Source organism: Acidobacteriota bacterium, assembly GCA_038040445.1.
Lineage (GTDB): Bacteria > Acidobacteriota > Blastocatellia > UBA7656 > UBA7656 > Onstottus_A > Onstottus_A frigus.
The window spans coordinates 76005-125107 of the sequence record JBBPIG010000020.1; the positions used below are offsets into that span (position 1 = coordinate 76005).

At 55.8% G+C, this 49103-nt stretch carries 54 protein-coding genes and 2 pseudogenes (1 of these 56 only partly in view); 10 read left to right on the forward strand and 46 right to left on the reverse strand.

Annotated elements, in window-relative coordinates:
* The 3 genes in view from AABO57_20215 to AABO57_20225 are tightly spaced (at most 55 nt apart) and all read right to left on the reverse strand, a layout consistent with a single transcriptional unit that may run on beyond the window.
* Positions 1-340 carry the start of a PQQ-binding-like beta-propeller repeat protein gene (locus AABO57_20215; GenBank protein MEK6288052.1) on the reverse strand. Its footprint begins 1025 nt before the window's first position, so 340 of the gene's 1365 nt are visible here — the first part of the coding sequence; the start codon lies at positions 338-340; its stop codon lies off the left edge, out of view.
* A gap of 55 nt (positions 341-395) precedes the next feature.
* Positions 396-680, reverse strand: a complete 285-nt coding sequence (locus tag AABO57_20220; protein ID MEK6288053.1) for a HigA family addiction module antitoxin — start codon at positions 678-680, stop codon at positions 396-398.
* A gap of 14 nt (positions 681-694) precedes the next feature.
* On the reverse strand, positions 695-973 hold the full coding sequence (locus AABO57_20225) for a type II toxin-antitoxin system RelE/ParE family toxin (GenBank protein ID MEK6288054.1): 279 nt from the start codon (positions 971-973) through the stop codon (positions 695-697).
* 176 nt (positions 974-1149) lie between these two features.
* Here AABO57_20225 and AABO57_20230 point away from each other — a divergent pair, with 176 nt between their 5' ends.
* Complete coding sequence (locus AABO57_20230) at positions 1150-1593, forward strand: bleomycin resistance family protein (protein ID MEK6288055.1); 444 nt, start codon at positions 1150-1152, stop codon at positions 1591-1593.
* Between the two features lie 35 nt (positions 1594-1628).
* The gene (gene ligD / locus AABO57_20235) at positions 1629-2975 is read left to right on the forward strand and encodes a non-homologous end-joining DNA ligase (protein ID MEK6288056.1); all 1347 of its coding nucleotides are present in this window, start codon (positions 1629-1631) and stop codon (positions 2973-2975) included.
* A gap of 166 nt (positions 2976-3141) precedes the next feature.
* Here ligD and AABO57_20240 read toward each other — a convergent pair whose 3' ends face one another.
* A complete protein-coding gene (locus AABO57_20240) occupies positions 3142-4230 on the reverse strand; it encodes an ATP-dependent DNA ligase (GenBank protein MEK6288057.1) in 1089 nt (362 codons plus the stop codon).
* Between the two features lie 339 nt (positions 4231-4569).
* On the opposite strand from AABO57_20240, the gene AABO57_20245 reads away from it, so the two are divergent.
* On the forward strand, positions 4570-5295 hold the full coding sequence (locus AABO57_20245) for a hypothetical protein (protein ID MEK6288058.1): 726 nt from the start codon (positions 4570-4572) through the stop codon (positions 5293-5295).
* A 176-nt stretch (positions 5296-5471) separates the two neighbouring features.
* On the opposite strand, the gene AABO57_20250 is transcribed toward AABO57_20245, so the two are convergent.
* Together AABO57_20250 and AABO57_20255 are read right to left on the reverse strand one after the other, a co-directional pair.
* Entirely contained in the window at positions 5472-5795 is a 324-nt protein-coding gene (locus AABO57_20250) for a DUF2442 domain-containing protein (protein MEK6288059.1), read from the reverse strand.
* Positions 5758-6006, reverse strand: a complete 249-nt coding sequence (locus AABO57_20255) for a DUF4160 domain-containing protein (GenBank protein MEK6288060.1) — start codon at positions 6004-6006, stop codon at positions 5758-5760. The genes AABO57_20250 and AABO57_20255 overlap by 38 nt, the downstream gene beginning before the upstream one ends.
* Positions 6007-6660: 654 nt before the next feature.
* Here AABO57_20255 and AABO57_20260 point away from each other — a divergent pair.
* Positions 6661-7053 carry a hypothetical protein gene (locus tag AABO57_20260; protein ID MEK6288061.1) on the forward strand — a complete coding sequence of 131 codons (393 nt, stop codon included), beginning with the start codon at positions 6661-6663 and terminating at the stop codon, positions 7051-7053.
* Between the two features lie 476 nt (positions 7054-7529).
* On the opposite strand, the gene AABO57_20265 is transcribed toward AABO57_20260, so the two are convergent.
* The 3 genes from AABO57_20265 to AABO57_20275 all read right to left on the reverse strand — a co-directional run bounded on the left by AABO57_20265 (position 7530) and on the right by AABO57_20275 (position 10418).
* Positions 7530-9221 (reverse strand): M20/M25/M40 family metallo-hydrolase, encoded by a 1692-nt coding sequence (locus AABO57_20265; protein ID MEK6288062.1) that lies wholly within the window; start codon positions 9219-9221, stop codon positions 7530-7532.
* Between the two features lie 235 nt (positions 9222-9456).
* Positions 9457-9810 carry an AbrB/MazE/SpoVT family DNA-binding domain-containing protein gene (locus AABO57_20270; protein ID MEK6288063.1) on the reverse strand — a complete coding sequence of 118 codons (354 nt, stop codon included), beginning with the start codon at positions 9808-9810 and terminating at the stop codon, positions 9457-9459.
* A 227-nt stretch (positions 9811-10037) separates the two neighbouring features.
* A complete protein-coding gene (locus tag AABO57_20275) occupies positions 10038-10418 on the reverse strand; it encodes a DUF5678 domain-containing protein (GenBank protein MEK6288064.1) in 381 nt (126 codons plus the stop codon).
* Between the two features lie 631 nt (positions 10419-11049).
* On the opposite strand from AABO57_20275, the gene AABO57_20280 reads away from it, so the two are divergent.
* A complete protein-coding gene (locus tag AABO57_20280; GenBank protein MEK6288065.1) occupies positions 11050-11595 on the forward strand; it encodes a hypothetical protein in 546 nt (181 codons plus the stop codon).
* 23 nt (positions 11596-11618) lie between these two features.
* Here the strand turns inward: AABO57_20280 and AABO57_20285 are convergent, their stop codons facing one another.
* The 8 genes from AABO57_20285 to AABO57_20320 all read right to left on the reverse strand — a co-directional run bounded on the left by AABO57_20285 (position 11619) and on the right by AABO57_20320 (position 17267).
* Entirely contained in the window at positions 11619-12458 is an 840-nt protein-coding gene (locus tag AABO57_20285) for a hypothetical protein (protein ID MEK6288066.1), read from the reverse strand.
* Between the two features lie 766 nt (positions 12459-13224).
* Positions 13225-13725 (reverse strand): NYN domain-containing protein, encoded by a 501-nt coding sequence (locus AABO57_20290; protein ID MEK6288067.1) that lies wholly within the window; start codon positions 13723-13725, stop codon positions 13225-13227.
* An 81-nt stretch (positions 13726-13806) separates the two neighbouring features.
* Positions 13807-14691: a toll/interleukin-1 receptor domain-containing protein gene (locus AABO57_20295; GenBank protein MEK6288068.1), complete on the reverse strand. Its 885-nt coding sequence runs from the start codon at positions 14689-14691 to the stop codon at positions 13807-13809.
* Between the two features lie 68 nt (positions 14692-14759).
* Entirely contained in the window at positions 14760-15371 is a 612-nt protein-coding gene (locus AABO57_20300) for a hypothetical protein (protein ID MEK6288069.1), read from the reverse strand.
* 262 nt (positions 15372-15633) lie between these two features.
* Positions 15634-16026 carry a hypothetical protein gene (locus AABO57_20305; protein MEK6288070.1) on the reverse strand — a complete coding sequence of 131 codons (393 nt, stop codon included), beginning with the start codon at positions 16024-16026 and terminating at the stop codon, positions 15634-15636.
* Between the two features lie 70 nt (positions 16027-16096).
* Entirely contained in the window at positions 16097-16354 is a 258-nt protein-coding gene (locus AABO57_20310) for a helix-turn-helix transcriptional regulator (GenBank protein MEK6288071.1), read from the reverse strand.
* A 1-nt stretch (position 16355) separates the two neighbouring features.
* A complete protein-coding gene (locus tag AABO57_20315; GenBank protein ID MEK6288072.1) occupies positions 16356-16883 on the reverse strand; it encodes a DUF2975 domain-containing protein in 528 nt (175 codons plus the stop codon).
* A gap of 213 nt (positions 16884-17096) precedes the next feature.
* The gene (locus AABO57_20320) at positions 17097-17267 is read right to left on the reverse strand and encodes a hypothetical protein (protein ID MEK6288073.1); all 171 of its coding nucleotides are present in this window, start codon (positions 17265-17267) and stop codon (positions 17097-17099) included.
* 73 nt (positions 17268-17340) lie between these two features.
* On the opposite strand from AABO57_20320, the pseudogene AABO57_20325 reads away from it, so the two are divergent.
* Positions 17341-17487, forward strand: a pseudogene (locus AABO57_20325) (hypothetical protein).
* On the opposite strand, the gene AABO57_20330 reads toward AABO57_20325, so the two are convergent.
* The 4 genes from AABO57_20330 to AABO57_20345 form a co-directional block, all read right to left on the reverse strand.
* Positions 17425-17577 (reverse strand): hypothetical protein, encoded by a 153-nt coding sequence (locus AABO57_20330; protein ID MEK6288074.1) that lies wholly within the window; start codon positions 17575-17577, stop codon positions 17425-17427. The pseudogene AABO57_20325 and the gene AABO57_20330 sit on opposite strands and share 63 nt — an antisense overlap.
* Positions 17578-17751: 174 nt before the next feature.
* A complete protein-coding gene (locus AABO57_20335) occupies positions 17752-18180 on the reverse strand; it encodes a DUF6223 family protein (protein MEK6288075.1) in 429 nt (142 codons plus the stop codon).
* A 76-nt stretch (positions 18181-18256) separates the two neighbouring features.
* Entirely contained in the window at positions 18257-19057 is an 801-nt protein-coding gene (locus AABO57_20340) for a helix-turn-helix domain-containing protein (protein MEK6288076.1), read from the reverse strand.
* A 323-nt stretch (positions 19058-19380) separates the two neighbouring features.
* Complete coding sequence (locus tag AABO57_20345; protein ID MEK6288077.1) at positions 19381-20859, reverse strand: serine hydrolase; 1479 nt, start codon at positions 20857-20859, stop codon at positions 19381-19383.
* A 219-nt stretch (positions 20860-21078) separates the two neighbouring features.
* Here AABO57_20345 and AABO57_20350 point away from each other — a divergent pair, with 219 nt between their 5' ends.
* Complete coding sequence (locus tag AABO57_20350) at positions 21079-22419, forward strand: serine hydrolase domain-containing protein (GenBank protein MEK6288078.1); 1341 nt, start codon at positions 21079-21081, stop codon at positions 22417-22419.
* Positions 22420-22534: 115 nt separating this feature from the next.
* Here the strand turns inward: AABO57_20350 and AABO57_20355 are convergent, their stop codons facing one another.
* The 21 genes from AABO57_20355 to AABO57_20455 form a co-directional block, all read right to left on the reverse strand.
* Complete coding sequence (locus tag AABO57_20355; GenBank protein ID MEK6288079.1) at positions 22535-22732, reverse strand: type II toxin-antitoxin system HicB family antitoxin; 198 nt, start codon at positions 22730-22732, stop codon at positions 22535-22537.
* 121 nt (positions 22733-22853) lie between these two features.
* Positions 22854-23147 carry a hypothetical protein gene (locus AABO57_20360; protein MEK6288080.1) on the reverse strand — a complete coding sequence of 98 codons (294 nt, stop codon included), beginning with the start codon at positions 23145-23147 and terminating at the stop codon, positions 22854-22856.
* Positions 23148-23150: 3 nt separating this feature from the next.
* Positions 23151-23636, reverse strand: a complete 486-nt coding sequence (locus AABO57_20365; GenBank protein MEK6288081.1) for a VOC family protein — start codon at positions 23634-23636, stop codon at positions 23151-23153.
* Positions 23637-23836: 200 nt separating this feature from the next.
* The gene (locus AABO57_20370) at positions 23837-24046 is read right to left on the reverse strand and encodes a tetratricopeptide repeat protein (protein MEK6288082.1); all 210 of its coding nucleotides are present in this window, start codon (positions 24044-24046) and stop codon (positions 23837-23839) included.
* A gap of 142 nt (positions 24047-24188) precedes the next feature.
* Positions 24189-24440, reverse strand: a complete 252-nt coding sequence (locus tag AABO57_20375) for a CopG family antitoxin (protein ID MEK6288083.1) — start codon at positions 24438-24440, stop codon at positions 24189-24191.
* Complete coding sequence (locus AABO57_20380) at positions 24427-24714, reverse strand: BrnT family toxin (GenBank protein MEK6288084.1); 288 nt, start codon at positions 24712-24714, stop codon at positions 24427-24429. Before AABO57_20380 ends, AABO57_20375 begins: the two co-directional genes overlap by 14 nt.
* Positions 24715-24980: 266 nt before the next feature.
* On the reverse strand, positions 24981-25577 hold the full coding sequence (locus AABO57_20385; protein ID MEK6288085.1) for a tetratricopeptide repeat protein: 597 nt from the start codon (positions 25575-25577) through the stop codon (positions 24981-24983).
* Complete coding sequence (locus tag AABO57_20390) at positions 25501-26451, reverse strand: serine hydrolase domain-containing protein (GenBank protein ID MEK6288086.1); 951 nt, start codon at positions 26449-26451, stop codon at positions 25501-25503. Before AABO57_20390 ends, AABO57_20385 begins: the two co-directional genes overlap by 77 nt.
* A 235-nt stretch (positions 26452-26686) precedes the next feature.
* The gene (locus AABO57_20395; protein MEK6288087.1) at positions 26687-27406 is read right to left on the reverse strand and encodes a hypothetical protein; all 720 of its coding nucleotides are present in this window, start codon (positions 27404-27406) and stop codon (positions 26687-26689) included.
* A gap of 226 nt (positions 27407-27632) precedes the next feature.
* On the reverse strand, positions 27633-29342 hold the full coding sequence (locus AABO57_20400) for an amidase family protein (GenBank protein ID MEK6288088.1): 1710 nt from the start codon (positions 29340-29342) through the stop codon (positions 27633-27635).
* A gap of 134 nt (positions 29343-29476) precedes the next feature.
* Positions 29477-32368 carry a protein kinase gene (locus AABO57_20405; protein MEK6288089.1) on the reverse strand — a complete coding sequence of 964 codons (2892 nt, stop codon included), beginning with the start codon at positions 32366-32368 and terminating at the stop codon, positions 29477-29479.
* A gap of 355 nt (positions 32369-32723) precedes the next feature.
* Positions 32724-33206 (reverse strand): cupin domain-containing protein, encoded by a 483-nt coding sequence (locus AABO57_20410; GenBank protein MEK6288090.1) that lies wholly within the window; start codon positions 33204-33206, stop codon positions 32724-32726.
* 222 nt (positions 33207-33428) lie between these two features.
* A complete protein-coding gene (locus AABO57_20415; protein MEK6288091.1) occupies positions 33429-35408 on the reverse strand; it encodes a CocE/NonD family hydrolase in 1980 nt (659 codons plus the stop codon).
* 138 nt (positions 35409-35546) lie between these two features.
* Positions 35547-35837 (reverse strand): hypothetical protein, encoded by a 291-nt coding sequence (locus AABO57_20420; GenBank protein MEK6288092.1) that lies wholly within the window; start codon positions 35835-35837, stop codon positions 35547-35549.
* A 46-nt stretch (positions 35838-35883) separates the two neighbouring features.
* Positions 35884-37302 (reverse strand): DUF2235 domain-containing protein, encoded by a 1419-nt coding sequence (locus tag AABO57_20425; GenBank protein MEK6288093.1) that lies wholly within the window; start codon positions 37300-37302, stop codon positions 35884-35886.
* 145 nt (positions 37303-37447) lie between these two features.
* Positions 37448-37861, reverse strand: coding sequence for a cobalamin B12-binding domain-containing protein (locus AABO57_20430; protein ID MEK6288094.1), 414 nt, complete (start codon positions 37859-37861; stop codon positions 37448-37450).
* 94 nt (positions 37862-37955) lie between these two features.
* Positions 37956-39434 (reverse strand): pitrilysin family protein, encoded by a 1479-nt coding sequence (locus AABO57_20435; GenBank protein ID MEK6288095.1) that lies wholly within the window; start codon positions 39432-39434, stop codon positions 37956-37958.
* A gap of 119 nt (positions 39435-39553) precedes the next feature.
* Entirely contained in the window at positions 39554-40915 is a 1362-nt protein-coding gene (locus AABO57_20440) for a pitrilysin family protein (protein MEK6288096.1), read from the reverse strand.
* Between the two features lie 98 nt (positions 40916-41013).
* On the reverse strand, positions 41014-41367 hold the full coding sequence (locus AABO57_20445; GenBank protein MEK6288097.1) for a hypothetical protein: 354 nt from the start codon (positions 41365-41367) through the stop codon (positions 41014-41016).
* Positions 41368-41517: 150 nt separating this feature from the next.
* Positions 41518-43197, reverse strand: a complete 1680-nt coding sequence (locus AABO57_20450) for a methylmalonyl-CoA mutase family protein (protein ID MEK6288098.1) — start codon at positions 43195-43197, stop codon at positions 41518-41520.
* A gap of 181 nt (positions 43198-43378) precedes the next feature.
* Positions 43379-43576, reverse strand: coding sequence for a hypothetical protein (locus AABO57_20455; GenBank protein MEK6288099.1), 198 nt, complete (start codon positions 43574-43576; stop codon positions 43379-43381).
* A gap of 123 nt (positions 43577-43699) precedes the next feature.
* On the opposite strand from AABO57_20455, the gene AABO57_20460 reads away from it, so the two are divergent.
* The 3 genes from AABO57_20460 (at position 43700) to AABO57_20470 (ending at position 44987) form a co-directional block, all read left to right on the forward strand.
* A complete protein-coding gene (locus tag AABO57_20460; protein MEK6288100.1) occupies positions 43700-43930 on the forward strand; it encodes a rhodanese-like domain-containing protein in 231 nt (76 codons plus the stop codon).
* Between the two features lie 169 nt (positions 43931-44099).
* Complete coding sequence (locus AABO57_20465) at positions 44100-44342, forward strand: addiction module protein (GenBank protein ID MEK6288101.1); 243 nt, start codon at positions 44100-44102, stop codon at positions 44340-44342.
* Positions 44343-44456: 114 nt separating this feature from the next.
* A complete protein-coding gene (locus AABO57_20470; protein MEK6288102.1) occupies positions 44457-44987 on the forward strand; it encodes a hypothetical protein in 531 nt (176 codons plus the stop codon).
* A 141-nt stretch (positions 44988-45128) separates the two neighbouring features.
* Here AABO57_20470 and AABO57_20475 read toward each other — a convergent pair whose 3' ends face one another.
* From AABO57_20475 to AABO57_20490, 4 genes and pseudogenes are all read right to left on the reverse strand, one after another.
* Positions 45129-45485: a hypothetical protein gene (locus AABO57_20475; GenBank protein ID MEK6288103.1), complete on the reverse strand. Its 357-nt coding sequence runs from the start codon at positions 45483-45485 to the stop codon at positions 45129-45131.
* Positions 45486-45601: 116 nt separating this feature from the next.
* Positions 45602-46879: a phosphoribosylamine--glycine ligase gene (gene purD, locus AABO57_20480; GenBank protein ID MEK6288104.1), complete on the reverse strand. Its 1278-nt coding sequence runs from the start codon at positions 46877-46879 to the stop codon at positions 45602-45604.
* A 62-nt stretch (positions 46880-46941) separates the two neighbouring features.
* Positions 46942-47326 (reverse strand): annotated as a pseudogene (locus AABO57_20485) (GxxExxY protein).
* A 131-nt stretch (positions 47327-47457) separates the two neighbouring features.
* Positions 47458-48975 carry an ABC transporter ATP-binding protein gene (locus tag AABO57_20490; GenBank protein MEK6288105.1) on the reverse strand — a complete coding sequence of 506 codons (1518 nt, stop codon included), beginning with the start codon at positions 48973-48975 and terminating at the stop codon, positions 47458-47460.
* Positions 48976-49103: the final 128 nt, after the last annotated feature.

The window sequence follows — 49103 nt, forward strand, 5'->3', positions numbered from 1 at the left end:
CCGGATGGCGATACACCTGGCCACCGCGGATGTGAGTGACGGCTTTAGCGCCCGGCACGGTTGGGCCTTCGATTGAAGTGGTCAGAAAGATTTTCTTGCCCCAGATGATCGGCGACGAATGCCCACGCCCTGGGATCTCGGTCTTCCACTGAACGTTTTTGGTCTCGCTCCATTCAGTGGGCAAATTCTTTTCCGTCGAGACGCCGCTGCCATTCGGCCCTCGCCACTGCGGCCAGTTTGTTTCATAATTAGAGGCTGCGGCCATCGGCGAATGGGGACTAGACAGAGCAAGCGAACAAACAATCAAGATAAAGCCAAGGCTGAAAGACGTTCGTTTCATAGCCGTCATCGCATCTTGCACAACGTGAGAAGTCTTGGCGGGCGGGTCGGTCGCTCTATGACGCGAGCTTCACGACCCGAAGCTGCTTCCGACGCTGCTCAACGTGCCAAAGGTCATACTGCGTTTGTTGGTTGAGCCAGCTCTCCGCAGAGGTGTCGAAGGCAATAGAAAGACGCACGGCCATCTCAGGCGTTATACCCGCACGGCCATTCAGAATAGCGGAGAGGGTCTTGCGGCTTACCCCCAGAGCTTCTGCCGCCTGCGTAACGGTGACACCGAGTGGTTCAAGGCAAAGGGCCTTGATGACCTCACCCGGATGAGGTGGGTTATGCATACGCATCACTACTACTCCTCTCAGTGATAGTCCTCGTAATCGACAGACTCAGCGTCCTTACCAATGAACTTGAACGTCACCCGCCAGTTCCCGCTCACGGCTACAGCCCAAGTTCCTTTTCGTTCACCCTTGAGCGGGTGAAGGTCCAATCCCGGAAGAGCCATATCTCGTGGGGCAGTGGCGGCGCTGAGGCGACCCGGGATCAGACGCAGCCGTTCGGCATGTTGAGCCTGGACGCCAACCTTGGTGCCGGTCTCGAAGAACTTGGCCAACCCCTTGTGTTTGAACCCGCGGATCACCCTCGCTGACTGTAACCCGGATCGTTACAGCCTTACAAGGGAACCGGGCGGCGACGGACCGCGGCAACATGACTTCTGAGTTCTGACCTCTGACTTCTGAGTTCTGACCTCTGACCTCTGACTTCTGATATTCACATCCTTGCACGGCGCTCCTTCGCGGGCATAGTATTGCGGCCATGCTGGCCAAACGACTGATCCCCATCTTGAACGTCTCCGATATCAAAGAGAGCTTTGCGTGGTTTGAAAAACTCGGGTGGAAGAAATCATGGGACTGGGGCGATCCGCCGGACTTCGGCGGAGTCTGCTCGGGCGAATGCGAGATCTTCCTCTGCGAAAACGGTCAAGGGGGACGTGGCAAGGGTTCCGTCAAGATGACCTTCGGTCCGGAAGGCGACGAATCCGCCGACAAGGGCGCGTGGATGTCGATCTTTGTTGATGACGTGGACGCCGTCTACCAGCACTGCCTGGCGCAGGGAATTGAAGTCGCGTGGCCTCCGACCGACATGCCATGGGGCGTGCGCGAGATGCACGTGCGCCACCCCGATGGTCACGTCTTTCGAATCGGACACGGTCTTGATGAAGAGGATGTCACTCTAAACCCTGAAAGCGTGAGGGCATGAAGCCACAGGTGAGGTGGGCGTGTTAACTTATCTCAGTGAAGAAGGATGACACAGCCGAGCTTCTGTCGATCGGGGGACGCGAAGTCCCTGTGACCCACCCCGACAAGCCGTATTTCTCTAAGCAAACGAAGCTCTCGAAACTCGATCTCGTCCGATATTATCTGTCGGTCGCGCCGGGTGTTCTTGCTGGAATCCGAGATCGTCCGCTGGTTCTCAAGCGCTTCGTCAACGGCGCCGAAGCCGAGGCGTTTTATCAGAAACGCGCGCCCGCCCAGCGCCCCGCGTGGTTGCGAACCGTTACGCTGTCATTCCCTTCGGGCCGCAAAGCGGAGGAGGTCGTCGTCGATGACGCGGCGGGGCTCGCTTGGATCGTCAACCTGGGCTGCATCGAATTGCATCCGCACGCCGTGCGCTCCGGCGATCTCGAGCACCCGGATGAGTTGCGCGTCGATCTCGATCCAGGTCCTGGTGTCATCTGGGAGGACGTGCGCCGTGTTGCTCTCGAGGTGAAATCGCTGCTCGAGGAGATGGGGCTTCGTGGCTGGCCCAAAACAAGCGGTTCACGGGGAATGCACGTGAATGTACGGATCGAACAACGCTGGACGTTCATCGAGGTGCGCCGCGCGGCACTCGCGTTATCGCGTGCGATCGAGCGGCGCGCACCCACGCTGGCCAGCTCGAAGTGGTGGAAGGAGGAGCGTCACGGCGTGTTCCTCGACTACAACCAGAACGCTAAGGATCGCACGACTTGCTCCGCGTATTCCGTGCGTCCCGTTCCCGACGCGCGTGTGTCCACGCCGCTTCACTGGCGTGAGGTCCCCGACTGCGAACCGGCCGACTTCACCGTGCTCACGGTTCCCAAGCGCTTCGCGGAGCTCGGCGATCCGCACCGAGGCATGGACGCCGAGCCAGGTTCGCTCGAAAAGCTGCTCGAGCTCGCGGACGAAGACGAGGCGGCAGGTCTTGGCGACGCACCCTGGCCTCCACACTTTCGCAAGATGGAGGGCGAGGCAACGCGCGTCGCCCCTTCGCGCGCCCGCCCCACCGCAAAAAAATCCACCGCGAAGAAGCCGCCGACGAAGATGCCGAAGATGACGAAGATGCCGCTTCTGGTGATCGCGAACTCTCCCAAGAAGGACGCCGCGCTCGCGGGTCTGGAGAGGTGGAAGAGCAAACATCCCGAAGTGGCCAGGCTTCTCGCCGTGGACGATGTGCTGATCGACTCCATGCGAGGCAGGTCATCCACCTGGACCCGCATCCGAGTGAACCTGCGGAATGTGCCGGAAGGGTTGCGCCCACCGCAGGAAACTCCCGACCCTGATGACGATCCAACGCGTGAATGGCGCAACTGGCTCGCTTCGAAGCGGAGCCAGATCAAGTAGGAGTTTCGCGCAAAGACGCAAAGTTCCGCAAAGACGCCAGGCATTCAGCGGAGGCAGCCTTCGGCGCCGAGGTTATTGTCACCTCATTATCTTGGCGTCTTTGCGGAACTTCGCGTCTTTGCGCGAAACATCTACTCAATCTGGCTCTCTTTCCGAGGTTAGGACACTACCGGCCGCTTGCGAAAATCTCCGCCAGCTCCTGCGGCGGAACAACCTCAAGCTGATCGTAGGTGCAATCGCTCGGCTTCTTTTCAGTGCGCCACCTTCGAAACTGCGCTGTGTGACGGAAGCGGCTGCCCTGCATGTGGTCGTAAGCGACTTCGACTACGAGCTCGGGACGCAGCGGCTGCCAGGACAGGTCCTTGCCCTGGCTCCAGCGGCTCTGGGCGCCTGGCCTGCGATGCCCGGCTTCACCATTCGGTGCTTCATGCTCGGCCCAATGTTTCCAAGGATGAGCGGCCAGCGCGTCCTGGCGATATGGTGCGAGGTATTCTACAAGCTCACGGCGCACCTTGTCCGTGAAGCTCGCGCAGACGCCGACATGCTGCAGCGCGCCCGAGTGGTCGAAAAGGCCGAGCAGGAGTGAGCCGACAGCCGTGCCCTCGACGTTCTTGTGCCATCGAAAGCCGGCAACGACACAATCGCAATCGCGCTCGTGCTTGACCTTGAGCATCACGCGTTTATTAGGTTCGTAGGTTCCAGATATCGGCTTAGCGATGACGCCGTCGAGACCCGCGCCCTCGAAGCGACGAAACCAGTCCGCCGCCACGCTTAGTTCGCTGGTTGCGGGTGTCAGGTGTATCGGCGGCACTGCATATGAGAGCAGCGATTCCAGCTTCAGGCGACGCTCGTGGAAAGCGATGCCGCGCAGATCTCGGTCCCCCTCGCAGAGGAGGTCGAATAAGACGATCGATGCCGGGATTTCCTGGGAAAGAAGCTTCACCCGCGACGCGGCGGGATGAATGCGGAGTTGTAACGCATCGAAGTCGAGCCCGCCATTCCTTGCGACGACGATCTCGCCGTCGAGCACCGAGCGACGAGGCAACTGTGACAGGAGCGGCTCGAGCAGTTCGGGAAAGTAGCGGTTCAGCGGTTTTTCGTCGCGGCTCTGGATGAGGATCTCGTCCCCGTCGCGAAAGACCAGGGCACGGAACCCATCCCATTTCGGTTCGAAAATCCATGTTCCGCCTACGGGTAATTCGCCGACCCGCTTGGCGAGCATCGGCAAAAGGGGCGGGTTCACAGGAAGATTCACACCTCAATCTTATACTGCACGGACTCACACCGGCGACCCGCAGCCGTTCTCAACCGGATTGGAAGGAGTGTCCTAATCTTGTGTTGGTCGGACTAGGACAAGACAGGCTCCTACGGAGTTGGTCGACCACCTGATGGAATCGCGTGTAGCAACTCGACCTGGGTGGGATTGTGTGAGAGCGTGTGACGACTAAGCTGGGCCGCTCCGTTGCTCTCGCGGGCGTTTCCTGCTCTCGATTCCGCCTCATGTCACAGTCTACCTGGGAGGTATCATAGTAAACTTATGGCTCCCGAGCCTCAGCGTGAGGCGTTGCCTGAATGAAGGCGTGGAGGTTGTGTCTTGAAAGTAACTAAAGAATCGATAGAGAGCTTCACCGTCGAATTCGAAAGTGATGAGGAGCTTCGAGACGAGTTCGACGCAAACCTCAGCGCGGGCGGATTGTTTCTCTCTTCAACCGAGAGACCCGCCGAGATGTCGACGATTCAGCTTACCTTGCGGCTGAGCGAAGGCGGCTCTTTTGCAACTAGCGCAACCGTCGTGCGGCTCTTCGAAGGCGCGTTTGCGGTCTCGATTGACGCGAACCCGCAGGAGATTCTTTCGAGTTTGACGGCAAGGCCCAATGCGCCCGATGAAAAAGAAGAATCCGCAGCCGGGAAACATGCAAGCGTGTGGGACCGCATTCGGGCGATGCCTTATGCTGAGAAGATCATTCTCGCCGCCAAAGCCGGCCGAAGCGAAAGAGCCGTGTTGATACAGGACAACGATCCGCAGCTTCTGTATTACCTGCTCAAGAATCCTCGCATAACTACAGAAGAGGTTCTGCGCATAGCGAGGATGACTTCGATCTCCGCGGCTGTCGCCGATCAGATTGCGAAGACGACTCAATGGTCATCCAATCAGGAGATACGCTCAGCTATTGTCAACAACCCCCGCACGCCCACGCCGCTCGCGTTAAAGCTCCTGGGCACTCTTCCTGAGCCTGAGATTCGGCACATAGCCAAAAGCACTGGAGTGAGTCAGGCTCTCAAGCAAGCGGCGTTGCGAATAGTAATAAGCCGGGGTTAGCGGACTGAGGCCGTCTGCGTTCGGCTTGCGCGGCTTTACGTCTGTCGATCGAGCACTGGTCACAGAGTTTGTGTGGAGCGAGCGGTTGTTCGACAACAAGATCCGCGCCAAGACCTAGAGCAATCCGCCCGAGCCGGTCCGAATAAAGAAAGTGAATCTGGGGCTGGGTTGGCCTACTACGCCGCATCTTGTGGCAGCTTCTCTCTGCGACGTTGCAACCAGCGCTCAAATGAAGTGGCGCTCTCCGACGAATGTTTGCCAAGCAACAATCCCTCGACGCCGATATCCTCGTCGAGGTCGGGCCAATGTACGCCATAGCCGGCGCTGCTGATCTGAAGATTAGCGCGTTCCGCGGGCGTGCCATTTGCCAGACGCGGATACCACCCGATCGGAACGGATACAGTCCGGCCGTCCTCGAGATCGACTGACAGCGTGTCGTCTGTGACCTCTACATTCAAGACTCTAGTTAATGTAACCACTGCAGAATTCGTCCCATTCATTTCTCAATAACGCCAGGTTCTCGCGTACGATGCGCTCGATCGTGCGCAACTCTCTCCGGCCATAACCGTGATTTGTGACCAACGACGCGTCCGGATCGAGCCAAAATTTCGCGCTGCAATTCTCTCGGTCGGCATGGGTATGTCGCGGCTCGCCGCAGTCGTACGAGTAAAAATAGAAGCGATATGGTCCCGCTCTCAGAATCGTTGGCATCGCCGTCATTCTATCGCAACGGAGGCGGCAGACAAATCCTATTCGAGTTCAAAGAGTGCGTCTATTATCGTAGGCTGGGCTTGAACAACTTGGTAGGAGATGCGAGCGAATCGAACCCGCGAAGCGGGTGGCGGCGTTCGACAATTCCAAAATCAGTGGGTCCGTGGCCGCCGGCTTCGACGATGTTCCCTCACATCGAGGCGGTCACCCGCTTCGCGGGTTCGCGTCGCACCTCGGGTTTCCACCACGGGTTCGCGGACTCACCCGTGGCTTTATTCCGGCATCCCGTTGGGATTCAACCGCAACACTCCGACTGCTAACATGTATCCGAAGAATGTGATCGAGGACATTCCGCCATTCGCAACTTCCACGCAATCTCTCAGACAATCTGCTGGCCGACTGCGATGCGTAACCCAGTTCGTTTTGCCACCTGGGCGCGGCGTATTTTGTTCCTGCATTGTGACTGCGTTACAAAAGGCTGTCTTCACGCACCTATATACGAATGCCTGTAGAAAGCAAACAAAGGCATCTATACGTGCAAGTTTTTCAACTGCGTTGAGCAATTGAAAGCATTTTAGGCCCACCACTTTTTTGGTTGCCGTGGTGGACTGGTGGAACACGACGCGCGACCCACTTTTCAACAAAAGAGAAACCATGAACTCTTCACAGCGCAATTCACGAAAGGCTCTCGCTGGTGTTGTGGCGATTGCCATTCTATTCACCGTTGCTCTCTCGACAGTCGGGGGGACCGCCCCGCCGCCGCCGCCGCCGCTCTCCATAGGCGGAATCGCCGGCTTTGCGGCTGGGCAGGCTGGGATCAATATCAACTTCCCGGCTGGGATCAAGATCGCGGGCGCCAAATATGCCGTGGTCGTTCAGGAAACAAACACGGCCGGGTACTCGACGACTTCCGATTGCACTTACTTTAACCCCTTGCACAAGAGGGATGACGGGTTTGAGGTTCAGCATAAAAGGTGCGACACCGGCGTGCCCGTCCCGCTCGATGTCAACGTTTCCCTTAATTGGATAGTCGTTGAAATCAAGTAAGGCTGCCCGGCGCGGCGAGCACATACCAACGCTTGGGGGGTCGGTTGCCCCTTCCCCCCAACCCCGCATCGTTGGACCAGGTGACCATTTCCCGCCTCTGCGTCCCCTGCGCCCTCTGCGGTTGATCCCCGGCCGCTCTAAAGAAAACCGCCGAGGACGCCGAGGAGTCAAAAGCCCACTCCGTACTAGTGACGTGTCTATGGTGGCAACGAACGTGTCCCGTTCACTCCGTAGGAGTGACATGTCTATAGAAAGGACAACGGGGCGTCATGTTCACTCCGTAGGAGTGACATGTCTATAGACGCGGCGACGGCACGTCACGCTCACTCCGTAGGAGTGACCTCTTCGCGAGCCTGCGCATCATCGCACCCAAGCCAAGCACAGGTAACTCCTACGGAGTTCGAACCATTCAACGTGCCGCCATCTATAGACAGGCAACTCCTACGGAGTTCAGCCCCGGACCGACAGGAGAAAAACTATCGCGCCGGAACGAGCTTCTCGGCGCGCGCGAATCTCTTAAAGAAACTGCTGCTGTTCCAACGCGGACGCTGTCTGCGGTTGGCGACCGCTTCGACGACCTGCAGATACGCTCGATTGAAGCCGGCAGCGGCTTCAAAGTCGATCGGCTGCTGAAGATCGTCTGAGGGCGCATGGTATCGCTCTCTGCGCCAACGCTTCACTATTTCGTGTTCGGGTGAGTCCTTGACGAACCCGACTTTGAGAGAGATGGCGGGCACGCCGCATCGAATGAAGCTGTACTGGTCGCTCCGAACAAAGGCCCGGCGTTCGGGTTCCGGGTCTGAGAGAACCTCGACTCCGATGCTCCTCGCGACGTTTTGCAAGTCTTCAGCCAGGTTTGACTCTTCGAGCCCCTGAACGATAAAGCTTCGAAACGGAAACAGCGGCAGGAACATGTCGATATTGATGTTCGCGACGATGCCAGTCGCCGGCACCGTAGGATGCGTCGCATAGTATTTGGACCCGCGTAAACCGTGCTCCTCCGCGGTAACGGCCAGAAAGACCACCGACCGCCGAAAGCGCTGCTTCTTCTCACGAAAACGGCGGGCGGCTTCAAGCAACGTAGCGATGCCTGAGGCATTGTCCATAGCGCCGTTGTAGATTGGATCGCCATTGATCGGCTCCCCAGTGCCCACGTGATCGAGATGAGCAGTCAGCACAACGTATTCGTTCCTCAGCCTGGGATCGGCGCCCGGCAGTATGCCGGCTACGTTTTGCGACTCGACGATCTGCTTCTCAAATTTGACCCTCGCCCGCACGATCGCTGGAATCGCAAACCGCGGCAGAGGCTTGCCCGCTTCCGCGAAGTTCATGATCTCGGCAAAGCTGTGTCCTGAGTCGACGAAGAGTCTCTCGGCCTTCGCCGGGTTGAAGGTCACCGCCAGTTGCTGCCCGGCGTTTTCCTCGAGCCCGGGGTCGGCCAGCGACAAGGCAGGCCGAAGCCTCGCGAGTTTGGAACGTTCCCAGGGAATGTCCTGGCCGATGGGATTTTGAATTGCGATCACGCCGATCACGCCGGCTCGCTTCAATGCCTCCCAACGCGAGTTCTGATAATGCGCGCGCAGAGGCCCGGGTATCTCCGATGGCCCGCCCGACAACAGCAGCACCACTTTCCCGCGCAGATCGAGTCCGGCCAGATCGTCATAGTTGTTCTCAGGAACGGTCAGCCCGTAGCCGACAAAGACGATTGGGGCCTCGGTAAGCGTGGCGTGCTCGATGCCCATGCTGAACGTTGCTTCTTCTCCGAGAACGATTGGTTCTTCCTTGCCAATCGATTCGCCAACACCGGCTCGTTGTGTTGCCTGGACATTGCTGCTTTGTGTCGCAGGGACGAGACTTTTTGGATTCCTGATGATCGCGAGACTGGACTGTTCCTCGATGATCTTTCGCGAAATGAACTTCACTGGTTGGAAGTAGCCTTGCGTTCCGCCCGGTTTCAAACCGGCGCGTTTGAACGCGGCAGCGATATATTGAGCGGCTCGACGATGCCCTTCGCTGCCAGTTTCACGCCCGGCGAGTTCATCGCTCGCGAGATATTGAATGTGACTTAGCCACCTTGCGGCGGGATTGGGCGCGGTGTTCTGAGCGACGGTCACCGGGCTGACCGAAAGCACAAAAGTCCCGAACAAGAGAGGGGCGCCTCGAAGCATGGTTCAACCTCCGCGGTAATTGCAGAGAGATAGCAAACCCCCAAAGCTGTCTTAATGCAAGTCCCGGTCACTCCGTAGGAGTGACATGTCTATAGAAACGACAACCGAAACGCCGCGCTCACTCCGTAGGAGTGACCTTTAGTGATTCCGCGCACCATCGCATCAAGTCAAGCACAGGTAACTCCTACGGAGTTCGGACCGTCGAACGTGCTGGGCATCTATAGACAGGCGACTCCTACGGAGTTCGGACCGAACCTGCTGGCATCTTACTTCGCTGCTTTTTTGCAGGCTTGGCGAGTCCGGGATAACGGCGTTCAAAAACGCGCTGTCGAGCTGCCGGCAATGTCGATAGGATATCCACTTCGGTGATACCGAGGTTGGAAAAGACGCTTGCGATACGGTCACAGAGCTGGCGGAAGTAAGCGTGTTCGGGAATGAGAAGTAACGCGCCGCCGAGACGCAACACCGCTACCTGCGCGCCCTTTTCCAACTGCAGCGCGCCGCGGTATTCGCTTGGCACAGTCAGTTGGCCCTTTTCACCTACTTGGGTCGTCGTCAAGAACTCTACTGGCAGCGATCCAGAAGACATAATCTTTTCTCAATTCCCGCTTTGGAAGCGATTGGACATCCGCCTTGCTCGTGCGCTGGTAAAAGCAGTCTTATCACATCAATGCGAATGGCTGCAATGAAACGTCTATAGATAAGCCCTACTGTTCACAGAAAGCGGCTCGGCGTCGCATGTGATTTCAAGAACTATTTCAGTTGCAAGCGAGCTGTAGGTTTCCCGACCGGTGAAGCCGAGCTGAAGGGGCATAATCAAAAACCGACAAAGGGTAAGGCATCGTTCGGTTCGACTCGCATCATTAGTGCATCGGGCACGCCGAGTCGCCGCGCTGTGCTAACGACTTGCTTCAAATCGTCCCCGCTAGCAACCAGTTTTTCGCCATCCAAAGCTATCCATTGGCCGGCATATTCGTCGCGGTGTTTTTTGAGCCACTGAACTTCGCGCGAGCGGTCTTTGATTGGCAGATTCCTAGCCAGGACGCGCGGCTGGCCAGGAGAGCCATTTTGGTCTTCGGATTTTAGCTTCTCTTCCAACATGATTCTCGCGAGCTCATCAGTGCTGAGTCCTTGGCGTTTGGCTTCTGCTTCAAGTCTTTGCTCGAGTTCGTTTGGGAGATCAATCATTAAACTCATCGTCGTTCTTCGCCTCGCACCGCAGATTTTAGCATGACTGGATGTCGACGACATATCAAAGAATTAAGATTGAGGGCCTATCTGAATGGTGGCGGTCCGCATGGTTCCCGGAAGACGCGCGAATATCAAAACTGTCCACCCCTCTTGTCGCTTTCGTAGCCTGTGCCTTCTGAGAGCTGTAGAAGATGATAGGTGTTGAGTCAATTGGCGCGGGCCTCTGGAATCAGATAGATTGACCCCGGACGCTCGTTCCCAACTCTTGCCTGGCGTTCAGGGGAAGGATGTCAAGAGTGAAGAGTGAGTCGAGAACAAAGTCGCAGTGGCGGTGACAGATGAGAGCTTACTTCGATCGGAATGTGTTCGGAGAGATCAAGGCCAGAGCAGGTGCGCCAGGCGGTGTTGATGTTTTCCCAGCTTTTCAAAGAGTAGTACGCGAGGGAAGGCTCGCTGTAGTCCTAAGTACACTGTGCTTGAGGAGACGCTACCTTTGTTGAGATGTTCCTCCGTTGTTCTGCGAGAGGAGCTGCAGTTGATCTTTAGCTTGGTCGAGACAGATAGAATGGTTAAAGCGCCGGACCAGCTATTGAAGGAGGCTGTCCAAAGCTACGCGTACGACAGAAGGCTCCCAGATATGTTCACGAGAACACCCAAGGTCTTTCGAAGCTTTTTGAGAAACGGCAAGGTCACGTCTGAACTGAAGGCGCGATTGCTACACGAGACCCGTCGTCGGCATGAACTTGTGGAAAGGATCACTCCGGTTACTGAACGGTCGAAAGCGGAGGTGAAGGAGCTAGCTGTGAAGACCAATGTCTCTAGGGAGTCTTGGCATGAAATGCAGGAGGCTGCAGCACCAAGGGTTTTAGAGCTTGTTTCGGAGCAATACGGTGTACGGAGACAGTGCCTTGAGCGCGGACTAAGTGGACTCCTCGAAAACCAAACGGTTCGAATGTTCGTGATCTACTACTTAGCGTGGTGCCGAGCCAAGTTGTTTGGCGAAGGAGGTCCCCCTGGAAAAGCTCGGCCAAGCGAGCTCGGAGATTGGTTTCATTCGGTACAATCATCCGCTGCTGATATTTTTGTAACAGAAGACTCTGCGCTGGCGCGATGGCTGAAGCAAGTATCCGACGATCGATTTGAGGTCATCGGGCTAGAGGAACTGATTGAACGGCTGTTTTAAGAGGCAATCGTGGTACGGCCCGACTATTTTTTCGCCAGCACAGGCTCAATGTATTCGCGCAATTCAGGGTGATCATTTTGTACCAGCTTTAGCCAATGGTGCATTCGCATTCCGATAATCTGATTGTTCCAGTAACTGATGGCTAGACCCACCATGTGATACTCATAGGGCGTCCACACTTCGACATCCTCCATGCGCGGAACCGCCCATATTCCACCGCCGCTGATACCCTCTGGCTGAGGCATGTCAAACACATCGCCTTCAGGTGACTGTGTGTTCTTCCCGTATTCAAGAAACAATCTATCGCCCATCTCGTTCGCGCTCTTCCCCGGTTTTGTAATATAAATGGTCAGTGGAATGTTTTCCTCAACAGGCTTACTAGTTAGCTTATAAAAGTCACCCGGCAAGCCCACCATCATGTACCATCCGTTTTGTACGTCCATTATGTGGAAGGCATCAATAACATCCAGTGAAACACCGACAAGTCCTGCCCGAACCGCTGACTCACGCTCAATTTCCACCCAGGCGGTGTCCAACGTTCCTTCCTCTCCACACTCACTGTAATTCTGCCCAATGGTTACGAGCGCAGGACCAGAGCCAGGACGAGCCGGACTGAACGTGACCTGTCCGTTATCAAGAACGACCTTAAAGTTATGCGCAGCCGTACACAAAAACATCCGAGTACCGATCTGAATGGATATCGCAGTTGCTGTACGAGTACCGGCAACTTCCTGTTGGTCAACTGCTACTAGCCACACTCGTGTGTATGCTTTCTGCGCCTGTCGAGCCTGACGTTCCTTCTCTTCAGAGTTAGTCATAGATTCACCAATCTGTATGGCATATAGCAGATCATCAACATTCAAAGGCGGTCAGCCTGCGGGCGGTGCAGGGCTCTGCTCGACCGCGGTGCTCTTTTTTCTGTTGACCAACCGCCTTGAGAAGCCATACAAAATGGAGGCGATTATCGATGTCAAAATACCGCTACCAAAACCAAGCCACCTATCTTTCCAAACATCCGATCGGCTCTTTTGATACTGCAAATCCAATATTGCGTCAATCACCCCACTATTGGTTTCGACCACAGGTTTGGTTTCTCCTGCTCTGCTTTCAGTCCGTTCACCATGTCTTCTGATTCGCTAAGTCTATGCCGTTGAAGCTGAATGAAAGTAAGTAGGGTTTCTATCAACTGCGCTGGGGGGGGGCACGGTTGACACTGTTGCCATTTGCACGCCGGCTCGAAAGCTTCGCGTTCGTGCGTCCATCTCCTCCGAACTCTCGGGCAAACCGGGCAAGCGCCAAGTTGGAGTGTTCATCGATTCCTTTGTGAGAAACGGGGATGACGTGCTCAACTTCGAAGGGAAAGTTGAATATACCTGCCGGGGGGCGTGGCAGTACTCGGAGAGTCCTTGTGACTGGGGTCAGGCGTGCAATTTGCAATTTAGCAAGGCTGATTGCGCGCGGGCGAATTGCATGTTGCACGCCTGACCCTCGATCCCATCGGATCCCCATCGGAGATGTATGACTACTGTTATCAAGGAAAGCCAAGTGGTCAATCAATTAGACGATGATGTGCGAATGTCAACAGTCTCAAGCCTGAACCCCTGCTGCGCTTTAGTGTGCCCGGTAGGTCTATTCGAAATAGACCGTATCGAGATTAAAGAACTTGTCTACTAAGTTTGGAAGGTGAGGATTCAGACCCTCTGACAACGCACCGAGGTAAACCTGCTTACCACTTCGGATGATTTCTTCAATCAGGGGTTTATAGTCCCCGTCACCAGATATTAGATATGCAACATCAATACTGTCGTGGTGAGTGTGAGTTAAAGCATCTACAGCAATGCTGATATCTACGCCCTTCCGTTTTGCTTCGCGATTCAATTTCTTAAACAATCTTGGATAGAGGAATCCACCACCGACATATTGTCCCTGGGCTCCAACGAAGTCGTAGGCATTCGTTTTGATCTGATTTGACCATTCTTGAAACTGCTGGTCGGTGCCGACTGCGTAACTGTAATAGGTCGCTCGAATGATTTCTACACGGACTCTCTCTACAATTGTTTCCCTATGCCAAACAAAAATATCTGGGATATGCTTAACACCCTCTTTTGGCCGGCGACCCGCTTTAAGCATGGCCTGATAACGCAGGTTAAATTTTCACCGTCAATAAAGATCATCATTCGTCTTGAAATTGGCATTAGCCTTGTTTACGCCTCAACGTTTTCTTAAATAGGACTCGGACGCATCAATCACCCGCTGTCGTGCTTGCTCTTCCGTTTTTCCTGGCTGTGCCCTTAGTCGAACCAACTCTGCCTTTTCTGTTTTCGGTCTTGCATAGCACATCCATTGCGAGTGTTGTTCTTGGTACTCGGTTACAAGGTTGTAGTCAGCAAGCGTCGGTAATTCAGGATCTCTTGCGCAGGGATGTTCGGTATTGCCTTCGAGTTCTGCATAACCACAGGCATAGGATACAAAATCTCCCTCAACTTCACATTCTCCATATTCTCCATATGAAGCTACTGGTCTCATAGTTTTTTCAATTAGTTCAGCACCACACACAGGACAACTGTCTATTTGGGACTTAACATGTTCGAGTTCTTCCTGTAAGTCGCGGAGCGCCTCTCCGGTTGCTATTCTTTCTAACTCCGCACGAGGATGTTCGTCATAGATGTCCCGTCTAACAACCTTTAATACCCCAATAACTATTTCCTCAGCATTCATTTCTGCACTTCTGAAGGCTAACTTGTCTGCCAGCGTGGGGCTGAACGCCACGACTTCATTACGAGTGACATGATGCCAGATTGGGAGGATTACTTTTTCACCGCTGAGTTCCCGGCTTATCAACCCTCTGAATTCGTAATCCGTCCAGCCCTTTCCGATGAAGTTGTTGCTAATTACAACCAAGCCATAATTGGAAGTCGCTAAGCCTTTATCGATAGCACCGGACAAACTGTCGCCCAATTCCAGGGCGAATTCGTCATACCAGACCTTGACCCCCAGTTGACTTAATGAGACTGCTAGAGGGCGCACGAAGTCCTCTTTGTCTTCCGAGGCGTGGCATATGAACAAATCCCATTCATTCTTAATTTTGGCGCTCATCAATCACCTCATTGGAGGAGTCGCGGCATATCTTTAAGGTGGACTGTCTGCCATTGATCCTAGTCCTTTTATCGATACCTTGTAACATCAATCAATCCTTCAGCCCGTGCCTTTGTGATAACGAAATCTACATAAGCAATAATCCGGCAAGCGTTATGGACACAGTTGAAGAACTTTACGCGCATAATACCCCTCTCGTGCGGGAGCATATGTTTCAAGATTGCTTCTTTTTCCGGCTCCTCTATATCGCTGTGCAAAGCATCGTTAATCCACATATCCGTCAAGAAGATTGGTGTTAGTACTTTCCCGTTGTAGATGAGACTCATGCCATCGCCCTTCATCAGCCTGGACCAATCTGCGCGAGCTTTAACCAATTCACTCTTTAATTGTTCGTCGGTTAGGCATAGATGGAGTGTCTTAAATATCTTGTACTGGTTGATTTGCTCGTTGTTGTTGATGAATTGCCGGAAGACTCCCAGGAAGCCCGTTAGGAGGTCCCTTCTCGGTTCCTGTATTGTAGTCGTCATCGAAGGGTTGTCGCCCGTGTTGTCGAAGTTCAACGTAAAACTAGCCCCAAACCCTGTTGTTGACAGTTCGTTTTCCTTCAAGCGTTGAACCCGGTCATTGTAGACATGGAGCTGCTCTAGTGGATCTACTTTCTTTGGCTGTTTCCTGGACATATGTGACCCCTTGATTCGGCTGATGATAGCAATTCCGCTTGAAGAATTATACTAATATTTTGAATACTTAGATTACTTACTGAAAACGTCGTGAGAGGTCATGCTTGACTTTGTTACTTACCGGATCAACGGCGTGCGAGTGCGGCTTCTTGGGCCGCAAGAAATCTTCAAGCCTCAGGTTATGAGTCAAGCCAGACCCCTCCTGCGAGCTTGACGCTTACCTCCGCCGTGCGCCGGGACTTTCCATGTTTGGGTTGTTGGACTACCGGGGCCGGCGCCATGGCAGGCTCCACAGTCCGCGCGCCGAGAGGATGACGGAGAAGAGCCCGGTCACGCCGATCGCGATCAGCACCCAGACGAAGAAGAAGGCTCCACTCGAATTGCCGATGCTGCTGGTGACCCCGACACCCTTTCCCCTCATGTGAGCGATGGGGACGACCAACGCAAAGAGTCCTCCGAGGAGGGTGATGATGTATCCCGATCGCCGTCCGGCGAGCACCAGCGTTCCGTAAAGCCAGAAGACAAAGATGGGCACCGCAGTGAGGTTTGTGAGCGTTCCCGGCTCGATCCCCCGGACGATGTCGTCCGCCAGGTGAAACGAAAAGAAGAGAACCGAGAGCACAGACGCGGTGGTTAGCATAACGTTCTGTTTCATTTGATCATCATCCTTGTTGGATTTGTGTGTGCCTCTCGCCACGTGAATGCGTGCGTGTTCAGCAGGGCGTTCATCGGCTTGCGCTCCGTTTGCTCGCCGCTGCCGGTCGCTCGCGCTCTGCTTGCTCCGGCTCAAACCGGAGAATGTCGCCAGGCTGGCACGAGAGCGCCTCGCAGATCGCATCGAGCGTCGAGAAGCGGATCGCGCGCGCCTTGCCGGTCTTGAGGATCGAGAGGTTGGCCAGCGCCATTCCGATCCGATCCGCGAGCTCGGTCAGCGTCATCCGCCGATCGTGGAGTAGGTCGTCGAGCTTGACGGCGATCGCCATGTCACACCGTCCCTTCGAGGTCTTCGCGCATGAGCGTGCCTTCCGCGAACACGCGGGCCAGCAGGAACGTGAGGAGTACGGCGAGCCAGCCGCTGATTGAAAAGCCGGCGTCTATGTGAAGCGGATACGCCGGAGTCGAAACGGTCTTGGCGATAGCGCCGATCACAATGCTGAGAAGGTTCACCGCGAGCAGCACCCAGGCGATCGCCTGCAACCGGGACGCGTTGGCGGCGACGAACGGGTCGCCCGCGCGAACCGTCTCAACGATCGCGCGCAGCCGTTTTAAGACGACGTAGTTCAGCGGGATCGCAACGAGGCCGAGCACTGCGATTGCGCGCAGGCCCATGACCAGCCGCTCTGCCTCAGGCGAAGGAGAGAGTTTGAAAGCGGCCATGATCCATTGCTCGTTCGGCATAACAACCAGCAGGGCGAGAATCGCGGCGCCGGACAGCCAGTTCAGGACGATGAGGATCCGCAGCACGACGTGCGCGATCGGCAGCGCGGCGGATGACGACTTTGGGTTTGACATGATTCACCACCTTTCCTATATCGAATATCAATATACTATTTATCGATCATCGTCAAGTGAGATATTGGCAATCGATAAATGAACCGGATTTCCCGCGACGGGTCCGAAGGCCGGAATGCTGGGCGGTCCTGAAGGGAATCACGAAGAAGCCCCGGCCCCGACGAGCTCCATCCCGCGCCGGCTGACCAGAAGCTTGTACGGGAAGTCGCTGCCTCACGTCAGCGGCGTGGCGTCGCGGTGCTCGTGCACGAAGTGCTTGTCGTCGTAGAGCACGTCGCGGCGCAGCGACGCCTGTGCTTTCGGGTTCGCGCCGGCGTCCAGCAGCAGCCGTACGAACGCGGCCTCGTCAGGCCGACCAGGGCCATAGCGGTATCGTCCCGCCATGAATAAAACACTCTTTCCTTTTTTCTCTCTTCAGCCATTGTCTATTGACACATCGAGCATCTTCAAATCGGTTATGTTGTTCATCGCAGCCGGACTCTGGGAAATTGGCGGCGGATATCTGGTGTGGTTGTGGCTACGCAGTAATCGAGGAATACTTTTAGGTGCCGTTGGTGGGCTGGTTTTCTGCGCCTATGGGAGCGTACGTTTGAGCCTTACCGTGACTGAAGAATACTGTGTAAAAAGCGACGGCGGCATCCACATCGTCAATCATGTAGCGGACGCACACGACCCCTGAATCTGCGTTACTCATGGCTTCCGCCTTTGCGGTTCTCGTTGTCGTTTGGGCATCGTGGGCAAGCGGCAGCGACGAGGCAGTCAATGCCGACTGCGGCGGGAATAAGGGTGAAAGTTCTCTGCATAGGTTTTGTTCCTTTCATAGACTTCTTACCGTAGCCCATTGTCAAAGCGGATGACAATGGCCGGGTCAGCCGGTGCGGCGGGATCGGGCCAGAACCAGCCCACCGAGGGCCATGGCGATCAGCCCCAGCACCAGGGCCACAGCGCCACCGACTACTCCGTTGCCGGTGCCGGGACCACCTTCGGCGCTGGCCAAATTCAGCCCGCCGTTGACCACGGCGATCAGCCCCGCCACGAGGGCCAGGATAGCCCCCATTCTCCCGTTACCGGTGCCGATACGACCGGCGGAGCGGGCCAGAGCCAGCCCACCGATGACCACGCCGACCAGCGCCAGCACAGCGGCCGTAGTGGCCCAGAGTCGCCGGGGGGTCAGGCCGTAAACCGTGGTGGCGGCTGGCTCCGAAACATGCGCGGCCACCAGCACGGCATACACAAGCCCCCCGAACAGGGCGGCTGCAGCCAGGGCGGCGAGAATAAAAGCGAAGGTTCGTTTCATAGGATTTCAGTTTCGCGCATTTTCAGTTTCGCCCATTATCGAACAGCGGATGAGTTCCGTATTGGAAAAAATTGACCTACCCGACCAGCGTCGCGTGATTTTGCATCACGCAATCACTCCGTTGACGAACATATTCCGTAGGGCTCAGGTTCGAGAAGAGTCGAAAGTCGTGAATCAGGTGCGATTGGTCGTAATAGTCACAATCCGCCGCCACCTGCGCCCAATTCGGCAAAGCGGTCTGTCGCACTGTTTCGAGCGCATGCCGAAAACGCCGGACACGACAAAACAGCTTGGGCGACATGCCGACCTCGCGCGCGAACAACTGAATGAAGCGGCGTTGACTGAGGCCAGCATCCCGCGCGACATCGCGAATAGCCAAGCCAGAGTCGGCTCGACCGAAAGTGTCGAGCGCGAATCGCACGGCGCAATGACGCTCCAACGGCCGGAACAGATGCGCCACGAGCGCTTTCTCCAACAGGTTAAACCGCTCTGCCGGCGTTTTGGCTACGCACAGCCGCTCGCGAAGCTCTATGGCCGAAATCCCCCAAAGCGCCTCCAGGTCAACATGTGCATCGGCCAGTTCGCTTGCTGGCGTTCCAAGAAACGGAAACGCGCCGCCTGGTCTGAAACGCACGCCAATGACGGAAACGCGTTCCCGCGGATCTATCACGAAAGGTCCGCTATGAGTCCCGGAAACGACAGCTCCTGAAAAGCGTTTGCATCGCTCCGGTTTCGCGGCATCGTAAATGCGAAGTTCGTTCTCGTGAAGATTGATCACCAGATCAATCGTACCGCTCGGGGCAATCCGCTCCTTGGAATGCGCCGGTGCATCACTCAGCAGCCAAAGACGCTCGACGCAAGTGTCGAGCGGGGGCATTGGTGTTCTGGAACTGAAATGCACAGCAACAATAGGATATAAGAAGAGAGCTTCTGACTCAACGGGATGACTAAACCCTAAGCTTGTATGCCGAAAGATTCTCGCATAATCGTCTCGATTCGAAAAAAGTAGATTGTCCGCAATTCTGGACAATTTGGCCGACGAGTGCGCTGGCAGTGAAATGGTAACGTGGCTCCCCGCCCGTGAACTTGAATGAACTTGCAGGCACAATCACAGCGCGACAATGATAATCCTCGAGACTTCACGAGACTTCACTGTGAGAGGTTGACGATGAGACTTCTACCAATGTGGTTCAGGCAAGTTCAATTCGCCCGAAGTTTCTTAAGCATCTCGACGGCATTTGTGTTCTGTGGGTTCAAATCAAGGGAACGCTGATAGTTCCTGATGGCAAGCTCCTTGTCACCCTTCACCATATACGCTTCGCCCAAACTGTCGTATGCGTTCGCATAGTCTGGGAATGCCTCTACGTTGAGCCGAAACACAGCCACTGCCGCGCCCACATCCTTCCGCGTGTTGAGAAAATAATATCCTAAACTGTTCATCTCGGATTTGCTCAGCGAGTATTCGGCGGAACGCGCACGCATCTGCCGGAATTGTGTGAGCGCCGCCGCTACGCCTGTTTCCCGTATGATGGGGGCAAGAGTTTCGGCGATTGAGCGTTTCGGCATCTCGTATGGTGCGCCGTCCAGGATACGGTTGATTGCCGCCGCGATATCGTCGAGACGGTACACATTGCCGCGCATATTCGACAATAAGATAATCACGCGCTCCTGCTCCGGCACTCGCAGCAGTAGATTGGCGAAGCCGGGAAGACCGCCCGTCGTGCGTAAAACTTTGCGCTTCTTACCCGACCATTCCTCTTCGGCGGTCTTCCAACCATATGCCGTAATCACTTTTCGCAAGCCGAACAAAAGGGTTTTTGAACGCTGGCTGGCGAGCGCATTGCCATAGAGCGCACGCTCCCACCGGTGCAAGTCGCGCGCGGTTGAGTAGAGACCGCCGGCAGGCGTTGCGCCGATGTGCATTGCGTTATCAATACCGGCGAAGTTCTGCCGATAACCGGATGCTCGCTTTGGCACGAGCGGCACCAGAAGCGCGGGAACGGTTTCCGTCATAGCGGCGGGTTGTAGGATACGCTCCCCTAGCACTTGCCAATAGGACTTGCCGGTGACGTGTTGGATAATCGCGCCGAGGACAGCGTACCCGTCGCTGCTATAACCATAATCAGTACCCGGCTCGAAGCGAAGCGGGCGCGCGGCAATCAGTTTCACCAGCTCGTCGTTGGAGAGCAGGTCGGCGTTAATCTTCGTCACGATTGGTGGAATGTCGTTTGAATTATCCGAAAAGGCAATGTCCTGCTGAATCCCGGACGTGTGATTGAGAAGCTGGTCAACAGTAATTCTAGTTCCGGTTTCGCGCGGATAATAGGGAACATAGTCGGACACTTTTCCGTCGAGCGGAATTTTTCCTTCTTCGACGAGCTGCATGATGATGAGAGCCGTCATCGGCTTTGTCATTGAGGCAATTTCAAACTTCGTGTCTAAGGTGTTCGGGATGCCCCATTCAAGATTCGCTTGACCGAACGCTCGTTCGTATAAAACCTGGCCGCGCTCGGCAACGAGAATGACGCCGTTAAACTGCTCATATTTGTGAGAGAGCGTCATCAGTCCGTCTATTCTCCTTGCTTTGGTCTGCGCGAAGCTGCGGGTTTCACCAGTCGCGAGATTTATTGCAGCAAGCAATAGTGCTACTTTTGCAAACAGTTTGACGGTATTCCCCATACGTTTCCTCATTTCCCAGAGACTACAGAATCGAGAAACAACACGCTTCAAGCAAACCGCCTCTTTTCCGGCACGACCGATTTTCTCACAACTTTCTCACACCTGCCTCATTCTTATTTCAACACTTTCAGCTACCCTGCTACAGGGCTGACCCGAGACCTGGGCAAACTCAGACGGCCCAGGTCTTCAGGCGACTTCGAGTGACAGACGTTAAATACTATGAAAATTAAAAACCTATTCGCAACTTTACTGACACTTGCGTTGTTCACCGCAGGCTACGCACAGACGCCGGACAAAGCCAAACTCGACCAGTTTTTTGACCGCCTCGCCGAAAAGAATAAGGCGATGGGGAGCCTGACCATCGCCAAAGACGGCAAAGTTCTTTACACCCGCGCTATCGGCTACAGCCAGATCAACGGAACTGAAAAGAAACCTTTGACTGCGGCGAACAGATTCCGGATCGGTTCGATCACAAAAATGTTCACCGCCGCGATGATCTTACAGCTCGTCGAGGAAGGAAAATTGAAGCTGACCGATACCCTCGACAAGTTCTTCCCGCAGGTTCCGAACGCCAAGAAAATTACTATCGTGCAAATACTCTCGCATCGCAGCGGCATCCCTAACGTAAGGCGCGATCAGAATTCTCAAGGAAACGTGAACACGACTCCAATAACGAAGGATGAAATGCTCGCCCTTATCGTCAAAGCCACGCCTGATTTCGAACCGGACACAAAGCATTCCTACAGCAATTCTGGCTATTTCCTTTTAGGTCTTATCCTTGAAAAGTTAACCGGCAAACCCTATGGGGAAGCCCTCAAGGAAAGAATCACCTCAAAGATCGGGCTCAAGGATACATACACCGCGACCGGAAATATTGATGTGAACAAAAACGAAAGTCTTACCTATATGAACCTCGGCGGCGACTGGAAACAGGTACCCGAAACCCATCCAAGCATCCTCTTCGGCGGGGGCGCGATTGTTTCGACCCCGAACGACCTGGCCAAATTCATCCAGGCGCTGTTTGACGGGAAGATAGTGTCAAAGGAGAGCCTCGATCAGATGAAAACGATGAGGGACGGCGAAGGCCTTGGAATGGAGCCCTTCACGTTCGCTGGCAAGACCTTCTACGGGCACGCGGGCGGGGGCGACAACTATGGAGCGTGGCTGTCTTACGAGCCGGAAGAAAAGCTGGCGGTCGCCTACACTACGAACGCCAAGGTTTACCCGGTAGTCAACATCGTGCGCGGCGTTGTAGATATTTACTACAATAAACCGTTTGAGATTCCCGCCTTCGAATCAATCGCCGTCAGCCCGGAAGTTCTGGACAAATACGTCGGAGTTTATTCGAGCCCCGAAGTCCGCGTGAAATTTACGATCACCAGAAAAGGCGCCACGCTTTACGTCCAGCCGGGTGAGCAATCCGCTGCCCCGCTCGAAGCGATGGCGCAGGATAAATTTGAAATCGAGGGTGCGGGTGTAGTTTTCGAATTCGACGCCGCGAAAAACCAGATGATTCAGAAACGGGACGGTCGGGAGAGGGTTTTCACGAAGGAAAAATGACCGTCATAAAAATTGGACATGACTATGTGTTTGCCCTGTCGAACTATGTGGAATCCGGCTTTTTGGAGAGCCTTGACCGCATCGAGATGATTGACGCCAGGAATTCTTGACACACCTACACCACCACGCTTACTTCGCGAACGTCCTGACCTTTTACTAGATCGTCGATTGCGGCGAGATATTCACGAATGGCGTCTTGAATGTTGGCGAGTGCTTCAGTTTCGGTTTCACCTTGGGACCAGCAACCGGGCAAGCCGGGACAGGAAACGCTGAAGCCTTCATCCGATTCGTTGACCACAACTTTATGATTCATAGCAGCCTCGGCGTCATCATAGCGCTGCCGCCTATCATCAACAATTCTGCAACTCGCTTGAACCCCATCAAATCTCGTTCGCGCGCTTCACCATCGCACGAGAACGTTCTCGGCGCTTCTGTCAGAAAGACCCATCGCGTTGTTCGCTTTCGTACAAGTGCGCGCGGGTTTCGGCGTAGATGCGAAAGCGAGCAGCGATGCGTTCGCTGTAAGAACCCGCATCGTCACTGCGCTCCGCAATGCGGCCGCCGGCGGCGACTGGGTCCTCAAGAGCCTTGGTGATGCGGCGGCCGGCGGTGACTCCGTCCTCGAGAGCCTTGGTAATGCCCCGGGCGACGATCGGATCATAGCTCGCCGCGGCGTCGCCGACTGCGAGCCTACCTGCGCCTTCTGCATCGATGGCAGGGAGCCGCAATCCTCACTTGGCTGGGGACGGCGCCTTTGGCGCGAGCGCGGTCCTCGAGTACAGGCCCACCGGATGGCCGGCTGGATCGACTACCACGGCGATGGCTCCGATGCCGTCGGACAAGTCGAAGGGGAATCCGGGCACGACCGTTCCGCCCAGGTCCTTCGCCTTCTTGCAGCTCGTTTGGATATCGGTTACCTGGACATAGACCACTCCGTTGAACGGACTGATCTTGCCCTCCGCACCGCGTAACGTGCCGATCGCCGTGCCACTTGAGACGATCTCCACCGCCAGATCAGTGCCCTGGAGCGCGGTGAATTTCCAATCGAAGAGCTGTCCGTAGAATTCCTTGGACTGCGCCAGGTTGGTCGTAGTGATGTCAAACCAGGCGATGCGCCCCGGTCCGACATCCGCCGGGCGAGTCTTGTCCGTCGCTGCATCGAGGGAGCCAGTCACAAGAGTCAGCGCAAAGGTGATCGCCAAAATCGCGTTTCGCATCCTTGTCCTCCTAAGTCACATTGTTAAGGTACGGGTCGCATACTAACAGATGAGCCTAACATTGCATCAACCGGAGCAGAATCTCGCGATCCCATGTTCCGTTGCCCCCTTAGCCATTCCCAATCTCCTCCCTAATCTGTCGAAGGACATGCGCGGGAATATCTGCAATGACATTCTTCGGATACATTCCAGCTACCAGGCTAAGGTGGGGCTTCCAGCTTCTTCAGCTTCTCGATAGCACCCGTCTCCTTGGGGTTCAACTCCAGCGACTTTTTGTAGTTTTGAATCGCAAGCTGCTTGTCGCCGTTCTCCATGTAGGCTTCGCCAAGGCTGTCGTAGGTATTGAAGCCCTGGGGAAACATCTCAACGTTGAGCTTGAAAATCTCAATCGCGTCCTTGACTCGTTTCATCTGCAGGAGCTGGTAGCCGAGGCGATTCAGTTGCGGCTCGCTAAAGTCATAAGCGTCCTTCTGAGTCGCCCTCAGTTGCGCGAGTGTGTGACGCGGCGATGCGACAAGTGGCGAAGGCGGTAGGCACGACTGCGCGGTTAGTTTACGCAGCGTCCTCGTCAAGCTTCTGCTGCAGCCAAAGATTAACCAACTCGTCAACCTTAACCCCGCGCTTCGCGGCCTGCCTTTCAATCTCGCTTAGCAATTCAAGACTGACCGGAACGGTGCAAGGCACTTCGAATTCAGCGTCTGGCGCATCCGAGTCAAACTCGGTGAAGTCGTGCGTGTCCCAAAACTCTCCGATCTTTTCGTCCGAATCGGCTTTGGAAACGCTGCTGAGTTTATTTTCTTCCATAAGTCTTGCGCTCCTTGTCGCTCATGTCTCGGGCGCTAATAATGACTGCCGTTTTGAGTCTCGGCTTGTAGATGAAGAATACTGAGAGATATCTGCCGCCAAGGGTCTGTCCAAACGCAACGTAAACATCCTCGCCGGCCGTATGTCCCTTCTCAGCGAAACGTATCCGCGGCTGGTTGAAGAGAATCTGCCTTGCCTCACTGAAGGTGACATGATGCTTTGATTCTAGTTTTGCTTCAATCCGTTCAGGGCAAACGACTGTTTCAATCTGCACTTCACCGATCCTTCACACTCCGCTCAAACAGATCGCAGCGCGCTGATGATTTGGAGTCCAAGTATAGACCCGCCGCAGTCTATCAACAATGGTCTGGAACACTCGAATCGTCGATTGCGGAATTGGGTGGTGACCTTGTTCCGTGACCGTGAAACAATGCTGGAATTGCGCGGCGATAGACGCCTGCCTTCACCGTATTCATGGAGAGGTGCTGCGATCATCCGTGCCAGGCGCTCATTGGCCTGAGTGAAGTTCCACCTACTCTGCTACGGCGCGGCTTCCAGCTTTTTTAGCTTCTCGACAGCATTCGTGTTCTTGGGGTTCAACTCCAGCGACTTTTTGTAGTTTTGAATCGCAAGCTGCTTGTCGCCGTTCTCCATGTAGGCTTCGCCAAGGCTGTCGTAGGTATTGAAGCCCTGGGGAAACATCTCAACGTTGAGCTTGAAAATCTCAATCGCGTCCTTGACTCGTTTCATCTGCAGGAGCTGGTAGCCGAGGCCATTCAGTTGCGGCTCGCTAAAGTCATAAGCGTCCTTCTGAGTCGCCTTCAGTTCACGGTATTGCTTGATCGCCGCTTGCACATCTTTCTCGATAACGGTGTTGAAGAGCGTCTCGGCGATGTCGCGCAGCGGCGCCTTGTAGGGCTTTCCGAAAAGGATGCCGGCGATCTTCTGCGACATTTCCACGAGCTTGGTGCCGCCGGTGTTGTTGAGAAGCACGATCAGGTTTTTGCTCTCGGGCATACGAGTAATCACCGTGTTGAAACCGTTGATGCCGCCGCCGTGCTCAATTATTGTGACCGGCTCGTCCTGGGCGCCGAGCGGGGGCTTCCGCACGAACCAGCCGTAGGCGTAGAGGCTCATGCCCGGCTTGAACATCAGTTCCTTGAGCTGCGGCGAGAGCAGCTTCTCGGTATACAGCGCCTGATCCCAAAGGTAGAGATCCTCGACCGTAGAGTAGAGCGACCCCTGCAGCATAAGGCAGTGACATGTCGAGGTAAGGGGCGTTGATGTAACCGCCGGGACGTTTCTCGTAACCCGAGGCACGCTTGGCGAGGATCGTTGCGTGGTGGTCGTAGCCGGTGTTCTTCATGCCGACCGGGTCTAAGATTCGCTCCTTTAACACTTGCTCATAAGGCTTGCCAGTCACGCGTTCGACAATCGCACCGAGCAGGAAATAGCCTGAGTTGTTGTAAACCATTTTCGTGCCGGGCTCAAACTCGAGGTCGCCGCTGGCGAACTTCTTTACGAAGTCTGAGACGCTGTAGGGGTTGCGGGCTATCTCCTGGAAGAAGTTCGGCAGGCTGGTGTAGCTGGGGATGCCGGAGGTGTGGTTCAGAAGCTGATGAATGGTAATTCGATCGCCGGTGTCCTTGCGATAGTCGGGCAGATAATCGGTGAGCTTGCCTTCCACCTTGATCTTGCCCTCCTGGACGAGTTGCAGGACCAGCATTGAAGTGAACTGCTTGGTGATCGAGCCCAGACGGAACTTGGTGTCAGTCTCGACCGGAATGTTCCACTCCATGTTGGCCATCCCGTACCCCTTCTTGAAGATGACCTTGCCGTTCTCAGCCACCAACACCGCGCCGTTAAACTGCCGGTAGCTGTTGTAGACCTTCATCAACTCATCGATCGTTGCCGCCTTGTCTTGTGCTAGCACACTCGCATGTGCGGCAGCTAGCCAGGCAATCGTAATCAATAAGAGCAAGATTCGAGGGCCGGGGAAACGCTTTCTCATAGTAGTTCTCTCCTTCAGGATACTATTGCAGAGGTGTCACCTTCCAATTGTTGGGAGTTGTGCGCCTGACCATTGCATTCTCTCTCAACTCACGTCACAGACAAACCGACCCGAACCACGAGCGGTCTTAGTTTGGTTGTCCGACAAACTTCAGTTTGTCGGCGCGGTCAGCCTATCGCGACAAACTGAAGTTTGTCGGACAACCAATCCGCGTTGTGAACCGCACGCACGTTGTTCACATTCGAAGAAGCCGAGCCCGGCGCAGCTTTTCGAGTTCTGCTCTGAGTGGAAGCCAGTACTGCCTGTCAGCTTCGCGTTCCAACCTTTCTTCCTCAAGGAGTGCTCCGGCCAGCACCGGCTCATTTCCCGGCTTGGCAAGCCTCAGAAGCGGACGCTTGCGAATCAGGCTAATCGGTAAGCGTCCCTGTTTCTCTGCCAACTCGATTAGCAACTCCGGCGTACGAAGCTCAAGTAACCAGAAACGTATCTGATCGGCGCCGGGACGCTCGCAGTTGGCGAAGTAATTCACCTCAATCAAGCGGCGCACCATGGGCCAATCTTTGTCGCGTTGCGTCTTCTTCGCCTGAACCAGATCAGGCAGCGACATGATTTCGCATTTTGTGCCATCTTCAAAGACCATCGTCGTGCGGCGCTTCCAAAGCTTCGCGAATGAGTCAACACCGCGCATCTTAGTCATCACGTCGACACGCATCCCGGCCGCCTCAGGAACGCGGCATCTGAAATGGATGGCATGCCCCTTGCGGAGGTACTTGGACTCGAAGGGCGGTACGGCAATTACGTCTGCCTGCAGTTCTTTCAAGGCTCCGCTCAGTTTGGCGAGGTTTTCCGAATTTGAGAGTATGGCGAGATCAGTGTCGCGACTAAACTCTGCTGCGCCGTATAATACGCACGCCTGGCCGCCCATCAGCAGCGCGCGGACTCTGTGCGCTCGCATCGAAGAAAGGACTCTGAGTATCGGGTTCCGGATCAAGCGATCCTCCCAGTGAGAGGTAAGTTTGCCAAAGCTTTTCCGACTCGCGCCAGCGCTCCAACGGCGTCAGCCGATACCACTCGGCCCATTCCTCACCCACTAATTCCTCCGGAGAAATCATTCCGTATAGTCTACACCCGTCGAGCGAAGCTGTGCATCTGTCATCCTGCGCGCACTCGCCTTCGTAGTGCTATGGCGCCGAGGGAGGAGGGACGCGGCGTTTCGTCGCCTGCTCAAACGCATACGCGAGCTCAATCAGCCGAGGCTCGCTGCAGGCCATCCCTGTGAATCCCACTCCGAAGGGCGACGGCTTTGCCGCGAAGCCTTCGGGGAACGGCGGAGACGGCGGGGTCGGCGCGTTTGGGACTAAGCCAAACGGTACGATCACTGTCGGGTAGCCCGGCTTCGCTGCGATTGCGGCGCTGCTTGGGCCCGGAAACAACAGGGCGTCGAGCTGATGCTTTTTCATCACCGCGTCAATGCCGTTAGTGGCTGAGAGCCGCAGATCTTTCTCGCGATCAGCACGGTACCTTGCGGCGTCGGTTTCAACATTCATCTCGTCCGAGATGTCCAGCAGCGCCTGTCCATACTTGATCGAGCCCGCTCGTTGGTGCGCCACGTTCCACTGGCGCAGTTCGGTCAGCGTCTTTACCGGAGCCGCCGCTCCGAGTGATGCCAGCCACTTGTTGAAGTCCCGCTTCATGCCGTATTTGAAAACGACCGAACAAGCGGCGTCCTTGCCCTTGGCGTTGTCCAAGCCGGAACAGGTGGGCCAGAGCAGGAAGTTTTCTTGCGGATCGGTGGACACGATGCTCGGAATCTCAACCGGATCGACGATGATTGCGCCTTGCTGCTTGAGGATCGTGATAGCTTCCTCCATGACCTTTGTCTGAGCCGGGTCGAGCCCTCCGCGCGGCTCCTTTGCGCCGGGTGGTGTGAACTTCTCGTAAAAGAATGCTCGAGGTATGCCGATGCGCGCGCCTTTCAACCCCGCGGCATTGAGAAACCGCGTGTAGTCGCCGCCCGGAACGCGCGAGCACTTTCCGGTCGCCGGATCGTTGGGATCGGCTGCCGCGCCTTCGAGGACCCCGAGCAGAATCGCGGCATCGGCCACCGACCTCGCCATCGGTCCGGCCGTGTCCTGGTCGGCAGTGATGGGAATGACGCCGTAGCGGCTGATGCGACCGAGGGTCGGCTTGATAGCAACCAGCATGTTCTGGTTGGACGGACTCAGTATGGAGCCGGACGTTTCGGTGCCTACGTTCGCCGCCCAGAAGTTCGCCGCGGTTCCGACGCCCGAACTCGACCCGCCGGTAAAGAGCGCCGGCCGTCCATCGAATGTCGCTTCGCGCGGGTCACGGCGCGGATCATACGGGTTGAAACCGTGGCCGGCGACCGCGTTATAGTTCGCGGGCATGCCGGTCGCTACCCAATTGGCGAGCTCGGTCATGTTGGTCTTGGCGATGATGATGGCGCCCGCGTCACGGAGGTTCTTTGTAAGCGTGGCCTCGTAGGGCGGGACAAGGCCTTCAAAGGCCAGCGCGCCTCCGGTGGTCGGCATGTCGGTTGTGTGGATGTTGTCTTTGAGCGCGATAGGAATGCCGTGCAGCGGTCCGCGAATCTTGCCCGCGGTGCGCTCGCGATCCCGCGCTTCAGCTTCCTCGAGCGCATGAGGATTCACGACGATGACGGCATTCAGCTTGTCTTCGTAGGTTGCTATGCGTGTGAGGTACTGGAGGACAATGTCTCGCGAGGTTATGCGGCCCTGTTGCATTGCGGCTTGCATCTCGCGAATGGTTGATTCGACTATGGTGAAGGGTTGTTTGGGTGGGCTCGCGGGAGTCGGGGTCTGGGCGGCCAGGAGAAGAGCCACTGTTGCGAAAACAAGGGAATGTGTCATCTGCTCGATACCTCCAGTCGAATCCGATCGCCCCGTCGAAGTAATAGCTCGTCTAATCGCAGCGCAGTGCAATCACGCGTCTACCTTGCTGAACCTGGAGCTTTATGCCAGCAAGCAGTCCTCTCTTTGTAAGGCTATCGCATGATCTTTGTTTCCTCATTGAAGCCGTCCGCGGCACAGGCAGCAACAACAGGACAGTTACGAATCGCCGGTATCAGCTCTCGGTGTACCTCCGCTACGGATGCGAATCGCTGCGCCGGGTCCTTAGCCAAACATTTTTGCAGAGCGTCATCCAAGCATTTCAATTCCCTCGAATCACCCTCAAGGTGATAGGACCCCTGAAGCACTGCTGTTAATAGTTCCGCGTGGGTTCTGCCGGTAAACGGGCGGCGACCCGTTAGAGCCTCTACTACCATTACTCCAATCGAAAAAATGTCACTGCGTTCATCGACCTCTTCGCCCGTAAGCTGTTCCGGTGACATGTACCCGAACGTGCCAACCAGGGCGCCCCTGGCCGTCAAAGAAGAATTGGTCACATCCACTTGAGCGATCTTCGCCAATCCGAAATCCAGAATCTTCAGGTGTCTCTTATCGCGGTCGGTCGAAATCAAGATGTTTTCAGGCTTAAGGTCTCTATGAATCACGGCTGCCGTGTGGGCTGCTTTTAATCCCTCCAGTATTTGATCGAAGTATTCTGCGGCTGTAACCGGATCAATCCTTCCCGCCAGCGCCAACTCTGAGCGCAATGTAATACCTGGAACCAATTCCATGACAAGATATGCCCCCTCTGATCCAATCGCCCCATAATCATAAATAGCAATGATGTTCGGGTGGTTCAGTCTCGCCGATGTTCGTGCTTCGCGTTCAAATCTGCGCAAGGCTAAAGGATCACCAAACATGCTTCCCAGCATGATCTTGATCGCCACGTTCCGATCCAGTCGAAGGTCTGTAGCCTGATAAACGGCGCCCATGCCGCCTTTCCCGATCAGCCTCTCCAAACGATACTTTCCTTCAATCGTTCGCTCGACCGGCAATGACAGGCTCAACTCGCTTGCGTCCTTATCGCAAATCTCAACGGAGCTATCGAAGCAAGCGCCGCAGGTCGGACATTCCTTCACCAAATTGATATTCTGCTCTTCGAATCGGGCGAGCACTTCGCGTTTGATCTTCTGTTCTTTACCTACTCGCGCTTTTAGTAGAGCATTCTCGTGGACTATGGCAATCTCTCTTGCTATAGCCTGCAGCAGTTTGCGGTCGGTAGCCGAATACGGCTCTTCTGATTTCTTTTCGCCAAGCAGAAGCAGCCCGATCGGACGTTGATCCGTCCCGCACATCGGAACAATAAGACTGATATCAAGTTCATCAAGCCATTCCTTCTCTTTCGCCGGCAAATCGGCATCGTGAGAGAACGGGTAGTCTTGAGCACCAGAGAGTCTTTCTAAAGTGCGCACGAGGTAAGTCGTTTCCGGAATGCTAACAATTTGCGAAGTTCCGCCAGAAGAGTAGGCAAGTGTTAGATCGCGCCTTTCTTCTTCTCGATAGAAAGAGTAGATGCTGTGAGGATGAAGGGCGGAATCTATTTCATTGCTGACCAGTTTTGAAATCTCGGACATTGAATTGACTTCTTTTATCTCGTCGATAAGTCCAAGCAGGATTCGCTCCTGATCGTACGCTTCGCGGAAGAATCTTCGGTCGATGCGATCCGTGAGCTGTCTTCGAAATCGCAGTCCGATACCTGCAATCGCGATCAATGATAGATAAACCGGGTTATGTGACACTATATCTGAAATGGTTTGGTTTCGGTTCGAGATGATCGTGTAAGCAAGCGCGATTAACGGAAGCGCAAACAGTACCTGGAGAACGTGCCTGGCGAGCAGGTACTGCAAGCCGCGCCTGACGACTACGTTAGTGTCGAATACTCGATGTTTGATGATGGCATAGCCCCAGGTGACCGGGATGATCCCGATAGCGGTATTCGCCACCAGGTTCAAGGTCACGAACGTGCCACCCGAGAATAGGTGCCCGTATCCCGCCGAGATCAGGCCGAAGCGTGCTACTAAGAAGATCACTTCTGGAAGGATCCCCAGGAGCGACCCATATACCACCCATTTCATTCGCCGATGCTGGTCAGGTTCTTTCACCAGCCGGTAATTACGGGTGATTAGTATGCAATAGGCGACCAATGCAAGTATGCGGTATGCAGTATCGAACGTTGCGAGTTTACTGACGAAGTACGGGTTGTAGAACGCAGACATTAGCGACGGGTCGCCAGTGAAGAAAGCGACATATTGGGATGTATACATTACAACCAACAGACCCGCCCACGCGTAAAAACCCCATTTCAGCGTTTCCCATGATCGTCCCTTCGGTACACCAGTGGGAAACCGCGAGAAGAAGTGGTACCCGATGGCAACACCGATAGGGTTGAGGGCTTCGATCAAGAATAAATCGATAGCCAGTTCATACCCGTGAAAAAAACTCCAGCTTAGAGCACCGAGCGCCAGCCCAAGAAACAAAACGGCGTTGGCTAAGGACGCCAGGCACGCGATCTGCGCGACTCGCTGTTGGGGCTTTAGAAGCCCGATCATCAACCCGACAATGTAGAAGGCGATGCTTACTAGCAGTTTTGGAAATATGTATATGAGGTTTCGAGGGTTACGAACCAGCGGCAAAGTAAATTGATACTCATGCTCAGATGTGCCGCGCAAGATACGAACCGTGTAGGAGCCGTCTGGAGGAATGTCGCGAAGTATGCGAAGCGGATTGACGGGACCGATGCTCGTGTCGCCATTGATAGCAAGAACTCTATCGCCGACTTGCAGGGTATCGGCCGCGCCGACCTGGTTGACATAGCATCCATCTGCTTTTGCAACATAAGACCATCCGAAACCCCTGCCCAGCTCTCCGTATTGAAAAATCATCGAACCTGCGAAGACATAGAGAGCAAATACCCCGGCTCCGGACGCTAAGGCGATCCAAAAGAACGGATGTTTACTATTGCCCGGCTTAGCAGGGAGGTTTTTCATAGCCATCCTCATCAGAGCAATAGGCGGGACAGCGAAAGCGGCTTCGATTCTGATTAGGTTGGCTTGTCAAATGCGTCCGTCATATTCGTTAAGATTTTATTTGTCAATCAAGGCGCCGCACGAGTCTGACCCTTACTCTTCTCAACACGCGCCGAACGCGAGACCTTCGGCACCAGCGAGTTGCAATGTTCATAGATATGCGATTCGTCGAAGCGCCGCACCCAGCGGGTTGTATCCCCCTCAACCCTGGTCACGAAGCCGACATCTCGTCCGCTGGAGTGCGACACGCGGACTAACGCAGGTCTATGAACATTGCCTCCTAGCGAGGGCGCCCATCTCGTCACGGTTGCTCGTTCTACTTTGCGGCGTTGGCCTTGGCAGGGTCGTCTGCTGGGTTGACGTAGTTCAGCACAAACGGCCCCATTCCGTGGACCTGAAGCGTCACCGCTGTCTTCGCCATCGCGAAATGGCGCATCTCAGCAGGCATCATCGCGTAGCTCCCGTCAGGCATATCCTTCATTGCGGCCTCGTCAAACTTCTCACCCATTCCGAAAGCGAGCGTACCTGAGAGCACGGTCACGTGTTCATCAGTCGGGTGCCAGTGTGGCGCAACCTTATAACCGGCGGGAAACTTGAGTCTAATCGCAAATGGCACGGCCTTACTCGGATCGCCCGAAACAACGGCAAACTGCGCACCCTTTGGAAGACTCGGCGGCGGCTGGCCCCACTTAACGCCGGCGGCGGTAAGCGCGATATGGGTTGGCATCTTTGATTCCTGCGCGAGGCCAAGAACGGCCACGGCAACCAGACTAAGAGCAACGCTGAATAGCTTCTGCATCTCACACCTCCTTCTGTCGAGTCATTATGCTGAGCTGACGGCTTTGACGGCGCTATTCTATACCATCTCGCGCCACTGCGAGAAGCAGCGGTTGACGTGGGTATTTACCTGACGAATCTCAGAGTGGCGCGTGCCCTCGCCTTGCCTGCCTCCTCCTGTGGATTCTTCGGCGCCGCGGGCGATTCGAGCGAACACAGAAGCTGCGCCGAGATCCTGCTCACGTCAATGAAGCCTACTTTTCACAACCGTAATCTTCAGCTCTGACGGATACTGCTTCGAGTGATGCACCGCGTTGTGCGCGACCACGCCTTTCGATTCGTCGTAGTTCTTCCCACCCGTGTTCATGTTGCGATCGAAGCGTGGGAAGTTGCTGCTCGATACCTCCAGTCGAATCCGATGGCCCGCCTCGAAGAAGTTGCTCGTCGTCATGGCTTGCAGTGTCACCTTGTACACCTTGCCCGGTTCCATCCACACCTCAGGTTTATCGTATCCATTCCGATACCTCACCCGCTGGATCGTCTCGTCCAGATTGTAGGCGCGCCCGTCCGGATACACGTCGATCAGCTTCACTGTGAAGTCCGTGTCCTTTGCATCCGACGACACATAGAGCGTCACCTCGATCGGACCGCTCACTTCGATCCCTTGCTTCAGAGGCTCGGTGCTGTAGACCAGAATGTCGGGCCGCGCTTCCATCTTGCGCTGGTCGAATGCGCCGCCCTGCACTGCGTTGCCAGTGCAGCAAACATTCCCACCATACGACGGCACCGGATTCATCGGGTCATAGTCAAACTTGTCGGCGTTGTCCGCTGTTGGGGCCGCATCGCTGAGCACACCGTCGCCGTCGAGAGAGTTCGCTTTGCTGCCGCTCGACAGATAGAAGCTCATCGGCTGCGCGCCTTGCGGAGGCCACGTATCCGATGTCTGCCACTTGTTGATCCCCATCGTGTAGTAGCGCACCTTCGGCATCTTTTCGAGAATGCCGTTGTTCTCTCCCTTGAGGAAATAATCGAACCAGGCGTAGGTCAGCTCGTCATAGTTCAGACGCGCGTCCCCCATGCTGCGCTCGCCGACGATCGTATTCTCCGTGGCGCGCTTGTAGGCGCAATGAAGCGTCGGCGCGATCACCGCGTACTGCTGGTTAGCGATCTCAGGCTTCGCAGTTTTCCGGACGTGATTGTAAGCGGCGAGGTTGGGTCCTACCGACACGTCATACCACGACATAAACCAAAACCCCGGCACGTTGATCTTCATGTTGTCGTGCCACAATCCGCCCTTGTACCAGGCCGGATCGTTTGGCGCGCGTTTGATCATCGCGCCTCCAGTGTCGACAGGCATTTTGTCGGCGAAGATCCCACGCGGCCCATCGACGGCTTTCATGATGTCCATCACCGGAAGATGCCGAAGCGCCTTGGACCAATCGACCGGCGGCAACTGCTGAGCGAGATCGAACGACTTCGACGCGCGAATCAAATCCTCCTGCGACGTGTTAGGCGGAAACGTTGGCCGAACCTGGTTCTGCTCGCCGTAGATCCACGCGATGAACAGCATCTGGACCGCGCCGCCGCGATACCAGTTCCCCTGCTCCCAGTAGCCACCGACGCGTCCCACCCCGGCGCCGAAGCCTTGTGGGATCATCGCCGCATAAGCCGGATTGCCCTGAGCCGCTACGGCCATCTGCCATTCGGCTGTCGAGGAGCATCCGATTGTGCCGACCTTGCCGTTCGACCAGGGCTGCTTGGCCATCCACGTGAAGGCGTCATCGCCATCGCTGAGCGGCGGCCCGAGGATGTCGTAGTTCCCCTCGGAGAAAAAGTGACCTCGCTCGTTCATCTCGACGAAGACGTATCCGCGCTTCACGGCTTCGAGCTCGTTGCTCATGTCGCGCGGCGCGCCGCTGCGGACGTCCCAGAAATTGAAGTTGTAAGGCGTGCGAACGAAGATCGTGGGGTATTTCTTCGACGTGTCTTTCGGGCGGTAGACGTCGGCCGCCATGCGCTTGCCGTCGCGCATCGGCACCATGAGCTTGCGCTCGACGATCGCGATCGATTGCAGTTCATTCTCGATCGAGTTTCGCCGGGCAATCAGCTCCGGGTTCGCGGCGCCGCGCCCCTGGGCACTAGCGCTCTGATGGAGAGCATTCGGAATGGCGACGGTTAGCGCCGCTAAAGCAAGTATCAGAGTCCAGAAAATCTTCCTTCGCATGTTTGTGCTCCTTGGGAAAAGTGTCCGACAAACTTTGTCGTGGACACCCGAAAGCCGCGCCGCAACGTAAGCGCCAAACTGAAGTTTGTCGGACTTCGCGGCGCCGGGTTCGGGGTTTATGAATGAAGCACGAGTCTTTTATCTCAACGGCGAGACTCGCGCAAGCGAATTCGCTAAGGCGGCTATGAGCAGGAAGGTCGTGCAAGTCAGGAACGTGAACATCAGTGTGAACGGTAATAGACTGCCCGACCTGGTGATGAGGCCGGCGGCAAATCCCGCAGCACCTGGCAAGAGGAAGAAGAGAGCAAAGCCCATGTCACCGCGCTGGTTGAGAAGCAGCATGAAACCCAAGAGCGCGGTCAGCGTAGCCGCCAGCATCCCGGTCAGGACGCTGCGCCAGTCAATTGAGTCGGCCCTGCGACTAACCAAGTTGTGCCCCCTTTTGCTAATGACGAACTGAGTCGCGCCTGTAAATTTATTGGGTGCGTCTTATTGTCGCCTTTACCTGCCCGCTGTTGTTGCTGTAGGCAAACGCAGCATCGTTAGCGAAGAGATACAAGTAGCCATCGCGGTCGACATCAATGCTGCCCTGCTCCCCCACACTGACCAATTGAGATTCAGCATCAGTCTTCTTTACCGACTTATCAAGAAGCTCATCGTAAAAGTCAGTCATCAGGTTTCCACCGGCAGAATGACGGAATTCCAGGCCGGAGCTCGGATGCACACAGGCGATTACACAGAACCACGGCGCCTGGGCGACACGCTTTGTACTCTCGAGCCTTCGCATAAACCAGTTCGGTGATTCAAACCCAGCGGCCGAAGTCACATGCTCTCTGTCATGATACTCGCCTGTCACGGTGACATCGTACCGCTCACCTTTTCTCACCTTCATCCCGGTTGAGTTCCAGCAACGCCGAGCAATCACGTCTTTCTCACCCTCCTGGCCTACTTCGAGGTGCGAGCCCGGAACAGGCTGGCCCGACCCTGCCTCTCTCAACGGCAGATCAGCGATCGGGATGCCGCGCAGCTCGCTCTCTTCAGACTCGTGCGCGAAATCGGCGGGGGGATTATTGTGGTTCGCCCGCTCCTCAACCGTGTAGTGGAACAGGTCGCCATTCAGAAACCCGCGATACTCGTTGGGGATGAAGTCCCTTGGGGGACGAAGAGGAGCCTCAGGGTTGATCTTGTCCTCGTGCGATGCGATGGCTGTGTCTTTTATTGGTAGCCCGGCGGCTATGGCTTTGCGGAGCATCCAGCGTAATGCAATGCTTGAAAGACCGACGTTGCTGTTGCCCCCGCCGACATCCGAGTGGACGCCGCGAAACCAGACTTCGTACGCATTCAACACTCGTGTGACCCGAAAGGTTTGCCGCCGTTCATCCATAGCCATGGCGTGGAAGCAATACTGGACGTCGTCGGGCAAGTAGAGTTTGTGGCCGAAGTTGATCTCTTGAAAGTCTAGGGGTCCGACGTTTATGGGCACACCAAAAGCGCCGACGACGTCCCACAGGCCGAGAAACCGGATTGTAGGTTTTTCTTCAACAATGTCCTTCGAACCCGGGCGCCGGATGCCGTTGTCGTCGATCTTGTTTCCGAAGTCGAGGGCAAGCGCGGCGCCGCGGCTGAAGCCGATGATGTCAATGGTTCTGTCGCCATTCTCCCAATTCCGGCAGAGCTGGTCGTAGGCTTCTTTGATTCGCTCGCGTGCTCCCGCTCCGAACGCGCCGCCGATGATATGGCCGACCTTTTTGAAGCGCGTGCCCGGCCCTGATACATACCATTTCGGCCCGGTGTAAGCCTCGCTGAAGTTCGCCACATTGGTCTCATTGTCCTGCTGGACGTCGTCGTTCAACGTAGCGGAGTTCCAGGTCCCGTCGAATGCATAAAGCGCCATCTCTTTTCTCCTTTCACATAGTGAAACCGTTCCGCGAGCGGTTGGGTGTTACGCACCGGAAGTGCAGAGTACAGTTTTAAAAGCCGTGTCTTACTCCAGCCATCCGGGTTGCGTTCGTCAAGACCGGCGTTGTGGTATTCAACCTTTAGGCCGGTTGGGACACGCCGTGAAGACTCTTGCGGATGAACTGGATTATGTCTTCCATTCTAGCGCCGGGCGTGAACACCTCTGTTACGCCAAGCTCTTTTAACCGAGGGATGTCTTCGTTCGGGATGATGCCTCCGCCGAAGATGATGACATCGTCGAGCCCTTCTTGCCGCGCAAGCTCGACCACGCGAGGGAACAAAGTCATATGCGCGCCGGACAGGATCGATAAGCCGATCACGTCGACGTCTTCTTGAAGGGCCGCCGCAACGACCTGCTCAGGCGTCTGCCGCAAACCGGTGTAGATGACTTCCATCCCGGCGTCGCGAAGCGCGCGAGCGATGACTTTCACGCCGCGGTCGTGGCCGTCCAGACCGGGTTTCGCAAGCAATACTCTTATTCGTTCTTCAGGCATAAGTTCAGTGGTTCGTAGTTCGTAGTCCGTAGTCCGTGGTCAGTGGTCAGTGGTCTACGAACTACGGACTACGGACTATGGACTACGGACTCCTTCACGATGATTTCACCGGCTTTCCTTCACTGTCGTAAATCTCGACCGTGCCATACTGCTTGAGCATGTCGGCGATTTTGCTGGCATCGCCGACCGCGATGATTTGCAGATGGCCCAGGTCGAGATATTTCTTCGCCACCCGCTGCACGTCATCCGGTGTGATTGCCGCAATCTTGAGCGTGTAGGTGTCCCAGTAGTCGGCGGGCAAACCGTAGAGCTTCTGGGTGATGATGTTATTGACGAGCTGCGGCGGCGATTCGAGCTGCAAAGCGAAGCCGCCGATGATCGTGCGCTTGGCTCGATCGAACTCCTCGGGCTCAACCTTCTCGTCGCGGATGCGCTTGATCTCGTACATCAATTCGTCCATCGAGCCTTTGGTCACTTCCGTGCGCACCTGAGTGTCCGCGCGGAAAGTGCCCCGATACTTGAACGCCGAGAATCCGCTGTACGCGCCGTAGGTGTACCCTTTGTCCTCGCGCAAGTTCAAGAACAGCCGCGCGCTTGCGCCGCCGCCGACTACCTGGTCCATCACTCGAAGCGCATAGTAATCCGGGTCCGTGCGCTCAATCGAGAGATTGCCTAAGGTCAGATTCGTCTGTACCGAGGGGACGCGGTTAATCACGTAGATCTTCGCGGCGCTGGTCTCGCTCACTTTGGGTATGTTGGTCGGCGGCACGTCGCCGCGCTGCCAGGACCCAAAAGTCTTCTCGAGTTTGGCGACGATCTCCGCCGGTTTGACATCCCCGACGATGGCGAAGATCGCGTTGTTTGGTTTGTAGTGAATGGCGTGGAACTTCTGCAGGACCTCCGGCGTGAGGCGTTGAATCTCATCCGCGGCGAGCGATATGCGAGATGCCGGGTGAGAGCCATACATCACCTTGTTGAACATCTCATTGGCCAGAAACCCGGGCTGCGCGCGCTGCGCTCGAAGCTGAGCGAGGGCGCGCGTCTTGAACTTGTTGAGTTCGTCAGCAGGAAAGCTCGGATTGAGTATGACATCCGCGAACAACTCCATGATTTGATCGAAGTTGTCGGTCAACCCCGAAGCGCTGACCAGGCTGTTGATCGATGAAAGCCCCGAGGTTGCCGATAGCGATGCGCCCAGCGAGTCGACTTGCTCAGCGATTTGCTTGCTGGTGCGCGTCTTCGTTCCTTCGCGCAGCGATGCAGACGTGGCCTGCGCGGCTCCGTGCTGATCCGCGGGATCAGCCAATCCGCCACTCAATACAACCATTTGCATGGCAAAGGTGGGCAGCTTATGCGACTCGAGCACGATCACTTGCATGCCGTTGCTGAGTTTGGTTTCGTAGGCTCGCGGCAGTTTTACCTTCAACACTTCTTTGCTGATCGGCGTTTTGCCCTTGATGACCAGACTCTTTGACGCCGGCTTCGGAGCCTGTGCCGCGCAAAGCACGGTTGCGGCCGCCATCACGATTGCCGCCGCCAGCGCGCGTTTCGATTTTGAAATTATTCTTTTCATAGCTTCATTCTCCTTCTGAAAGAGAGTTCAGAGTACAAGCTTTAGCTTGCGGGCTCGAGCCTCCCAGGAATGGCAGCCTGAAGGCTGAACTCTGAACTTCTTCGCAGCATCAAGTGTCATCATTTCGTCGCGGGCGCCGAGCCTGGAGCTTTTGCCTGCGGCATCGTGATTCCGACGGTGCGGTTTGTCGCCTTGAGGTACTTGTTGGCGACGCGCTGCACGTCTTGTTTAGTGACGGCGGCTATCTTTTCGAACTGAGCGTTGATCAGGCCGGGATCGTTGTGGAAGACCGCGAATTGAGTCAGCCGGATCGCCGTGCCCAGCGAGCTTTGCAGCGCCTGAATCGAGCCGCGGCGCGAAGTGTTCTTGGCCTTGTCCAACTCCCAATCGGCGATTGGCTCTCGCTGAAGCCGGGCGATCTCTTCGTTGATCACGGCTTCCACGTCTTCAATCTTCTTGCCGGGCGCAAGCGTCGCAGTGATCTGATAAAACCCGACGCCGCGCAACTCGTTCGTGAATCCGCCCACGCCGGTGACCAGTTCCTTCTCTTTCACCAGCTTCTGAAAGAGTCGTGAGCTTTGTCCGCCGGCGAGCGCCTGACTGAGCACCTGCATCGCAAAGAAATCGGGTGTGTTGCTGACGATTCCCTTATACCCCATGATGATTTGCGGCAAGCGAGCGAGCGGGTCGTCCACGGTGAATCGCCGCTCGGCGGTCTGCTCAGGCTCCGCGGTGTCTACCTTTGGAGCAGCGGGCTGCGAGGGGATCGCTTCAAAATAATTCTTGATCCTCGCCAGCGCCACGCCGGCTTTGACGTCGCCGACCAGCGCAAGCGCGGCGTTGTTGGGCGCGTAATAGATGCGGAAGAAGTCTTTCACATCCTGCAGGCTCGCCGCGTTCAGGTCGTCCATCGAGCCGATGACCGAGTGCTTGTAGGCGAAGTTGTCATACATCGTCTCTTGAAACTTCTCCGACGTCTTGCCGTAGGGCTGATTGTCGAGCCGCAGCCGGCGTTCTTCTTGTACGGCGTTTCGCTGACCGTCGAGGTTGTCCTGAGTCACGTCCAGATTGCGCATGCGATCGGCTTCAAGAAACAGAACCATGTCGAGCTGATTCGACGGCACCACCGCGAAGTACAAGGTGCGATCCTCGTTCGTGGTAGCGTTGTTCCCGCCGCCGTTCGTATCAATCAGAAGAGAGTATTCGTTCTTGCCGACATTCTCCGAGCCGGTGAACATCATATGCTCGAACAGGTGAGCGAACCCGGTGCGGCCCTGCCGCTCATTGCGCGAGCCTACGTCGTAGGTGATCGCGACTGACACGACCGGCGCGGTGTGATCTTCGACGATCAAAACACGCAGGCCGTTTTTCAGTTTAACGTCCTTGAAGTCTAGTTTGATTTTCCTCGCCTGCTGCGCGGCCGTCGGTACGACCAGAAGACACGCGAGATAAAGCATCAGAAAAGTCTTGGCTCTTTTCATTTCGGGGACTCCTTTTCCAATAGGCTTGCTATGGCACACGACAAAAAGTGATTAAACGGGAACCCAATGACAGGTTCCTGGTGAAACAATGATTGCGATTAATCGGCTTTGGAATCATCCTCGTCATCATCGGGCATTTCATCAAGCAGTCGATCCATCTCATCAAGCGCCGGCTGCACGTGATTCTTAAGGTGAGAAAGCGAGGCGTATAGATTACCTTCCGTTGACTCACGAACGTCTTCATCAGCCCACTCCGGGACCGCCGCCATAGAGCGCAATGCCGACAACAGCGCAACAAATCGCGCACACTCCTCTTCCAATTCCGTCAGGTGCATGTCGAGCAGCGTTGATGACGGGCTTACAGGTGAGCGCCTCCCGGCTTCAGTAATGGATGCAGCTATCTCCTTTCTTGCGGGAGTCGGCGTCTTAATCGCTTGCTTCTCTCTTGACATGCTTTGACCTCCTTCTGCCAATGCTTGATGAGCCCTAAATCGGGATTATTCCGCTTCTTCTCTTCTGCGATTTTCTCCTGGTGCAATTCAATTGTGTCTTGCAAGCCAGCGAGCTTTGTTCGTGTCTTCTTGTTTCTTCCCATGCGACGCTCAGAACGCCGGCTCTTGATACTCACCAAAAACCGGTCTGAGCGCGTCGCACATCTCGCCGAGCGTCGCGTAAGCTCGCACGCAATCCAACAGCAGCGGCATCGTGTTTTCACCCGAGCGCGCGCCGTCCGCCAAAGCCTTCAGTGTCTGCGCGACCCTTGCGTTGTCGCGTTCCGAGCGCAGTTTCTTTAACCGCTCGGCTTGAAGCTCGGCCACCGACTCATCGATCTGAAGCAGGTTCACCTGAGCAGCCTCATCCTGCATCACGTAGTCGTTTACGCCGACAATGATCTTGTCGCAGGACTCCACTGCTTTCTGGAACTCGTAAGATGCGTCCTGCATCTCGCGCTGCGGGAAGCCCGCCTCGATCGCTTCGACCATTCCACCGAAGTCATCGATCCTGCGGAAGTATTCGAACGTCCCTTCTTCCATGTCGCGCGTGAGCTTCTCGAGGAAGTACGATCCACCGAGCGGGTCAACCGTGTTCACCACTCCCGATTCGTGCGCGATGATCTGTTGAGTGCGCAACGCAATCAAAGCCGCTTCGCCCGAAGGCAACGCAAGCGCTTCATCGTAAGCATCGGTGTGCAGCGACTGAGTTCCTCCAAGCACGCCCGCAAGCGCTTGAATCGCCACCCGAACGATGTTGTTCAACGGCTGCTGGGCCGTAAGCGAAACACCGGCAGTTTGAGTATGAAAGCGCAGTTTCCAGGAACGAGGGTTCCTGGCGCCGAACCGCTCGGTCATCACCTTGTGCCAGATTCGACGCGCCGCCCGGTACTTCGCTATCTCTTCAAAGAAGTCGTTGTGGGCATTGAAAAAGAAACTGAGCCGAGGGACGAAATCGTCAACGTCCATCCCCGCGTCTATGGCGTACTGCACATACTCGATCCCATCGCGGAGCGTGAACGCAAGTTCTTGAAGCGCCGTCGAGCCCGCTTCTCGAATGTGATAGCCCGAGATCGAAATCGGATTGAATCGCGGCGCCTCTTTCGTGCAGAACTCGATCGTGTCGGTGATCAGCCGCATCGAAGGCCGCGGCGGATAGATCCATTCCTTCTGAGCGATGTACTCCTTTAGTATGTCGTTCTGAAGCGTGCCGCCAAGCTTTTTCCAGTCCGCCCCTTGCCGCTCCGCCGCTGCCAGAAACATCGCGAAGATCATCGACGCCGGCGCGTTGATAGTCATCGAGGTTGTGACCTGTTCGAGGGGAATTCCATCGAACAGCACTTCCATGTCGGCGAGGCTCGAGATGGCGACGCCGCACTTTCCGACCTCGCCTTCGCTGAACGGATGGTCGGAGTCGTATCCCATCAACGTCGGCAAATCGAACGCGACCGACAGCCCGGTCTGACCTTGTTCCAACAGATACTTGAATCGTTGATTGGTATCGTAAGCCGAACCGAAGCCCGCGAACTGGCGCATCGTCCACAGCTTTCCGCGATACCCGGTCGGGTGAATGCCGCGCGTGTAAGGCGGCTCGCCGGGAAAACCAAGCTCGGTTTCGTAGTCGAAATCGGGCACGCTGCTTGGAGTGTACAGCCGATCGACGGGCGTCAGGGAAACGGTCGTGAAGCTCTTTTTGGGTTCGGGCGACCGCTTCAGCGCCGGTTCAAGCGTGCGCTCTTTCCATTCGTGTTCGGCCTCATCGAGACGGTTTGTCAAATCGGTCGTGCTCATCAAGGTCTCCTCAAAACAAGCTCGGCACAGAGCAAAAAGGGATGAGATCAAAACGAAGAGTAAGCGTGATGATAGTTGACCGTCTCGCGCAGTGTCAAATTGAGCCTCCTCACAAATTGTAAACGCTATTCGCCGGTGATAAGCTTGGCCCTCCAGTAGATGCTATCGTAAGGCGAAACATTCAAACGCGCTCGAGCGCGGATTCCAGGATCGAGCGGACTATCTCGTCTTCCTGCAAGTTGATCCCCGATTCGACTGGCTGCACGGCGACTCCCAATTCGCCAGTTTGCTCGAGCGAATCGGCCGCAGATGAGACCAGCTCCCCAGTGCCTTTGAATCGTACAGCTACCGTATAGATCCCGAACCGAGAACCTGTCATCTGTTCACCAAATAGATTCGAAAGCCGGGAAGACTTGTCCATTTTAGCCGTTTGGCGCCACAGCAAGCGGCATAGCCATTGCCTCACTAACCAACTCGAGGGCGAAAAAAGGAGACAAATGTTATGACTACAGAAACCAGTCAGGCGTTCGCGCCGACCAGAATCACGGCTGAAGAGCTGAAGGAACGAATGAACCGCGCCGAGCAATTCACGATTCTCGACACCCGAAATCCCAAGGCATGGAGCGAAGCCGAAACCAAACTCCCGGGCGCTCTGCGAATCGCCGCCGACGAGTTGGAGAAACACCTGGACAAAATTCCACGCGATCGAACGGTCATTACCTACTGCACGTGACCGAACGAGGGATCAAGCGCCAGTATGGCGCAGAAGCTGATGGAGCTCGGCTACAAGAACGTGCACCCGCTTTACGGCGGGTTCGATGCATGGAGGAAAGCAGGCGGGCAGGTTGATCCCAAGTGACTTTGGACTCTCAACCTATAAGTCCTTGTGATAGCATCCCGGTATGCAATCGTCAGTTGTTGACCTGTTCAACAAAGCGGCCGACCTGTCGGAGGAAGACCGCGCAACTCTGGCCGGGTTGCTCATCGAGAGTTTGGATACAGAGATAGACGAAGGCGTCGAACAGGCCTGGCAAGCAGAAGTTCAGCGACGGCTTTCAGAGTTGGATTCTGGCTCAGTGAAAACGGTGCCCTGGGAATCGGTTCGAGCCCGAATTCTCAAGCGGCATCATGACTCACAAGGTTGAGCTTCACCCCGTTCTATTACCGCACGGCTGAACGCGTTTTATTCTGCCGCTCTTTGACCGCGCGGCCTACACTGGTATAGGTTGGTTATAGTACCCGCAAAGGAGGGTCGGCCTTTGAAAAAAGCTTTCGTTCTAGCACTCTCTTGCATATTCCTCTCATCAGTTTTTGCGAGTTCGCAGACACGCAGACGCAGCACTCCAACAAGGAGCGCACGGCCTTCGGTTTCCTATGCCGAAAAACAACAAGCTGAAATTCGCGCCGGCCGTCAGCAAATAGCGACTCAGATCAAAGTCCTATCTCAGTTCCTCTATCTGTTCGGAGGCGTCTCGAAGGGCATCGAAACCGCCGAGCAGGTGACCCGCAACCGCGAGGTGTCGTCGGTCGGCATGTCCGTCGAGCGGATCGAACAGAATAAGGCCAAGGTGAAAGAGAGCATCAGGAGCGTGCGGGCTGGCCTCGCGCAACTCGAGTCGAGCTTTCGTCTCAACCCGGTGCTTCAGACCTATTACCCGAACCTGGCGGGCGTGGCGGGACTTGGGCAGACAGCCGAGAGTCAGGCCGCGGCTAACAACTTCGATCAAGCGGGTAGATCGCTGATCGCGGCAGTCAATAAACTCGCGGACGCCCTGGTAGCGCTTCGCTGACGGCTCTCGTTGAAGTTCAGAGTACTAAGTTCAGAGTACAAGCTTCAGCTTGCCTGATATCGAGCCAGCAACCTAAAGGTTGAACTCTGAACCTAGCGTGACAATGCGACTATTTTTTGATCCGGAAGCGAACAGGTAGCGTCACTCAGGGAAGGCGCTCCGGAACACGGCCAACAACCGCTTGCCATTCAGGTTTCCTCCAACAAAGCCCTGGTACTTTTTGAGCTTAGGCTCGAGAAACTCTATGTTGTCGCAGTCCCAGCAAAGAGTCGCGTACACAACCAAGCTCGCACCCGAGAAGAACTTCATCGCATAGGCCGGGTTATGGCAAATCGCTGAATCTGAGACGTAATCTTGCGCTCGCCACAGCGACGCCACCTGCTGGGCCTCCCAGCCTTCGAGGACCTTGCCGGCCTTCATTTCTCCAGTCCACAAGTCACCGTTTCTTTCCAGCTCCAGCAACTCGATCTTATCTATCGACTGCAGTCCCGTCGTCATAGATTTCGCTTCTGCCTCGCGATGAAAACTGCTGTTCGCACTTCTACAATTGGTCCAACATAACAAAGTCGCGACAACCGTGAGCGACCAAATTCCTCGTTTGATGATGCGTGGGATCATGCCAACCCCTCCCTCCTCGCAATATCCGTGCGGTAGTGCAAGCCCTCGAAGCTGATCTTGCCGATCGCCTGGTAAGTTCGCGACCGCGCTCCTTCAAGGGTATTCCCGCGAGCGGTCACTCCCAACACGCGACCACCGGCGGTCAGAAACCTTCCGTCCTCATCTCGCAACGTGCCCGCGTGAAAGACGACAACGCCTGCGATCGACTTCGCTTCCTCGAGCCCGGCGATCGCCTTACCCTTTTCAAAGTCGCCGGGATAACCGCCCGACGCAGCTACAACGCAAACGGATGAATCACCACTCCAGTCGATCGAGGTCGATCCGATGCGGCCGTCAACTACGGCGTCGAGAATCTCAACCATATCGCTGTCGAGCCTCGCCAGCACGGCCTGAGTCTCAGGGTCTCCCAACCGGGCGTTGTACTCGATCAGCTTCGGCCCGTCGGTGGTCAGCATCAGGCCGGCGTAGAGAACACCGATGAACGGGCTTCCTTCGGCGCTCATCCCGGCAAGGGTCGGTTCGATGATCTCGCGCCTTACGCGAGCAAGCATCGCATCGTCGAGCAAACCCGGAGTCGAGAACGATCCCATGCCTCCGGTGTTAGGACCCTGATCGCCGTCGTAAACGCGCTTGTAGTCCTGGGCGGGAACTATCGTCTTGTAATCGCGCCCGTCGGTGAAGCTCATCAACGACGCTTCGCGTCCGACCAGACATTCCTCGAGAAGCACGCGCGAACCAGCTTCACCAAACACACGCTCGACCATCATCGAGTCGAGCGCCGCTTCGAATTCCGGTTGGTCGTTGACTATGCGCACGCCTTTGCCCGCTGCCAGGCCGTCGGCTTTTACGACAACTGGAAACCGGAACTGTTTTCTAAGCGCGTCGCGCGCCGATTCCGGCGAATCGCAAGCAACGAATCGCGCGGTCGGGATCGAGTGACGTGCGCAAAATTCCTTTGCGAAGATCTTGCTTCCTTCCAGACGCGCGGCCGCGGACGACGGGCCCACCAGGCGAAGGCCTCGCGCGTGGAAGGCTTCGGCGATTCCGGCGACCAGCGGAGCCTCCGGGCCGACGACGGTCAAGTCGGCTGCGATCGATTCGGCCAGAGTTGCAAGACTGATTGGATCGTTGACGCTGGCTGGCACGCACGTCGCGATTTCGGCGATGCCGGCGTTGCCCGGAGCGCAATAGAGTTTAGTAGTATGTGGGCTCGCCTTAAGTTTCCACGCTAGGGCGTGTTCTCGCCCCCCCGAGCCTATGACAAGTATTTTCATTCCTTGCGCTCTTTGTCTTGGCGTCTTTGCGAGTCTTTGCGCTCTTTGCGCGAAACTTGTTCTTATTCTTCCAGCCGATTCACCAATCTCACGATCCCGTCCTTGATCAGCGCGACATTGAAGTTAATCAACAACCCCAGCCTCTTGTCTGCGAATCGCAAATACGTCAGCACCTGTTTCTTATGAACCGGATGAAGCGCTTCTATCGACTTCACTTCGACGATGACCTTGTCTTCGACGAGCAGATCAGCCCTAAAACCTGCCTTGAACTGCAACCCGCGATAGACTACTGGGATCGGCTTTTGTCGATAGACGCTCAGGCCCCGCTTCCTTAATTCCGCCTCCATGATTCTTTCGTAGACGCTCTCAAAAGAGACCGGGGCCGAGATCCACATGGATGTGATATGCGGTGTCCACGATGATGTTTGCGATTTCGTTTTCGGTCATGGGTTACCTCCAGCTTCAAAGCCAGTGTTTCGGTCTACCCAGGACTAAGGGCGTTCTCGCGCGACACGTGAAGGTTCGCGCAAAAGACGCAAATGGTTTCGCGCAAAAAACGCAAAGACTCGCAAAGCGCGCTAAGAACCACCCGTCATCATCAGGCCGATCTGCTCTTCGCTTACTGTCTTCGGGTCGGCCTCGCCGACTATGCGCCCCTCGTAAATCACAACTACGCGATCACTCAGGCTCAACACTTCATCGAGCTCGGCCGACACCAATAGCACTGCCGCGCCTGCGTCTCGAAGCTCAATCAGCTTTCGGTGAACGAACTCCGTTGCCCCGATATCCACTCCTCGAGTCGGCTGCGCCACCAGGATCAACCGCGGCTTGATGTCGAACTCGCGTGCGACTATCAGCTTCTGTTGATTGCCGCCCGACAGCGCGCGCGCCGGCAGCGTTATGTTGGGCGGCCGCACGTCATACTCACGCACCAACCGCTCGGCGCGCTCGACAATCACATCGTGGTTCAAGAGCACCGCGCCTGAAATCGGGCGATCGCGATGCACCCCGAGTATGCTGTTGGCGGCAAGATCGAACGAAAGCAGCAGCCCCCGCCGATGACGATCCTCGGGAATATGAGCTATGCCCCGCCGCTTACGTTGCCGCGGATCGAGCTCGTCGATGCGCGTGCCTTCAAGCAGCACCTCTCCCTCGCTTGCTTTGCGCAGGCCGGCGAGTACCTCTATCAGCTCAGTCTGCCCATTACCTTCGACGCCGGCGATCCCGAGCGTCTCTCCGCCGCGCACCTCGAATGAAACGTCATCAAGAATCGCATTGCCCTCAGCGCCGCGCAGCTTGAGCCCTCGGACACTCAGGACCGGGTCCCGCGGCTTTGCTTCTTCTTTCTTGACTCTCAGCAAGACCTCGCGTCCGACCATCAGTCGCGCAAGGCCCTCGGCCGTAGCTTCGGTTGTCGGCAGGTTCCCGACGACCTTGCCGTCGCGCATCACGGTGATGTTGTCCGAGAGTGCGAGCACTTCGGCGAGCTTGTGGGTGATGATGACGATAGTCTTGCCCTGATCGCGCAGGCTGCGGAGGATGGCAAACATCTCGGCGACTTCCTGGGGAGTGAGCACCGCAGTCGGTTCATCGAGTATCAGGATTCGAGCGCCGCGGTAGAGCGTCTTCAATATCTCGACGCGTTGTTGTTGCCCAACCGACAGATCTGCGATGCGCGCGTCGGGCTCGATCTTCAAACCGTACTGCCCGGATATTTCCCGCACTCGAGCCCGGGCTTTGCGGTAGTCGATTGCCAGACCGCTCGTTGGCTCGGCGCCGAGCACTATGTTTTCGGTGACTGTGAGCGGCTCTACCAGCATGAAGTGCTGATGCACCATGCCGAGCCCCAGCTTGATCGCATCGCCGGGTTTGTCGATTGCGCGCGGCTTGCCGTCGATAAGAATCTCGCCCTCATCGGCCGCATAAAAGCCGTAGAGGATGTTCATCGCGGTCGACTTTCCAGCGCCGTTTTCGCCTATGATCGCGTGGATTGACCGATCGGGAATGGCGAGACTGATGTGATCGTTAGCCAGCACTTCACCGAACCGCTTGGTGATGCCGCGCATCTCGACCGCGTATTCTGGTTGTTTGCTCATATCCGGTTTTTCAAGAGATTGAAAGAGGCGTAATAATAATTGAAAGGCCGAGCGATGGGAAGTGATGGGTTCAGAGTTCCGGGTTCAGGGTTCGGGGTTTCTGGTTTCTAGTTTCTGGTTTCTGGTTT

What these genes read in the sequence shown, in the direction of transcription:
- AABO57_20220 (MEK6288053.1), bottom strand. Translation starts at nt 680, where the DNA reads ATGCGTATGCATAACCCACCTCATCCGGGTGAGGTCATCAAGGCCCTT.
- AABO57_20230 (MEK6288055.1), top strand. Translation starts at nt 1,150, where the DNA reads ATGCTGGCCAAACGACTGATCCCCATCTTGAACGTCTCCGATATCAAA.
- AABO57_20250 (MEK6288059.1), bottom strand. Translation starts at nt 5,795, where the DNA reads ATGAATGGGACGAATTCTGCAGTGGTTACATTAACTAGAGTCTTGAAT.
- AABO57_20255 (MEK6288060.1), bottom strand. Translation starts at nt 6,006, where the DNA reads ATGCCAACGATTCTGAGAGCGGGACCATATCGCTTCTATTTTTACTCG.
- AABO57_20260 (MEK6288061.1), top strand. Translation starts at nt 6,661, where the DNA reads ATGAACTCTTCACAGCGCAATTCACGAAAGGCTCTCGCTGGTGTTGTG.
- AABO57_20265 (MEK6288062.1), bottom strand. Translation starts at nt 9,221, where the DNA reads ATGCTTCGAGGCGCCCCTCTCTTGTTCGGGACTTTTGTGCTTTCGGTC.
- AABO57_20270 (MEK6288063.1), bottom strand. Translation starts at nt 9,810, where the DNA reads ATGTCTTCTGGATCGCTGCCAGTAGAGTTCTTGACGACGACCCAAGTA.
- AABO57_20275 (MEK6288064.1), bottom strand. Translation starts at nt 10,418, where the DNA reads ATGAGTTTAATGATTGATCTCCCAAACGAACTCGAGCAAAGACTTGAA.
- AABO57_20280 (MEK6288065.1), top strand. Translation starts at nt 11,050, where the DNA reads ATGTTCACGAGAACACCCAAGGTCTTTCGAAGCTTTTTGAGAAACGGC.
- AABO57_20290 (MEK6288067.1), bottom strand. Translation starts at nt 13,725, where the DNA reads ATGCTTAAAGCGGGTCGCCGGCCAAAAGAGGGTGTTAAGCATATCCCA.
- AABO57_20295 (MEK6288068.1), bottom strand. Translation starts at nt 14,691, where the DNA reads ATGAGCGCCAAAATTAAGAATGAATGGGATTTGTTCATATGCCACGCC.
- AABO57_20300 (MEK6288069.1), bottom strand. Translation starts at nt 15,371, where the DNA reads ATGTCCAGGAAACAGCCAAAGAAAGTAGATCCACTAGAGCAGCTCCAT.
- AABO57_20305 (MEK6288070.1), bottom strand. Translation starts at nt 16,026, where the DNA reads ATGAAACAGAACGTTATGCTAACCACCGCGTCTGTGCTCTCGGTTCTC.
- AABO57_20310 (MEK6288071.1), bottom strand. Translation starts at nt 16,354, where the DNA reads ATGGCGATCGCCGTCAAGCTCGACGACCTACTCCACGATCGGCGGATG.
- AABO57_20315 (MEK6288072.1), bottom strand. Translation starts at nt 16,883, where the DNA reads ATGTCAAACCCAAAGTCGTCATCCGCCGCGCTGCCGATCGCGCACGTC.
- AABO57_20320 (MEK6288073.1), bottom strand. Translation starts at nt 17,267, where the DNA reads ATGGCGGGACGATACCGCTATGGCCCTGGTCGGCCTGACGAGGCCGCG.
- AABO57_20330 (MEK6288074.1), bottom strand. Translation starts at nt 17,577, where the DNA reads ATGAGTAACGCAGATTCAGGGGTCGTGTGCGTCCGCTACATGATTGAC.
- AABO57_20335 (MEK6288075.1), bottom strand. Translation starts at nt 18,180, where the DNA reads ATGAAACGAACCTTCGCTTTTATTCTCGCCGCCCTGGCTGCAGCCGCC.
- AABO57_20340 (MEK6288076.1), bottom strand. Translation starts at nt 19,057, where the DNA reads ATGCCCCCGCTCGACACTTGCGTCGAGCGTCTTTGGCTGCTGAGTGAT.
- AABO57_20345 (MEK6288077.1), bottom strand. Translation starts at nt 20,859, where the DNA reads ATGGGGAATACCGTCAAACTGTTTGCAAAAGTAGCACTATTGCTTGCT.
- AABO57_20350 (MEK6288078.1), top strand. Translation starts at nt 21,079, where the DNA reads ATGAAAATTAAAAACCTATTCGCAACTTTACTGACACTTGCGTTGTTC.
- AABO57_20355 (MEK6288079.1), bottom strand. Translation starts at nt 22,732, where the DNA reads ATGAATCATAAAGTTGTGGTCAACGAATCGGATGAAGGCTTCAGCGTT.
- AABO57_20365 (MEK6288081.1), bottom strand. Translation starts at nt 23,636, where the DNA reads ATGCGAAACGCGATTTTGGCGATCACCTTTGCGCTGACTCTTGTGACT.
- AABO57_20370 (MEK6288082.1), bottom strand. Translation starts at nt 24,046, where the DNA reads ATGAAACGAGTCAAGGACGCGATTGAGATTTTCAAGCTCAACGTTGAG.
- AABO57_20375 (MEK6288083.1), bottom strand. Translation starts at nt 24,440, where the DNA reads ATGGAAGAAAATAAACTCAGCAGCGTTTCCAAAGCCGATTCGGACGAA.
- AABO57_20385 (MEK6288085.1), bottom strand. Translation starts at nt 25,577, where the DNA reads ATGAGCCTCTACGCCTACGGCTGGTTCGTGCGGAAGCCCCCGCTCGGC.
- AABO57_20390 (MEK6288086.1), bottom strand. Translation starts at nt 26,451, where the DNA reads ATGAGAAAGCGTTTCCCCGGCCCTCGAATCTTGCTCTTATTGATTACG.
- AABO57_20395 (MEK6288087.1), bottom strand. Translation starts at nt 27,406, where the DNA reads ATGCGAGCGCACAGAGTCCGCGCGCTGCTGATGGGCGGCCAGGCGTGC.
- AABO57_20400 (MEK6288088.1), bottom strand. Translation starts at nt 29,342, where the DNA reads ATGACACATTCCCTTGTTTTCGCAACAGTGGCTCTTCTCCTGGCCGCC.
- AABO57_20405 (MEK6288089.1), bottom strand. Translation starts at nt 32,368, where the DNA reads ATGAAAAACCTCCCTGCTAAGCCGGGCAATAGTAAACATCCGTTCTTT.
- AABO57_20410 (MEK6288090.1), bottom strand. Translation starts at nt 33,206, where the DNA reads ATGCAGAAGCTATTCAGCGTTGCTCTTAGTCTGGTTGCCGTGGCCGTT.
- AABO57_20415 (MEK6288091.1), bottom strand. Translation starts at nt 35,408, where the DNA reads ATGCGAAGGAAGATTTTCTGGACTCTGATACTTGCTTTAGCGGCGCTA.
- AABO57_20425 (MEK6288093.1), bottom strand. Translation starts at nt 37,302, where the DNA reads ATGGCGCTTTATGCATTCGACGGGACCTGGAACTCCGCTACGTTGAAC.
- AABO57_20430 (MEK6288094.1), bottom strand. Translation starts at nt 37,861, where the DNA reads ATGCCTGAAGAACGAATAAGAGTATTGCTTGCGAAACCCGGTCTGGAC.
- AABO57_20435 (MEK6288095.1), bottom strand. Translation starts at nt 39,434, where the DNA reads ATGAAAAGAATAATTTCAAAATCGAAACGCGCGCTGGCGGCGGCAATC.
- AABO57_20440 (MEK6288096.1), bottom strand. Translation starts at nt 40,915, where the DNA reads ATGAAAAGAGCCAAGACTTTTCTGATGCTTTATCTCGCGTGTCTTCTG.
- AABO57_20445 (MEK6288097.1), bottom strand. Translation starts at nt 41,367, where the DNA reads ATGTCAAGAGAGAAGCAAGCGATTAAGACGCCGACTCCCGCAAGAAAG.
- AABO57_20450 (MEK6288098.1), bottom strand. Translation starts at nt 43,197, where the DNA reads ATGAGCACGACCGATTTGACAAACCGTCTCGATGAGGCCGAACACGAA.
- AABO57_20455 (MEK6288099.1), bottom strand. Translation starts at nt 43,576, where the DNA reads ATGACAGGTTCTCGGTTCGGGATCTATACGGTAGCTGTACGATTCAAA.
- AABO57_20460 (MEK6288100.1), top strand. Translation starts at nt 43,700, where the DNA reads ATGACTACAGAAACCAGTCAGGCGTTCGCGCCGACCAGAATCACGGCT.
- AABO57_20465 (MEK6288101.1), top strand. Translation starts at nt 44,100, where the DNA reads ATGCAATCGTCAGTTGTTGACCTGTTCAACAAAGCGGCCGACCTGTCG.
- AABO57_20475 (MEK6288103.1), bottom strand. Translation starts at nt 45,485, where the DNA reads ATGACGACGGGACTGCAGTCGATAGATAAGATCGAGTTGCTGGAGCTG.
- purD (MEK6288104.1), bottom strand. Translation starts at nt 46,879, where the DNA reads ATGAAAATACTTGTCATAGGCTCGGGGGGGCGAGAACACGCCCTAGCG.
- AABO57_20490 (MEK6288105.1), bottom strand. Translation starts at nt 48,975, where the DNA reads ATGAGCAAACAACCAGAATACGCGGTCGAGATGCGCGGCATCACCAAG.